The sequence below is a fragment of the Vagococcus allomyrinae genome (genome assembly GCF_017829975.1).
GTDB lineage: Bacteria > Bacillota > Bacilli > Lactobacillales > Vagococcaceae > Vagococcus_D > Vagococcus_D allomyrinae.
In genome coordinates this window covers 1-57,671 of record NZ_JAEEGA010000013.1, presented here as the reverse complement: position 1 = coordinate 57,671, position 57,671 = coordinate 1, and the positions used below count along the sequence as shown (strand labels likewise).

Genomic DNA, 57,671 nt, shown 5'->3' with positions numbered 1-57,671 from the left:
TCGAACAAAAATACGACGAAATAGACGAAATTTGCGAAAAGGGCAGTAAATTATTATCATAGAGCATTTCTGCTAAGCCATTCAAGAAGACTTTTTCTTGGGTGGCTTTTTTAACTAAATTAAGTCGAAACATTAACGAATTAACATAACCGAAACACTACTTAAGCAAAAGACAAACATCTAGCCTTTAAGATAAGGGTATAAGTTAGTTGGGCATCAACACAACCTAGTTGGTGTCATACAGGAACTATCTAAACTAAAGGAGTGTTAAAAATGAACGGATCAACCACAACAGAACAAGACAAAATCACCGCCATTCGTACCCAATATCTAGCGAAAGGTGAAAACAAATTATTACAACTCAAACAACTAGATCGTAAAGTCAAATTGCCCGCAAAATTAACCAGTGGCGTAGTAGCAACCGGAGGCGCTCTTCTATTAGGCGCAGGCATGTCACATATCATGGTGTGGGAGAATATGACGACCGGACTTACCATGGGAATACCAGGCTTACTCCTAGCCCTCCTATCCATCCCCCTCTATTCGGTGGTCTTGTCCAAACAGAAAAAGAAATACACAGAAGACATCATCGCCTTATCAGATGAACTATTAGCCCAAGATTAACAAAACACAAACCTAACACCATTCAAAAGGAGAGAGAAACCATGACTGAAAAAAACGAAAGCTTTGTTGGCTACGAATACAAAGAAATCACAATCAAAGGAAACTTGGAATCCATTTACACCGATAACTATCGTAACTTTGGCTGGGAATTGGAAAAAAGTTCGATTCCGCCTAAAGGCTCCTCTTACGTCACCTTAAAATTTAAGCGAAACCGCAAGTTGCGAAATAAAGCCGAAATAACCAAAATGCAACGCCAATTCGAACACACCATGGAAACCGTTGGCACATTGGAACAAGCCAAAGTCTTTAAAGCTGCATTAGCGGCTTATATCGTCGGTGTCATCGGCACGGCCTTTATGGCTGGCTCAGTCTTTGCCATTACAGCTGGTTCAACGATCTTATGCGTCATCCTAGCAATTCCAGGTTTCATTGGCTGGATTGCGCCTTACTGGATTTACCGAGCAATCAACCGTCGGAAAACCGCTGAAATCAATCCAGTCATTGACGAGAAATACGATGAAATTTATGATCTCTGCGATCAAGCCAACCAGTTATTACAGGCCTAGTCGCGTTAATTAACCATACAAGGAGGAGACAAACATGAGTAGTACGATCGTGGCAGTGATTGTAGTCATCGCTATTATAGCAATCGTCGCATTTGCTGTAAAAAAAGCGAAAAAATAAGCGATTATATAGTTCCCATTAAATAATCATCCAATGGAACTATATGTTTGATTATTTAACAGGATGTATATATTTGTTATTCAATATAAGAAAAAGTTAACTAACAAACGATTAGGGCCCCGATGCTTCTTGCTTTAGCGGGCCCCAGACTCATCGATTAGAGGAGGAATGACAGATGTTAAAATTTGGTATTGCAGTTGCTTGTGTTGCTGCTGTTAGCTTCATCGTTGCCAAGAAACGTGCTCAGAACTAACCATTAAAAGGAGGAACACTTTATGAATACTGCTGTCGTTATCGCGGTCATTGTTGTCGTTGTTGTTTTGGCAATTATTGGCTTTTCAATTAAAAAAAGAAAATAGAACACATGCTTTCAGCTGACACCTGGGGATATCCGATTGGATATTTCAGGTGTTTTTAATTTGTGGTTAACTTTATTAAGAACCTTGGTTTCCATTTAGCCAGTGATGCTCTTGACTTGAAGTTTACTCCAAGGTATATACTTATATTTCCGTTGAAGCTCACTCAAGAAAGGATGATATATCATGAACAGCTATACTGTTGTTACAGGCGCTAGCTCTGGCATTGGTCGAGCAGTTGCCATCGCATTTGCCAACCGTCAGAAAAATTTAATTTTAATCGCACGCCGAGAAGATCGGCTACTTTCCTTAAAAGAAGACATTCTCACGCAACATCCTCAATTGAACATTATCATCAAATGTTGCGATTTAACAGACCAAAAAAAATGTTTATCCCTCTATCAAGAACTTTCAGCCTACTCACTTGAAACATGGATAAACAACGCTGGGTTTGGCCAATACGCAAACATCGCCACACAGTCACTCGAGTCGATTATACAGATGCTACAGCTTAACGTAGAAGCCTTGACCTTATTTAGCAGCTTATTTGTTCGCGACTATCATGATGTTCCTGGAACCCAATTAATCAATGTCTCATCTTCTGGTGGTTACACAATTGTGCCCACTGCTGTGACTTACTGTGCCACTAAATTCTACGTTAGTGCCTTCACCGAAGGCCTTTCTCATCAACTGATAAAAGACGGCGCAGCTCTGCGAGCCAAAGTGTTGGCTCCCAATGCCACAGAAACTGAATTTGCTAATGTGGCCAATGATGTAACGGACTTTAATTACAAGACTGGGTTTAACCGTTATCACACAAGTGAAGATATGGCAACTTTCTTACTAGCCCTTGTATGATAGTCAAGCCGTTGTAGGACACGTCAATTATGACACATTTGAATTCGAATTAACAAAACCTAAGTTTAATTACCTCCAGATTCACGACGATCAACGCCGCTAAAAAAACGGAGTGACTGAAAAAAATAACACCATATCCGCTTTTAACTTCTTACCAAAACAAAGCGGATAGGGTGTTATTTGTGTGATTTAATGTAAGAGTTAACCTGCTAGTCGCGATATGACATGCTATCCCAATCATGACCACTGTCCAATAAGCAGTTTGCTCCAAAACTATCCGCAACTACTTTGCTAGCATTTATGTTCCACAACAAACTCAACCAATTGAGCCGCCGTTTCTGGCCTAAAAGGCATGACGTGACCATGAAAAGGAAAGTAGTTTAAATTGCTGTATAAGATTTCATAACCGCCTTTTAACCACTCTCTTTCCGTTGGCAGATATCCTGTGCAACCATTAGTATAACCATTTAAGAAAAAAAGACGATTAGTCGTTTTCTCCGCGGCCAGCAACGCCAGTTCACAAAACAGCTCATCGGCGACACCACAAAACTGCCCCTCATTAAGTGTCAGAAATTGTACTTCTCGATCAGTCACCTGTTGTTTAAGACCTGCCTCTCTTAAGCGCTGACACTCTGCCAACCACCCAGTACCATCAATGCCACATTCTTTCTGTGCATTATGAGCGATTAGCTGAGACTCAGCTACACTAGGAACTTCCGAAGTAAAAGATAATTCTCTAGAAATCAGCTGAAACTCACTGACTTCTACTAAATTAATCGTCATCTTGGCCAGCGCCTCGGCAATTTCCTTACCAGCTGCCTCTGCCTCCAAAAGCGTCCCACCAGTGATGGTGTCCGTCCCTCTTACTTTGACATTGCCCGCAGCCCCTTGAATGACCATCACTGGACAACCAAAGTGTGCCGTCAATTGTTGGCGCACAAAATGAAAATAGTCGCTGGTTATCACACCTGATAGAGGCATCAAGCTGTTAGGATGGGCTGTCAATCGCAGAACCATGACTAACGGTTTTCCAGTTAAAGTGGCTATTTTTAACACACCTAAACGGTCATCCACGACAGAACAGTCTACTCTACGGTTTACGCCTAGCTGACTCTTTGTCAGTCCCCAACCAATTTTACTTGGCTGAAGTTTGGCTAAAGCTTGAGTGACACCTAAACTTATTTGTTGTTCCATAAAACTAAAATATCGTTCACCATTCAGGGCACCTACAGTGGGCTGAGGGGCATTATGAGTGTGAGAAAAACACAGCATCACCTCAGCTTTCGTAATACCTAACTGGGTGGCAATGGTTTGTCTCAGCTTGTTAGCCAACTCAACCGTTAAGCCCAGATTATCAATCGTTATCAAGCAAGTTAAGTCGTTTCCCCACTTCATCAACAACACCTGAGACATCAGGGGATGAAGTACTTCCTTTGATCTAGTTGGCATGCCGCCAATTAAGGTAACAGGAAAATCAGGGGTTATCTCTACTTCTGCAACAGCTGCTTGAAATTTAACTTGTTTATTCATGTCTAGCTTCTCCTCTTTCTTGTTATTTCTGGAGGACAAAGCTTGAAGGACGTCTTCTTACGTCACACAAACGGACATTCCTCAAGCATTTGTGTGACGTACAACAATCACGAGTTTCATTTTATCACCTCTTTTAAGAAACCTTGAATTAAAGCTTTTCATACACAAAAAATTACTTTATACTGACCTTGAACGACTTACTTAAGGTCCGTATAAAACATCTATTCATCGTCTTAATTATTGGGTAGTGGTCATTCTTTGTCACTTGAATCAAGGCAAATAGAATTATTAATATAGTCATATTAGCTAAAAGATGACTAACTAATCCGTCATTTCTAAGGCTGAACTAAATAAAAAACAATGTCGTTGACAGCTTAAAAACTATTAGAAATCAGGTGAATCCAGCATGAACTTAATTAAACGATCCATCGTCAGCATCTCCAGAAGGAAAAAAATACCAGCCTAATATTTTTCATTTTCTTTATTATTACTGCCGTCTTTTTTAGTTCTTTTCTAGTGAAAAAAGCCTATCTAACTACCGAGCATGACATTAAAAGTAAGCTACCATTAACCGCAACCATTGTAGCAAATTTGCAAGAACAAGCTAAATTCTTAGAGAAAAATCCTGATAAACCCATTCCTCTCATCGACTTAGCTACATATAAGAAAATAAGTCAATTAGATTATGTAAAAGATTATGACTTTAGTGAATACGATGTGATCGACAGTAAAAAATTACAGAGCGCAAAATCCATTGCTGATGAAGAAATAGATGAATCTGATTGGATTAATGAATTTTTACTCAAAGGCACTAGCAGTTCAAAAGGCTTTGACTTGATTTCCGAAAAAATCGCCATTCAAGATGGACGCTTTTTCGAGTCATCTGAGGCAGAATCAAATAAAAAAGTAATTGTCATTTCTGACGTCATTGCCACTAAAAATAATTTAACCATCGATGACTCACTAACACTTGACCAAAACTTCGACGACTTTGAAAATAATGTGGTCATTAATGAAACCTATAAAATAATAGGCATATTTAACGTAACAAATAAAATAGACACACCTAAAACTGACGCACAATTTGAAGAACTTGTAAATATCTCTCGGACAGCTAATACGATGTATTTATCTAATGCGAATATTTTAGAGTTCAGAAAAAAAGTCTATACCCAATTAAACGAAGTGGCTAATTTGGATGAGCAGCTTAAGCTTCCAAAAGAATCCTATGATGCTTTTTACGTTTTAAAAGACGCAAACGATCTTGAAAGTTTTAGACAAGAGGCTGAAAGCATCTTGAATTCTAATCTCTATAGTATCCTGATTTCAACCGATCAATTTGATAAAATAAACAGCAATCTCATCAGCATGAGTCAGCTTGCAGATACTATTATCGGCATGACAGTCATTGCAACTATTGCCATTGTCGGGCTAGTTATTACGCTAAGTATCAGAGAACGAAAGCACGAATTCGGTATATATTTATCTTTCGGAGAGAGAAAGCGAAATATTGTATTTCAAGTTCTCATAGAAACATTTACGATCTTACTACTAGCTGTCACATTATCTGGAGGGGTTGGTAAAATATTAGCAAACGAACTTTCTAACAGCTTTGTACGAGAAAACACCTCGACAGAATGGGGACTAGAGCAAGAAATCGACGTTCAACAATTTAATAATATTGGGAACTCCGTCTCAGACATTGACCATGTTGAACAAAGCTTCGCCATCACTTTTTCGCTAAGCGACTCATTACAAATGATCTCATTCATTTTTATATTAGTTTTAATATCGATAATCTTCCCTATAACCTACTTGTTATCGTTTAATCCCAAAAAACTACTCATGTAACCTTTGTGAGACTGTGCTTTTTCCAATTTATTAATTCCTTTAGTTTATTGAACCTCTCATGACTAAAGTCACAAGATTCTTGGGAAAAAAGCATACTTGATAGCGTATTTCTTTACTATCAGCGGTGTCTTTTATTTACCAAGCTATCCCCGCAGTTCCTACGGTTATTGAGTTTATCTAGGCTAAAGCTTGTAATCTTAGACCTTCGGTCAAGATATTGACACTGGCATTAATATCTCGATCGTGATGAGTATGACAAATAGGACAAGTCCATTCTCTCATTTCAAGAGATTTCTTGCCGTCTTTATGGCCACATGCTGAACAAATTTGACTAGATGCAAACCATTTGTCTACTTTGATTATTTCACGCCCATACCAGTCAGCCTTGTACTGTAATTTAGTCACAAAACTGGACCAAGAGACATCGGATATACTTTTGGCTAGCTTATGATTACGCAACATCCCTTTTGTGCTTAAGTCTTCAATACAAATAATATCGTGATTTTTGATGATTTCTGTACTCAACTTATTTAGAAAGTCACTGCGTTGATTCCTTACTTTTTCAGACAGTCTAGCTACTTTTTGCTTTTGTTTTTGGTAATTTTTAGCTTCAAACAACTTAATCCCGTTCTGTTTAGCTAATGATGCCCGTTTTGATAACTTCCGTTGTTCACGCTTTAGTTTCTTTTCCATTTTAGCTGCGAATTTATTGTTAGTGATTTTTTGACCATTAGAAAGAATCGCAAAATCTGTAATACCTAGGTCAATCCCCACTGTTTTGTTTGCTGTTGGTAACTCAGTTATTTCCTCTTCACATTGTAACGAAACGAAAAATTTACCACTGGCATTTCTACGGACAGTGGCACTTAAAATACGACCATTAACGTCACGACTCTTAGAAAATTTAACCAATCCTAGCTTAGGTAATTTCACCTTATTGCCTATAATAGCCACATTATTGTTTGTGTTTTTTGTGGTATAACTTTGAACAGGATTTTTCTTGCTTTTAAACTTAGGGGATTGAGTTTGTTTGTTGAAAAACCGATCAAATGATTCAGCTAAATCCTTAATAGATGATTGTAACGCGATACTATCAACTTCTTTTAACCATGATGTCTCTTCTGATTTTTTCATAGAAGGCAACATGGCAGAACACTTGCCATAAGATAAACCTTTACCCGTTTCCTTAAAGGATGTCTTCCAAGCGTTTAACATATAATTATAGACAAATCTAGATGACCCGATTGTTTTATTGATTAAGATTTCCTGCTCGACGTTCGGGTACAATCTAAATTTATACGCTTTATGTCGTAACATTACCATTCACCTCTTTTGCTGCTATATAGTTCCCATTAAATAATCATCCTTTACCGTTAAACTTTCAGCCAGAAAAAGCTGAAAGTACCACTCTCGGCGGATGATTATGCGCATTATCCAATGGAACTATATGTTTGATTATTTAACAGGATATATATAGTTATTTCTTTTTTTGATGTTGTATGTAGTGTCTAATTTGCTCGTCTGTATTTTCACTAACTGTCGCGACAAAGTAGCTAGGATTCCAAAGATGACCACCCCACAGATGCTTTTTAAGTTCGGGATACTCTTTCAACAAGAGCCGTGCGGACACGCCTTTAAATGCTTTCATTATATTAGGAATATAATGTTGAGGTTTGCATTCAATAAGTAAGTGAATATGGTCTTTATCTGACTCCATTTCATTGATTTGAATATCATTATCCAATGCAATCTGGTTTAATAATTTTTTAACATATGTATCAATGTCTCCGTGCAAAATATGATGTCTATATTTCACACACCAAACTAAATGATACTGTATAGAATAGACATACCCGCGACCACGATGTACTTCTGACATGAAAAAAACCTCCTTGGAAATAGTTTAACATATGTCATCGTTAAATTCCAAAAAGATTTTAATAGATATGATATCGGCTGTTCAACATAGCTAAAGCTATGCCACAACCGAAGCCGATTCATCTACACGACTAAAGTCGCGAGTGTTCCGCGAGTGTTCTCGGCTATTGCATAAAAAAGCAGCGACACCTCGATAAATAAAGGCGTCGCTGCTATAATATCGGTTAGTGCGAGAGTGTTTTTACTGTTAAAATATGACTCTTTCTCTGCCTTATATCCCCTTTATCATAATTTGACACGGATTTTCGCTTCCCCATAGGGTTGGGAAAACTTCGAATTCGGTAAAGCCTTGAGAGTGATAGAAACTCACCGTTCGATCGTACTCAGCGTATTTCCCATAAGCCACTGTCTTCACCTGTAAAAAAGAACAGTGACAATCATTCGCTGCATAAGTTTCCAAAGCACGGACTAATTGTTGGCCAATCTTTTGACCGTGATAATCTTTCTTTACGCCAATGCAATAAATCTCTGCCACTTTTTTGGCTGTTTGATTCAAATAGACAAAGCCTACGATCCCATTGTCACAGGTTGCGTACCAAAAATGAGCGTCTTTTGCCCGTTCAACATACTCCTTAGTGGCATCAGGCAAACCAAACCATTCAGGTAAATCGGCTAACACAGCTGCTGAAATTTCGGCTTTTCTAGCGGGTACTTCTTCTTTGATAATCTCAATTGTTGTCATCAGGACTCCTCCTAAACTTATTCTAGTAAAATACGCTACTTAACCCTCGGTCTCAAAGGTCGAACTATTCCGTTGATCTTGGACGATATAGTCAACTAAAAAATCCAAATCCCCTACAACCACTCTAACATTAGCCAGCTGATAAAAAGAGCTTGTTTCCTCTAAAGAAAGAAGGGTGTCATCAAAAGAATGAACATAAACTCTCACGTTTGAGGCTAGGGCAATGCCCATCTCAATATAACTGCTTTTTCCCGCCGGAGTTAATAAAACAAGAAAATTGGCTTTTTGAATGCCTTGAAACTCTTCATTGCCAATTTTTTCCAGTTGCTTAATTGATGTGACAGACTCAATTTTGGTCCAATCATAAGTCTGAATACACCCTATTTTGATTAATTTGGTGGAAACCTTTCTAACTCGTTCCACATTTGCAAAGCGAGAAGAAACATAGAATTTTTTTAGCATAATAACTCCTTATCTTTTTAGGCTATATACATCTCGTAAAATAATCCGAACATATAGTTCCATTGGATTATCAACATAATGACGAGCAGAAAGTGGTGCTTTCAGCTTCTTTTTAGCTGGAAGTTTAACGATTGATCGTCATTATTTAATAGGAGCTATATAAGAGGATTAAGACCCTTTAACTAACTCTCAAATCATCACATTCACCTCTGAATAACCTCATTTGATTATTTCAGAGAATCCCACTTAATGTCTCACCATAAACTGGCTTTCTGATTAAACAACTGCCCTCGCCCACAGCAATGTGTCGGATAGGACTTCTGATGGCAACGATCGCTTCAGGTGCTCTGTCATTTTATCAACGTCCTTCCTCACAAGCTTTACAGACCATGTTTGTCCCAATCATTACGATTGCTAATAATTGGAAGCCATCCATCGACGGTGAACGTTTCCGTCTTATAAGGCGTAGCATAACCATCCGAGATACATTTTCCATTTATCTTGACCCTAATGTCCACTTCGCCAATTTCCACAATCGTACATTCATAATACTCAAAGGGTTCATGTTCGTAGATGTAAAAACTATCTTCTCTTTCGTCGGCTTCTTCAATCGATTCTATTTTGAACGTGAGGTTTTTTAAATCCGCTAGCTTTTGGGCCTTTGTCTGAAAATAGTTAATACACAGAGAAGGTGCTAATTGCTCACCTTCATATTGATTGTCACAAAAGGAAATATCCAATGCAATGTCTAAAAACTGACCCTTAGCATCATTTGGAGAAATAAAAAAGCCTGTATTTCGAGTGGTTCTATCAATTTCAAAGATGTTATTTCTTATTCTTAACATGCGCCCCTTCTTTCCTAGCGACTTTCTCAACTTGTGTTGCTATATAGAGCGGTAAATAATTAGGCGTGCAGTTTTTTGCTACTTTTTCATCTTTGTACAACCCAATTTCCTCGCCTAACTGGAGACACCTTGAACGATAAGCCTCCTGAAAAATGCCGATTTGGGCCGCAGTAAAGTTCATCGCCCACTGCACTTCAGGGACTTCTGTTGCGAGCTGATCTTCAATCATTAAAAGCAGCTCTTCAGTATTTGGAGGTGGAGTTTGTCCCATCCAGCGCAATCGCCCCTGATAATACCAAAAAACACGTCTCTGGAGAGAGGATGGACTATTTGCCCACGATTCCATCAGTGAGATGGTCTGTTTACTTTTAGACAGTTGGTTTGCCATCAACCAATCAATCAGTTGCGTTTTTTCCTCAAAACTATGTTGTTGAATATCTTTAACCAATGTGTCAATCAGTTCCGGAGTCAGGCACTGCTTATCCATGATCAGGATGGCTAATTGTCGTGGCAAATATAGCCCCGTCTCCCAAAGCGCCATTGCTAATGCGTGATCTTTTTTTATTTCTTTGGCCAATTTTCGCACGTCTCCCAATTTAGTGGACGGATCACTTAGGTGCGTTAGTATTTCTTCTTTAGTCATATGCCTAGTCCTTTCATTAAAGTAACACTCATTAACTTTTTTCGATACGACTCCTGTTAAAAAGTCACGCTATATAGTTCCCATTAAATAATCATCCTTTACCGTTAAACTTTCAGCCAGAAAAAGCTGAAAGTACCACTCTTGGCAAATGATTATGTGAATTATCCAATGGAACTATCTGTTTGATTATTTAACATTCAGAGCTCAATTCTATGAGCATTTTAAAACTGTCACGGCCCAGATTATGATCGTGTGAACTTAAATTTTTTACGTGTTGGCTTAGCGTCATTTTAAGCCTCCCTCTCTCGTCATTCGGTTGCCATTGTTTCAGCATTTTTTAGCTGAAGCAAACCATTCCCCATTGAATAGCTTGCTTTTAAAGATAGATACATCCCGTAAAACAATCCTAACATATAGTTCCACTAGATTATCAACATCATGACGAGCAAAGAGTGGTACTTTCAGCTTCTTTTTAGCTGGAAGTTTAACGACTGGTCGTCATGATTTAATAGGAGCTAGATAGATGTCTGGATATGGTAACGAATTTTCTACTATAACTACTATTATATCGTAAAGATCCGCTCGTAACGTCCTATTATTGTAAAAATGAAAGAAGACAGGTCATTAATTTCTGGTCCCCTTCAAAAATAGTTGATCGCTTTATCTAAATTTTTTTAATATTTAACAAACCTCTTAAGAAGTAATGGCTGCTTTCCGACCGTGGCTAACACATCCAAAATAGACATTCCCTCCTCTGAAAAAATGAAGTCTTGTTCTAACAAACAGTTTTGCTTATAATATTTCTCCAATTTATTTGCAACAATTTTCGCCTTCGTCTTTGCCTCAACCGCCATTACACTGACTTCTTCCTCAAATTGATTCTCACATGCTGCTCTAACTTTTTTAGGAACCTCTTCACGAGAGACATACTTGACCTCTGTTGCCACAATTTGCATCACAATCTTATGAATCAATGCATTAAACGCCAAGTCACTTGTTGGCTCTATGCTAGTCTGCTTAACTACCAATAAAGCCCCCTTCTTTCCTTTGGTTAGGTAATCATCGTGAACATAGCCATAAACGGAATGAAATGGCTGTTTCTCCACTCTGTCAAATCTGCTAATTTCAATCTTTTCCCCCAGCTTATGCTGCAAACGATTAAGCTCATCTTTTATCTTATCGCTCCCATTCCAAGGCTCTAGAAGCAATTCCGAAACAGAGGTAACAGTTGTTTGATAAATTAGTTCCATCAATGTGTCAAAAAAAGCAACAAAATGACGATTATTCGCGACAAAATCCGTTTCACATGCAGCTTCAACCATCACACCAGATGAACTAAATCGATCAACACTCATAAAAATACGGGTTTCTGAAGCAACGCGCGCCTCTTTTTCATTCCCCTCTGTACTCCGTACGTTTAATAATTTTCTTGCTACTTCAATATCATTATTAGCTTCCTTTAACGCATTTTTACACTCCAACATTCCTTGATGAGTTAATTCTCTTAAATATTTGACATCTTTCCAATTAATAATCATTTTTTTCTCATTTTTAAACATACATGTATGTTTAAGTTTAGTGTAAAATTTTTTTTATTTTTTTAAGCCTTTAATTATGACTTCTGAAAACATCGTTGCTTTTTCTCGTAATGGAACGATATCTGGATAGGCAAGCCATAAATTGCTCAGACCATTTACTTGGCTCAAAATAGACATTGCGGTAATTTCCACTGACAATTGAGAGGCAAATTCCCCATTATCGACTCCTTTTTGCACTAAAGATGACAAGTAAATCAAATACTGTTGAGTATCATGTTCCAACACCTCACAAACATCTTTCAACTCCGCTGTTGCTTTCAGATTAAAAGACGTAAGTATCGCAATCTTACGATAGTTTTCGTTACTGACTAGAAAATCTAAACTACTACTTACAAAACGCTCTATATTTTGGGTAGCCGTCTCCTCAGACCGATAGATATCGCTGATAACCTGATCGGCAGTGATGCCATATTGTGCTATTAGCTCTTTAAATATTTCGGATTTTCCACCAAAATTATGATAAATAGCCCCTCGGCTTAGCTCGGCTGCGAGGGCAATATCTTCTAATCTGGCATTTTCATACCCCACTTCGCTAAAAACATTTAACGCCGCATGCAGTAAAGCGTGTTTTGTCTCCTCATTGTTTCGTTTAGCTCGTTTCATTCATATCACCTCTGCATTAATTTAAACATACATGTATGTTTAAGTCAATTGAAAGTTAGATTCCTAAAAAAATGACTGGAGTTGCTTCTCTGTTAAGACCTATGTCAGCTATTACTACTATTAGCCCCTCATCTCCATGTACCTGCTACCTCTCTTATAGTATAATTTGTATGTAAAAGGATTATTATTTAGCCCTCTAACCATTCGACCGGCATCATCCATAAAAATAAAGGAGTTCTTATGAAAAAAATAATTACTTGTTTTTTATTTTTACTAGTACTTACTGGATGTTCATATACTATCGAAAAAACAATTTCAACTACAGATAATCCCTTCTCTGATAAACAGATAGAAGATGCCATGGCGGTCATAGAAACAGAATTTAAAACACATGCTTCTAAAGGGGATCGGTAAAGAAGGATTATTTAAAGGAACTGTATAGCAACATCTTCTAAAATTTCAAAGAACATAGGACTTAATATTCTTTCATATGTATAATGGGTCTAAAGTTTCTTTCAGTGAGTAATGTTTATTTGAGTAAAATCACTCACTTTTGAGTGGTTCATTTCTTCTCTTGCCATAAATATCGCTGTTCATATCTATATTTACGGCAATTTATACTATTTTTTTGGTATACCGGAATAGAAAAGAGGCGTTGCTTAAGCAAACTCCTTCGGAAAAACTAGCACCATTTAAGCTGATAGCTTTGTTAAATATGAAAAAATAGCCAGTTAACTCTGCCAAAAGTTATGGACTGGTTATTTTTTTGTCTTTTTTAGCAATCCTACAACCGATTTAATCGACACAAGGATAAACCCTACTAAAAACTAAATCAATTGTGTCAAATGCTGACAAATAGTCCTCTCATCTTTAGTTAACCACTACAAGAAGCAGTCAACGAGCTGACAGATCACTCCATTTAAGTGGTTGATATAATTCAACGTGTCTGATTTCATCATACCCAACTTTCTCGCGATTAATGTAAATCCCTAATTCGTCATAGCCAGCAACTTGCCCCACCACATCATCATCATAGCGGCCCTCCCCATCAACCGATTCCAGTTGAATACTCACTTGAATGACTTTCAATTGCGCATGGTGTAATAGGGTACTAATCTCTTCTACTGACATTTGTGGTTTTTGAGGATTTTCTTTTCTGCGAGTTGTTTTGGCACTTTCAATGATGGCCGTATGCTCGCTCAAATAAAAGCCAGCCCATTTTTTCATGCCTCGATCGTGATAATGTCGATTTAATTCAATCATAAGCCATCATTACCGCCTGCATGCCCTCCTACAAGTTGGGAGCGACTGATAGCGGTACCTCCTTCCATAATGCTACTAGCATGGACAATTGCCCCATATCCAAATCTATGGCGAATACCGTCTACCAGATAATCTAATTTATTGTCTGCAATCTGCTCTTCAGGGTCTTCAAACAGGCTCAACTGCATGTATTCATCCGTTGTTAATTTGGAAAAGTTGACCCCCATATGGCGAACGGCACAGCCATTATAGTGTTTCGTAAAGAGCAGCAAGGCGTACTCATATAATACTCGTGAATTATTTGTTGGGGGAATCGCCAGCTGACGGGAAAAGCCTCGCTCCCCTTCGCCACGTGAATAGCCTAGTGAAAGGCTAATACAGGAGGTCTGATAATGTTTCCGCCTAGCCCGAGTGGCCACTTGCTCCACCATTTCCCTTAAGACAATTTTTATTTCATGCTCATGGATGTAATCCTTCATCAGTACTTGGCTATTGCCAATGCTCTTAGATTTTGGAACATAGCTCTCTTTTAATTCTGTTCGATCGATGCCCCAGGCGTGAGCAATCAATTGCTGGCCAATCATTCCCATACGAGCTTTCATGGCAAAATAATCATAATGGGCCAAGTCGTCAATCGTGCGGATGCCCATTTTCCAAAGAGTCGCTTCTGTTCTCGTATTAATCCCCCAGAAATCAGTCAAATTGGGAATTTTCCAAAGGGTGTTTGGCACATCCTGATATTGCCAATTGGCAATCATATCAGGATTTTTTTTGGCTTCATTGTCCAGCGCTAATTTGCCTAACAGCATATTAGAGCCAATGCCGATGGTGCAATACAACCCTGTTTTTTCAAAAATTTGTTCTTTAAATAAGCAGGCGAATTCATAGGCGGTTTTGCCGAATAAGCGTTTTGAGGCTTGAATGCGAACAAAACTTTCGTCGATCGAATAGATAAATAAATCCTCATCGGACACATATTCCCGAAAAATGTTATTGATTTCCATATTGCGTTTTATGTACAAATTCATTCGCGGCGGGACAATGATTAAGTCCGGATGATCAGGAATATCGTATTTCCGTGAGACATTGCTAATGCCTAAGACTTTTTTGGCTTTTGGTGACGCGGCTAATACTAAGCCCCCACTACTTTCAGCGTGACTCATAACGACGAGCATCGTATCTAACGGGTCAAGTCCGCGTTCAACGCATTCAACGCTGGCATAAAAACTTTTCATGTCGACACATAAGGTCTCATTAATTGGTTCCAACTCATAATTAAAATACTGTTCCACTACTATCACCCCATACATTCTTAGCTAAAGTATAAGAACATACGTTCTATTCGTCAATCTCAAAACTCAAATATCACTATGTTCATATTTAAGCGCGGGCACTTAGCTATTTATCCAACCGAATAATGAGGTTTCACCTTATTTACCTAACGATAGATGTAATAGTGTATATAACTGTTTGTCAGATTCAACCGTCGCTGGTGGTTCTTCAAAGAACGTCAGCACTACGTATTTCCATTTCTCAGGATTATAAATGATCACCTTCCCGACTTCATTTTTTCCAAGGCTCTGATTAAAATCCAGTCTTGTCAGGGAGACTTGGGGTAAAATATCGTGATACGTTTCTAACATGTAGCGACTTTTTGGGAAAGAGTCACTTAGATTCACCAACGCTGTTACTCCTATTTCGATCTGTTGCCAGCCAAACGATTGAATGATGTTGTCATAGAAGCCGCCAAAAATAAACTTATTCATGCCTTCTGTCTGCTTCCAAATGTACAACGGACAGTAACTATTTGCTAAACTACCAGATGCTTTTTCTGTTACCAGATAGGCTTTAAATAATAGATCCTCAAACTGATCCGTTTTATGGCCATTTTGACCCACGCGATTTTTTATGATAGTCATGTCATAATCTTCAGGTAACCCAATTTTGTACTGCATTGCTTGCATATCTGCCACCTCCCTCTTAGTAGCCTTATTATACCTTGCCAAAACTTTGTTGGATAATCCCCATTTGTGGTATAGTTATCACAAATAACGATAACCGGAGGTGAATGTATGAACCTTTCTGATTTAGACATCTATAAAACCATTTATGACACCCAATCATTAAATAAAACTTCCACCCTTTTAGGCTATAGCCAGTCTAATATTACTGCTCGACTTAAGGCAATTGAAAATGAATTTAATACTCAACTTTTTATTAGAAGTCACCACGGAGTACAAGCGACTGAACATGGTGAAAAGCTATATGCTTTTGTTACCCAAACATTGAGCCACCTAAATCAACTAAAAGCAGATTTCAACCGCCAACTCCCCAGCTTATTAATTTCAGAACTATTATTTGACTTCCTAATCCTTGAAAAGAAAATAGTCTCAATTACTGACACACTCATTACCATCAAAAAAACCAGTGACATTGACGAAGAACTTACTCAGCGATCGTACGATGACGTTTTTACCTTTAACCCATTGACCAACAACACATATCAGTTAAAAGCCACTGAGCTACTTGAAGTTTGTTTTTTTAAAGGGTCGGTCATACCAGCCGCTAATCCTTTGCCCATCTTGATAAATAGCGATGCCAACTGCCCCCTGAGACAATTAACATTGAGCTTATGTTCAGAGGCTGATCATATAATTGAAGTTGATTCCTTGGAGAATATCCTAAAATTAGTCGCCAACGGCCAAGCTATTTCGTTATTGCCGTGCTATCTGTTAAAAAACGACGCCTATCAGCGAAATGATGACAAGGCTTATAACATAACGTATTTCAAGTATCAGCACTAAAAACAAGGAGACTCACCATCCTTAGAAGCATTATAGAGTTCCATTGTTTTGGTCTCAACGATTCGCGCCACTTTTTTCTTTTTATAGAAGGTCATTTGCTTTTCCTAGTTGTCAAATAGTTCTACCTTCAGGACTATTATCTATTATTAAAAATTCAGCCCCTCTCGCTCAAAAAAGGGCTGAATCTATAGTAACAACAGATGAGCCATTTAAGAGGACAGTTTACGGCATCACACTAACTCTTTCGACTTTGCCCCTTACTCTCAAACGTGTCAAACCCTCTTCTGCTATTAACTAACTAATTGATTATCACCATCTACTCCTTCAGAATAGCGTTACTGCGGCCTTCAAGTTCCTCAATCACTTCAAGCATGCGGCTAAGTCCTTCACTTAACACCGAACGGGGACAGGCAATGTTCAAGCGAATGAAAAGTCCTGGTGTGCCAAACTCACTGCCTGTTTGCACCCCGATGCCACTGGCATCTAGTAATGACGCCAACTCTGTTTCTGATACCCACTGACCATAAGCTTCCAAATTGAACCAAACTAAGTAAGTGCCTTCCAACGTCGCAATCAAGACCTTATCATAATTCGCTAACCGCTCCTTAAGATAACAATAATTCTCGTAACAGTAGACAATCACCTGATTGAGCCACTCCTTGCCTTCTTCATAGGCCGTTTTTAACACCTCGCCGGAAAAACTGTTGGCACTGTATTCTTCACCATTACGGCGACGTAACTCCTCGAACCCCGCCCGCCAATGCCGATTAGCTGTGATAAAATACCCGATTCGAATCCCTGAAATATTAAAGGCTTTACTGGGAGATTTAAAGGTCACAATTTGCTCCTTCATCTCCTTTGCTATTTTGGCAATCGGTGTATAACTAACACCCGGCATGATCAGCTCACTGTGGATATCATCTGACAAGATGGTCACATTTAAAGACTGACACACTGCCAAAAGTTCCAACAACTCTCGTTCCTCCCAAACTCTTCCTGTGGGATTGTGAGGGTTACAGAGAATCAATAGACGACATTGATGAGCCACTAATTGCTGGCGAGTATCCGCCATATCCATTTCATAACGACCATTCCTTACCTTTAAAGGGGATAAAACCGCCTTTCTCCCCGTCTTTTCAATGATCTCAATAAACGGGCCGTAGCAAGGCACATTAACTAAAATGCTATCTCCTGGTCGCGTTAAGGCTCTGATCACAAAGGATAAACCTTTAAAAATTGTCTGAGTGAAAAAAATCTCAGAGAGAGAGACTTGCCAATCATACTCCTGTTCCAGCCATTCTATAACAGCCGGTTTATAGTGATTGATCGACGCCGGGTAGCCCATAATCCCCTGTTCCACAATTGACGCCATCTTGCGACTAATACAGGGAGCAACTTTAAAATCCATATCGGCTAACCACATAGGAATCACCTCTGGATTCAGGTATTTCTGATCGGCATCGTCCCATTTTTTGCTGTTGGTCCCTTTGCGATTGTAAACTTGATCAAACTCCCCTGTCATCCTGACACCTCTCTTTTCTGATAAAGGATTGGTACCAATCAAAACTCGCTTTTGGAATTCTTGGTTGATCCCCTTGCCCTTCTTCCACATAAATCAAACCGTATCCTTTGGCTCTACTTCTATCAGAACTCAGCACATCAAAAGCACTCCAAGTGGCATAGCCAATTAGATTAACTCCGTTGTCCAAAGCAGATGCCAAATAGCCAATCTGCTTTTTAAGAAAGTTAATTCGCTGATAATCAAGCACTTGACCCTTTTCATCTATGCTTTCAGCCAAGCCTAAACTCCTCACCATGATAAAGATCGGCAAAGGGTATCGTTGATAAACAGCACTTAAACTCAATTCAATGCCAAAAACATCGGCAGGGTCAATTGGCGTGAGCGTCACATGTGGCCCACTTTCTGCCTGAGCTACGACGAGCGACGTTCCATAGCTAAAGGAAATGAAATTGCCGACTGACGTCAAAATACTTTCATCCTCAGCTTGAAACGCCGGCACAGCGTCTAGCTTTTCGAGAATAGCTAACGATTCCTTTGAATATGCTCCACCTAAGGAAACGTCTAAGTACAACCAATTCCTCATAATCTCCAATTGCTGAGTCACTTCTTGATCGTTTACAAAGGAATGAGAATAGATCGGCACAATATTCGGCGCTGGGCCGATCTTCCCCTTTAATCCTCGCTGCTGATATTCTTTAACAACTAAAGCTTGAGCTAAAAACAGATGGTGGTTGGCTTGATAAATCGCTTTTAAACTCTCTTCTCCACGACTGATTTTTTTCTGAGTCAGCAAATTTTGTTCACTGATCGTCTGCCAGTAACGAACCTCTTCACCAAAACAATCAAACAGGACACTGGCATAGCGGACAAACTTTGCTAAAATACGCCGATTGCCCCAACCGCCTTGCTCTTCAAGATAAGCAGGTAAATCATCATGATAGAGGCAGACAATCGGTTCGATCTGATACTGACGACACAACTCAATCAATCTGCGATAAAAAGCGACACCTTTGATATTAACCTCCCCATTTTCACGGATAATTCGAGCCCACGAGATTGAAAAACGATAAGCATTAAGCCCCAATTCCCCTAGCAATTTGAGATCCTCTGCCAATTGATAGTAGTGATTCATCGCAATCAAGGGTTCTGATTGTTTGACATCTTGAATCGTTGGCAACTTGCCATCACTGCTAGGGGCTCCTTCAAACTGATAAGCACTGGTGGCCCCTCCCCAAAGAAAATCCTTAGGAAAGAGGCTCTTGCCTACGATACCTCCACCACGGGATCAGTCAGTTGTTTCTCGTGAAGTTTAACAAAGGGATACCATAAGAGCATATCCAAAGCCACTAAGACGAAAAATAACAGGACCGCCCGATAATCCAAGGTCGCCACAAACTGAGACAAGATATTAGGCGTCACCCCACCGGCATAAGCAATGGTTTTATTGACCAAACCTGTACTCATACAGATATAAGTAATGATTGAATTAACCGTCGGCACAAACACAAACGGAATAAAATAAATCGGGTTAAAAGCGATTGGGGCGCCGAAGATCACTGGCTCATTAATTCCAAAAAAGCCTGGCACTATGGATAATTTACCCACGGCCTTTAACTGTTCCGACTTGCTTCTCATCAAAAGCAATACCAACGCCAACGTGGCTCCGCCTCCGCCAATCGTTGAAAAAGTCCAGAGAAAAGGCATGGTTAAAATATTCGGCAACTCGCTCATGGCAGTGCCGGCTTCATAAGCCGCTTGATTGGCCGCTAAATTACCATAAAGAACAGGATAAACCACCCCTAAAACCGAGTTATTGTGAATCCCAAACCAAAACATTAGTTGGCCCAAGGCTGCGATAAATAAAATCCCCGGCAAGGTATTCACCACTGTTAACAAGGGGTGCAGAGCTGTCATGATAATCTCCGGCACTGAACTGTCCAGTCCTAATTTCAAGACAGTCACCAAGGTGGCAAAGCCTATCATTAAAGCCGCAATGGGAGTCAATGCCGAAAGGGAAGCCACTAATATTTTAGGCACCGACTCTGGCAATTTGACCTCACCGATTTTCCGTTTAACAAAAAATCGATAGCTCATCATGGTGATCGTGGTTACCACAATCCCCACAAACAGCCCTTCGCCACCAAAATATTCATTGGAAATCCCGCCTTCAACGCCATTGCTTGAAACAAGTAAAAAAGCAGATAAGGACACAAACAACGAAATCACCGTGTTCAACTCATAACTCCGTGACAAGTAATAAGCCATCCCCAGACACAGATAAATACTGATAATTCCTAACGTAATCGTCGTCAAAAATTTAAAGGCTTGACCATAATTGACCGTCACCTCGGTCCAAGTGGTCATGACTTTAAACCAATAACTGCCCTCAGCAAAGGCATCGGCAGGCATTGGCGGACGAGATAAAATCAGTGAAAAGGACCCGACTAAAATAACTGGTAACATCACCATGAAGGAGCGTTGTAAAGCTTGAATAATCGTATTTGTTCCAAGTTTGGTAGCCACTGGTACCAAGTACTTTTCCAACAAAGCTGATATTTTTTTCATAAATCTGTCTTCTCCTTTGATAACTGACGAAAGTGACCAACAATTGCTTTGACACTCAAAGCGACCAGGACAACATAGACGTAGGATAAACTCAGCTGATTAGCAAAAGGCAGGCACACCCGCTGGGAAATGCACTGCCTGCCTCAACACAACAACGAATTTAAAGCTAATCCTTTAAGCCAAAGAGCTTACCGACATCATCAACAAGGAAAAGGCCTTATCCACCAGATAGTGGGAAGTTAAAAGGCCATTGCCTACTCTCGCGAAAAGTAACTAATGCCGCCATTACCTTCCAATCCCCCTATCCGAAAGCCCAACGACGACGCTCTAACCAACCATTGGCAAATCAAAAAACGGCATCAGACTCACTGTCTAATGCCGTTTTACAATAGCGGTTAGAGTTATCACTCTCTAGCAAGATCACTTCTTTTACTGATACGCAAATAAGCCTTCACTCCTTCTAAAAAATCCAAAAAGCTCTAGAAAAAAGCGCTTAAATTAGGTACAATAAACAAAGCTAGTGATTTACTGCTAGCTATTGGCAACTTGATTTGACAGTTCTGGCTGTTTCATCGAGGCTCCGTTTTGTGATTGGTAGTCGCAAAGCGGAGTGCCATAAAAATTTAGTTAATTGTCGTCGTTGTGACTTCACCGCCATTGTATAGGGATTGGTAAGCGGTGTCAATAGTTTTTTTATAAAATAACAGAGAAATATGAGTGACTTCCAAGTGCGTTATAGTATTTGGAAGTCGCTTTTTTAGTTTTAGAGAGTACTCAGAGTAGTGGGTTAATTTGCTGATGTGTTTTCTATTAAACCGTTCAGCTTGGCTTTATCACAACCAGTAGTTTATGGCAATTTGAGTTTGGTATAAGTTTTGACGATATCTGGCAAAAGTTTGCTATAATAAATTTTATAGTCTATCAGAAACCAATGTTATTTAGGTAAAAGTATTTATGTAATGCCTAGTTCTTGCCACTAATTTTAAACAAACTCATTATCTTGGAAACATTCGCTTTTAGGACTCGAGTAAAAGAAAACTCAATTCAGAGATAGTTTTTTTCATTATTTTGTATCCTAAAAAGTAACAAATGACATTTATTGACATTACTCTTAAATTTTGACGAATGTCATCCGTAGAGCATAAAAGTGAAAAATCAAGTTTCTCATTGATACTGTTTACAATATAAAAAGCATACTAATTCTTTGGATATATCTAGTTAATTTTTCCTTCCTCTCAAATAATTTTAATTAGTTACTAACAATTTCTCTTTTTTATCTTACAGAGCTCTCTATTCCAGTGTACACTTTACTTGCCTAACTTAATTTCGACAATTGGTGAAGAGTTCATCGTAAGAACCCATCATATCAACATAAATGTTGATTATCTTAAAATATCAATTAAATCTTTCTTAGCCGCGGCTGTAGCAGGCATGACACTAAAAATCAAGCCAATCACCGTTGACACACCCAAAGCTAAAGTAATAGTAAACAAATCTATGGAGATCTGAATATCTATAAACTTTCCAATAATAGTCGCCAAAATAAAGCCAAAAGCATATCCGACAATCCCCCCAATTACTGTCAAAGTCACACCCTCTAATAAGAATTGAAGTTGGATTGACCGTTCCGTAGCACCCATAGCTCGACGAGTCCCGATTTCATGTGTTCGCTCAGAAACTGAAATATACATCATGTTCATCACGCCCACACCGGCAATAAAAAGTGAAATTCCAGCTATCGCCGAAATAAAATAAGTTAAGGAACTCAAGACCGTACCGATACCATCCGTTAAAAAACCCATATCATACACCTCATACGTTCCTGAATCACGCATGGTGCCATTTTCTTCAAGCTGTCCGATTACCTTAGAGGTTACCTTATTAGGTGTTTCCCATTCTTCCAAAATCACTTCAATACTGCTAGTGATTTCATCTTTGTCAAAATAATCACGATAGCTGGCTCTAGGTACGTAGATATTAGACTCTGGCATGGAAAACATGCTTTCCAATTCAATAGCTGGAAAGACACCTACAATGGTAAATAGCTCACCATCTAACTCAATTCCTCTCCCCAGAGCATTTTCTTCCGTTATATATAAACCTTTAGCTGTGGTGCTGTCCACTACTACAACTTTGTTATGAGTCATATTATCTCCTTCGACTAAGTCCCGACCAATGGTTGGATATTTTTTGGATAATTTGACTAAACGCAACTGTTTATTTTCTTTTTTTCCACGAATCGCTATTTCCTTATAAGTAGAATCCTCATTGCCTTCTGGGTAACGAACATCTTTAACTCCCGAAATAGTCCTGATCTGTTGCAAATCAGCTTCCTGAAAAAGTAAAGCATTACTTTCATACAAATTACTATCCTCAGGAACAAAATCCACTTTAACAGTAATCTCATTTCTATCATTTTCCGTTAAATTCTTAACTGTTTCTTTTTGGAAACCACGTCCTAATGACATAATCGTAATAACCGATGCAATGCCAATAACGATGCCAATCATGGTCAATATACTTCTCTTACGATTCTTGAAAATAGAGCTAAGTGATGTTCTCCATGTGACATACATCTTCATTTGACCAACTCCCTATCCTGAATAATTTTACCATCTTTAATTTCTATTAACCGACTGCAATAATCAACCATTTCTGGATTATGGGTCACAAGAATAATCGTCACACTTTCTTGTTGATTTAACTCTCGAAATAAATTCATAATTTCATTACTGGTGACTGAATCCAAAGCGCCCGTCGGCTCATCCGCAATAATAAACTTAGGTTCATTCACCATTGCTCGGGCAATAGCCACTCGTTGCTGTTGCCCACCAGACAGTTGCTTAGGGTGTTTGTCCAGTTTATCCGACAAACCAACCTTTCCTAATATATTATTCACTTGTTCATGGGTTCTACCAAAGTCGTATCCATCATATAACAATGGCAATTCTACATTTTCGTAAACTGTGTTATTCTCAATTAAACTAAAGTTTTGAAAAACAAAGCCGACACTTTGATTACGAATTGCCGAAAGTTTATTGTCATCGCTCCCCAATAAGGAACCGCCTTCAAAAAGATAGGATCCCTCAAACTTCTGGTCAATAAACCCGATCAAATTAATCAAGGTTGATTTCCCCGATCCTGAAGGACCCATAATCGCTACAAATTCGCCTTTTTTTATGTGAAGATTGACATCTTTTAAAACATGCAAGTTTTCTTCGTCAACCTTATAATATTTATTGATATGCTTTAGCCGAATCATTCTTTCACCGCCACTTCTTCCCCATCTTTTAATTTATCATCTGGATTGCTGATAATCGTGTCTCCTAGTACCAGTCCCTCCTGAACAATTAACAATCCATCCTGTTTAGTAGTTTTGACTACTTTTCTAGTCACTCTACCTTTTTGATAGATAAATACCTCTTCTCCTTCACTACCTTTGATCACCGCATTTTCAGGTACTCTTAATTCCTTTTGTTTTAAAGAAATTTGAACACTGTATCCATACTGTAACTCCTTTTGAGGTGCTACTTTAAACTCAAAATTGATCATGACTGAAGTATCCCCCCCAGCCTTAGCCATGGGTAACTTATTCACATATGTAACATTCCCCTTAACAGTGTCATTTGAACTCAAGGGACGAATACTCACCTCCTGATTGACTGATAATTTCCGGTAATCATATTCCGACACAATACCATTAACTACAACTTTTGGACTAACAATTTTAACTACGGGTATTGACATATCGGATCTACCATTAATATCCACATAGGCAACACCATCCACTGGCGATTTTACAGTTGTAGATATTTTCATCTTGGCATCATCTAAAATTGATATGCTATCACTTAATTCTAAATTAGCAACTTCCAAAGCTTGTTCTTCCTGCCGAATCACGTCTGCCTGAGACTCCAAGGCTTGCTTATATTGATCGTACCTTGCTTTAGCCTCTTGGGCATCCACGACACCTTCTTCAGTTGATTCATCACGATTGTTATAATCACTAATTGCCTGATTCAGATTATTCGTCAAATCTGTTTTTTTAACTATAGCGCTATTGATATTCTCCTGAGCCGTTATCACACTCAAAGAATTTTTATTTAGTACCCTCTCTTGCTGGGCAACCTCTGTCTGGGCCATCTCGCTTTGATACGTCATTAAAACATCATCTTTTTTCACTTGCATTCCATTTTCTACTAGTATGGCTGAAATCTTACCAAGACTTTGATCGTAGTATATGCTCTCAACTATCTCAGCATCCACTGTCCCCTTAAATAATAATGGATCCAATTCCTCAACCTTATACGTGGTATAAAGAGGTCTCTTTTCTTTATCACCTTGACTACCATTAACGGTTACTATAGTAATTGCAACGACCACTATGATACCCACTATGATACTTAAGCGAATATTTCGCTTGAGTTTTCGCTTTTTTTTAATTTTAGCCATTCTACACAGTCCTTTTCAAATTAATTAACTTTATGACTATTGACCAATTTAAATAAATTTACATGAGCCAAAATCGCAAGGTTTAACAATACCTAAATTCTCATTTTTTATAAAACATACATATATACATTGCTATATCAACAATTCGTTAATAATATATAATTATCGTATACGATAATTTTGCTGAGAAACCAGGTACATAAATCTGTTAATTATGTATAAAAATCATTAAGCCACTACTACCTAGAGGAATTTAGATTTAAAAATAAACAAGAATGTAATGATGAGTGATTGCATATCAGCTTTTTAGAAAATAATGATTGTGTATCTCTGGATTAATTGATATATAATAATTCACTATCTATCTTAGTATTCACTTATCCGTTTGGTATACACTCAGCCTGAAAATTTTCCACCATTGAATAATATCGCCACTGACACAGAAAACAATGGTAAATGATAGAAATGCACCAGTTATTGTCAAGCTGGTTACGAGAATAGATTTTAGATCTATAGACGCTTCGCTTTATTACCTCTGCTGAGACTACGTTGCAACAGAAATCATACTTCTGCGACTCGTTATCAAGTGAAAGTAGCGCTATCAATGTACCCCTTCGACAAAAAAATAACCACTCACTATTTTTCAATAAATAGCAGCAATAGTATTCCTTTGACAGCGGGATCGTATTAGCCCGCAGCTACTGATCTTAAAAGACAGATACCTGCTACAGCTATCTTATTAACTTTCGCAATCAAAGGAAGTCTTAAATGACGCATTTAGTTGCAATAACTGATAAGATTTTACGCATATAATGGCTTATTTCTTCGCTCAATAAAAAAACCGTTTCCTATTTGAATAAGTTCAACATTGTAATTTAATCCATACTTTAGTGGTGGTCATTGTTGATTATTTTTTTGACAACAGAGAACATTCTGTATACGATAATCTCCGATCAAAAAAACAACTAATTTCAACAGTTAAAGAAAAATTATCATTTCAGAATAGCTATGTACTTAGGTAAATTAAGAGTCTACATTTAAGTGTTAAAATTAAATATGATAAATTCCTCATTTACTTGAAATAAAATTACTACAACATTAAAAAACGTCTGCGGAGCTTTTAAATTGGCACTTACTATTGCAAGCATATATGAATCAATTTCAGAATTATTCCCGTTGACATAATAACGTTTCTAACAATCAAAAAATATTACCTCCCCATTGACACTATCAACTTCCAGTCACTTTTTCGTGAAATTTGACATGAGAAAGTGCTAGATTGAGACGTTCTTAGAATTATGAAATTGATTCATATAGAAGAAATTAACTTTTATATTTTTAATATATGACTATATTACAATAAAATTACTACACTAGAATTTATGAGCGAAATGATAATAATCAATACTTGTTCCGTAAGTTTTCTATTTAATAGATAAAACAACACATTAACAATAATAGCAGTAGTTAAATTTGTAATTATACTAAGAACTGAAATATCAATACTACTATTTATTGATAAAATGATTAGGGAAAGTACGACACCAACTATGACTGAAACTAAATAACAAAAATTTATTATTTCCCATGACTGGCTCTCTATAAAAATGAACTTTAGTAAATTTCTATAAATAAAGGTCATAAAAATAACCGTTAATAGTGACATTAAAGTTATCATAATTGCAAAAATCAAATATGATTCATTCCCAAGTAATTGACTAATATCTGGACCAGATAATAACTTTCTTGCAATCTCACTCTTTTCAAATACCTTCGCTAATAGTAAGTTTAAAAAAACATATATAATTCCTAATGTTAAAATTAATTTTCTATTGTTTAAACTGTAATTTTTTATCAAAGATGTACACCTCTTCATACTCAATTTTTTCTTTAATATGTTCGTGAGATACCAAAAAGATAACACTCTCACTTTTTCTAAAAATAATTTCGTTTATAATTTTCAGCTTGTTGGTCTCATCAACTCCTGCAAGAGTTTCGTCTAAAACAATTAATTGCCATTCAATTTCAGAAAAAATCAGGGATAAACCAACCATTAATTGCATACCAAAGCTTGATTGACTATAAATTTTATTAAGTTGTTCATCGGAATATAAGCTTTTTATATTAGCCATCACGACATCAGTAAGTTTAGCTCCGAAAATCCAATATGTCAGTTTGATATTTTCTATAATGGTTAAGTCTTCAATACCAATCCCTGACTCACCAAGATATAAAATCTTTTTTGGGTCAATATTGGTCACAATATTTCCTGTTTTTCTAAACCCCGATAGATATTCCAAAAAAAGTGTTTTACCACTTCCATTGGCACCACTCAATTTATACAATCCATTACTTATCGAATGATCATTTTCTATTACTAAAAAAACATTTCCAGATATCTTGAATTCGCCACTTTTAATTTGTATTTTCACCATGTTATCCCCTCAATTATCCCAGAACCTATAATCAACAGCCCAGATAATAAATATATTTTTTTATTTTCTTTTATATATTCTTTTATAGTTGCAAATGATTTATTTTTCCACCAATAGTATAGCAGTCTAAAAGATAATAGTTGATACAAAAACATATTTGGAATCTCAATTATTCCATGACGCCACAATTTGTCAATCGCTTGATCTAAACCAAAAGTAACAATTCCTGTTTTAATAGACCAAGATAAAACGAGAGTCTCAAAAACAAAAAAAATAGGGCTTAATAAAAAGAAAACTTGCCATTTTATGTATAGCATCAAATTATGAAAAATAATTTCAATACCAGATACCGTTACTTCATCAAAATCGGCTTCTTTAAGTCCTATAAGTCCTTTAAAATTAATAATCAATAAGTAAAAGATTACACTCATAAGAAAAAAATACTTTAGATAAACTTTCCAACTTAACTTATACATAATACTAATTTCCTTTCATTTTTTCAATAAGCTGCATTAATTGAGGGGCAAATGAGATTAGGAATAATAAAGTTGTTGGTGCCCAACATCTAATATAACTTAATTGCCATGTTGGTTTGCGCTTCTCCATTAGTGCTTTTTCTTCAAAGAATTTATACCACAAAACCAATATTATAATAGCTGTAATTTGAATAATCAAAAGCTTAACATTAAATAAATTAACTAGACTCGTAACCAAAATTGAAAAAAAACCTAAACTCGCATAACGTGAAAAAAGTATCCTCTTAAAATAACCCGTTCCCGAGAGCCTATAAAAACGAAATCGATTATATTCGAAGCTATGTTTCTCTAAATTAACATCTTGTAACAATTCGAAAATAATTAGAAGTATGAAAATGCCATTATAATTAATAGTTGTTACCCATGTGTATAAAACTTTAATTCGAAAAAAAATAATAAGTTTGGGCAGAATAAAAAAAACAGCTAAGCATAAACTAGATTGCCATTGACCAAAAAGAAAGTGTCTGAATACTAAAAGAGTCTTCGCAGAAATAAACTTATTTTTAATTGGTTCATTTTTTACTATTCTTTTATTATTAGATAACAGTAGAATGCACAATGCTGAACAAAACAAACCATTCATTGCAACAGGAAAAAGATATCCCCAATTAAAAATCATTAAAATAATTAAAACCACAAGATGAATTTCTCCAATAATTTCACTCCATTTATTGCGAGAAAGATTACTAAATAAAATACATGATGCTAAGATAATCAAAGATATATTCTCAGTTAACAAAGTAACATTCGCTAAGCATAAAACAGAATATAAAATAGCAATCCAGATAAATTTATTTCTTTTTATGTAAAGACTCCAACCTAATTTCAAAATGTGATCATCAGCCAAACGAAAAGTATTAAATTTATTCAAGTTCATATATGCTTCTGTTTCCTTATTTGAATTTAACAGACAGCTAAGTAATACAATAATCGTTATAAACGGACTGTTTGTTATTCTTTGAAGGAGTACAGAAAAAAATGCTAGTATAAACGATAAACCAAAAACAACATAGAAGTTATAATACCCATATTTTCTCTTCCAAAACGAATTAAAAAAACTAAACATAATTCTCCTTCCAAGATATCTAGAATTTGACAACATATAGTGAAGATCACCAAATTAGTAAATTTGCAGTAATCTTCACTATAATAATGACGCATTTTACAAATACTCGTATTAACTAAGTATTTTATTTTTTACCACGTAACAGCATATTTTTGACCTTTTTTCTTAATGAATTGATATACCGTAGCTACAAGAGCAGAGACACTAGCACCTGCACCAGTAATTGCAAGAACTAAGGAAATGGCAAAAGTTGCTGTACCATAAGCATTTATTACTGCAACAATCTGATTAGCCGTTTTAGCCGCAAAACCAAAAGTTGCTACAAGATAAGGTGAACTATAATCGAGTAAAAACGCACCTGCTAAAACTACTGAAAGCATATATATAATTTTTCTCACCATGCCACCGCCTTAACAAAAGATTTTTTAGCTAAATATTTCACAGTTTGCACTGCTGCCAATGTAAAACCTCCAACACCAAAAACTATACCAATCAAACTTACTACTGTAACTATATTTGAAGCAGACAAGATAAAATTAGTTACAGCTTTAGCTGTAGTGTCTGCTAAACCAAATGTGATAGCAACATGTGGAATTAACTTCGAAAAAGATGCACTTACAATAAAAATACTAGTCAAAGAAAAAGCAACTTTCTTAATCATAATTTCTCCTTTCAATTAAACCATTTTTTTAAACGAGACCATCAAAAACACACCATAAGAACCTAATCTTCAATATAAACTGGTGTAATCAATATGGAAAATTAAATTTTTAGTTTTTGATTTACAACTTGAAGTTCTTTTACATGCTAGGTGAACCTCGAACCTTAAAGATAATACACATTATTCTTCATCACTCCTCCTTAAAAATCGTTTAATTTTTCAATTACATCATTGTTGTGAAGATTTAGTTATAGCCAGTTTGTTGCCATAAAGAGAAAAAAGAAGGGCTAGTACAGCAATCCACAATATTTGATATACATTTTTTTCATTCAGATCAAATAAACAATTACCTTGGCCACCTACTTGCTAATATTTGGAAATATGAATTAACTGATACTAACTCATTAGATGAATCATTCACAAGTTCCGAATTCAGAATCTCTGATTTACGGAAATTAAGATTTTCATTTTTATTGATTGTCTCCTTTTCAAACAAGTTCTTTTCTTGGAAAACTTCCCATAACAATTGTTTATTCATCCTATATTCTCCTTTAGTATTATGTGTCTAATTATAGACGATATTTAATTTTTAGTAATGAGTATATTGTGCAATTAAGCAAGCTATAGTATGCTTAAATTATAGTTATAGCTTAATGAGGAGGAGTGAATATATGACTTTAACAAAAAGCATTATTTCAAAAATGGCATCCAACAAAACAATAGGTAGGTATAACAGCTACTATACTACCGACCTCCTAGAAATTTTAAATTTTAAAAAATGTTTCAAATGGAGCATATACTACTGGCATATTTCAAAAATGACTAACTCTCTAAATACAGATGGTCTCGATATAATGTACAATATAGAATTAATTGGTTTATCAGCTCGATTAATGGACGATTTTTTAGATAAAGATACTCTGCTATCAAGCATAATTAATCCGGAACACTTGGCTCTTCTATCTACAGAACTACTAGTCGAAAGTCTTGAGTCACTTGGAAAACATGTAAATTTCGATTATGACCTTTTAAAAGATGCTTTACATGCAGAATTTATTGACTATTCTACAACGATAAATTCGCAAAACTCTATAGATTTTTATTTCAAAAATATCATTTCAAAATCAACCGCAATATTTCAATTAGTAACCAAATTAGCAAGTAATAACGATTCCAGTCTCGATCAGTTTGCAATTCACTATGGTACGATATGCCAAATTGAAAATGATGTTATTGGGGTTTTAAACAATAGTTCAATGGATATCTCTCAACTAAAAAATACTCTCCCTTTAATTGCAAGTATAAATACACTTAATAAAAACAATAACGATACTCTGTTATATCTTCTTAATAACCCAGCTTCTTCGGTACAGACAATTCGGACTAAAATAATAAAAACTGGTGCTATAGATTTTTGTAAAGAACTGATCTCTTCTGAAAAAATAAATGCACTAACTATATTAGATAGATTTGATAATACAAAAGATTTGTTAGCGCTCAAAAAATACTTAGGATTGGATGTTTGATTTATGAGAGGAAAACTTATTTATATCTTATTTTCTTTTATATTTTTACTTCTCTCTCTATTTTCTATTGAGAATTATAGTTTCTTACACTATAAATATTTGCCAATTATTACTCCGATTATTATCTTTCTAGTTCTCTTTAGTACGTTCATCATACTCGTATCTAGTGATGAAAAAAAAACTAAATACTTTTGCTGGATAATTTTTCTTATCTCCATTTACTTGATTCTAGACGTATTGCCATTTTCTTTTTTTTATCCTATTTCTTTCATAATAATCTCTTTTTTACCTTATTATGTGTATAATTTTTTTATTATTTTTAATTCTATTCCGACTTCTTCTATGTTAAAAAGAATAAGAAAATGTTTGATTAGTTATTCAATTATAACGTCCGTTCTCTTATTAATTAATTTTGAACATTTTTACTGGTTGATACTCCTAGAGATTATTTTAAGTATTATCGGCTGTATTGTACTATATTCGAAAGAAAAAGATCACTTAAGCACTAAAACCCGAAAAGAACAAACCTTATTAACAAAGACCTTAGTTGTATCTCTTAGCCCTTTTATTTTTTCTTACTCACTCTTAAATAGTGTCTTATCAAGCGAACTTAAATTTTACTCTCTTTTTTTTGTTCTGTTAATCCCCATTACTGTAGGTCTTATTTTAGTCAAACGTAATGATATTCGTTTAAATAAAATTGTTATAACGATTAATTTCATCACTCACATAATCTGTTTTTCTTTGTTACTTACTGTTAGTAATTATTTTCTTAATCTCTCATTGTTTGGAATTTACTTCCTAATAGTTTTTTATTGTTTGTTTCTATATATTTTCCATCTAAAAAGTTGGTATTTAAATAACATTACTTTGAGAAAACTCCAGCAAAAAAAAAATGAGTTCCAAAAAGAAAAAAATGAGTTTATTCAAACAATTACAAAGGAAAAAACACTCTCTTCTATAAGTTCATTAATTAGTAAGCTCCTAATGCAGAATTATGGAATTATGAATTACTTAATTGTTTGGAAAGATGAACATACCCCGTACATTCTATCATGTACAGAAAATTTTTTAGACATTACATTAACAGCTACAATCATTGATGAATTCGAAAAAATATCTACAACATTTAATTATAAAAGTAATGAGTTCACAAAATTCACATTTCATAAAAACAATAAAACTTTTGGTTGGCTGATAGTTAGTAAAGATCAGAATTCCAAATTGTCATTAATTGAATATAAGTCAATTAATGATTTGATAGGTGTCATAGGTGAGATACTAATTGAAAATGAAAGGCTGTATGACATTAAACAAGAGGCATTAAAAATAGAAAGTTTATCATACGACGAATATATAAGCTATGAATATTTAAATATGGTACAAAATTTTCACAAAGATTTCTCCTTTTTTTTACATGATAACGTTTTACAAAATATTTTAGCATTAAAAAAATTGACTGAATCTATTGAAACTGATCACATCGAAACAAAAAAACTAATATTAGAATCGTTCGATACATTAAATGAAGTTTTCAGAAATAAAATATCTGAACTCTATCCGTCAACAATAGAAAACGCCCCCTTATCACGTAGTATTCAATTTCTTTGTGATAAATTAAATGATAAACAAGATGCTGTTTTTATCAATTTTAATTGTTCTCACGATTTACAATTAGAGAAAGAGATCAAATTCCATATCTATCGAATTATACAAGAATTAATAGTCAATGCACTTAAGCACTCTCATGCAACAGAAATTATCATTACTCTGATCCAAACTGAGTTTTCCATTGAAAGTGTCATTCAAGACAATGGCATAGGGTTTGACCATAATGAAATCCGACTTAGAGGATTTGAAAATCACCATTTCGGTTTATTATCAATAAATCAAGAAGTTAATTCTTTAAATGGAAAAATGACAGTTTTACCCGTAATTCCACATGGTACAAAATTTACAATAGTTTTGCCTATTACAATGGAGGAAAGAAGATTATGAAAGTATATTTATTAGATGATCATGTACTATTTTCTAAAAGTCTTGAAATTGCATTCCAGACAATGGATATTTCAATTACTAGTTTTACAGGGCCAACATCTTTTTTCGATAAAATAAAACATGAACAACCAGATATAGTCTTACTGGATATCCATATGGGAGAAATCAGCGGGTTTGATATTTCCAAAGATATCCTAAAAATGTACCCCAATATAAAAGTTGTTTTTTTATCAGGATTTAATCTAATTGAATATCAAAATGAGGCAATAAAATCTGGTGCTTGGGGATTACTAAATAAGAATTTAACAATCGAAAGCTTATACAGTGATTTAATAAACATATATCATGGAATCAATTTACTACCCAGCAACTCAAACTCACTAGATTCACTTAGTGAACGAGAAAAAGAAATATTAAAATGTGCAGCAGAAGGACTTAAACAACAAGAGATAGCAGAACGACTTCATATTAGTAGAAGAACTGTAAATAACCATCTTTTATCTATTAACGAAAAACTCCAAGTGAACTCAACTGTCTCTGCAATTATTCAAGCAATCGAATTAGGTATCATTAGAGTTAGAGGATACTGATAATTTTTCAACTATAAGAACTGAAAAGATTTTTTGTAAAATCATATCTACATAAGGTAAATTTAGAAGAAACTAATCTGATAGGAACACAAATCATAGGAGTAAATCTGTACTGAATATTGCGCTAAGATTGAGCCGGTTAAGCAGAGTTATGGTTCTTCCGCAAATGTAAGGGGAAAACCTTTTAGAAATAACAATAAAATCGTATAATAAATGGAGATAAAAAAATGAACGTGAAGGTGTGAGAGTGAACGAATAAGCAAACAAGACTACAATTAACCCGTTTTTCCCGGAAACACTGTACATTACGAATATTGAAGAAACTGACAATCAGCTGACCATTCAAATGAAGTCGTTGACAAAAACTAGCCAATGTCCGAAGTGCCATGAGGTTTGCCACACTCACCACAATGCTTATGTCAGAAAAGCACAAGATTTGCCCATTTTAGGTAAAACAGTTTTTCTGGAAATCACTACCTACTCTTATGACTGTCCTAATCCAGTTTGTCATGTTAAAACCGTCACAGAAGACTACACTCATTTTTTGAGTGATTATTTCGGGTTGATTTGAGCCATCAATTCGGATAGCTTGAGCCACCAAAACGGATGTGTTGAGCCGTTTAAAGAGAGGAAGAAATTTCGGAGAGATGAGCCACCATTTCGGGAATAGTGAGCCACGAAAAAGAGTTGATCTATTGCTAAATCAACTCTTCCTTTTTATCTAGACCTCATCGAGCGCTCTCCTTCAATGAAAAGTAAGCGAGTAATCACAGCACGGGTGCACAAATAACGTCATATATCGTAAGTCACTAGTGTTGCGCAGATGAAGTCAGAATATTCTGATTTATTCAAGTTCTAGAAAATTGACAAAACGGTCAATGCTTACGCAACGGATGACCATTTCCAGAAAATTTTCAGTAATTGATTTTAAATCCACAAGCGACAGCGACAAGTTAAGCGATTATATCGGAATAAAGGGTCTCAACCAGCGTTCTGCCGGATCAAACCGTTGATAATGAAAGGCTCGTTTGAGTTGAAACAGAGTCGCGCTTGACCCTAAATCCAGTTTAATCAGATAAGTTAAAAGCGTCGCAATGAGTGTGAGAATGACTTGATTCATCGCCCCTTGCTCATCTTGCGAGTAAATTTTTTTGATCGTCAGATTTTGCTTTGAATGTTAAAAAAACAACTCTATTTGCCACCTTGCTTGATACATATCCGCAATTGCTTGCACACTAACGTCCATGCGATTTGTCACGAGCCGCAGAAGCTTCTGCCCTTTTGTTAAAATGGTCACCAATCGAAAACGTGACGTGAGGGAGCTCTTTCCACCTCCCAAAGCAACGTGCTGGTCACTAATAACTTGCCCGTCAGTCGTCTGATAGTCATCAATTTCTATCTGATCAAGGACGCTAACAAGCGTATTTTTCTTGATACGAGTCACGAAAAAGAACCCATCACGATGCATCTTGTCCAATAAGATATAGTCGAAATAACCACGGTCTACCACGTAAGTAGCTTCTGCTTTATTAACGAGCACCTCAATCTGAGTGCGATCATGGACCTTTGCGTGGGTGATTGTAAATGCTTCTGGATACTGATTATTTTCGTCCATATAGCACAAGCTCAGATGAAGTTTAATCCCTGACTTGGTGGAACGAAACTTGGCCCACGGAAACAAGTGCTGATTCAATGGAATGGTCGTAGAGTCAATCAATTGAAGACTATTTCGTTTGGTCGTTGGTTGTTTTTGTTGAATTTCCCCAACGAGGTTTCGGAAAATTTCCATGAGAACAGTGGGCTCCATCTCAATCAGCCGACGAGACAAATTGCTGTGGTTAATTGATTCGATACCGATTTCGCGACAAAGCCGTTGATCAAGAAAGGCGCGACTCATCTCGCGGTAGCTCGGGTATTCTTCATAAACCGCATGCAACAAAATGTTTAAAGTCGTTTGAAAATCAAGTTTTTTACTGTAATAATCGTAGTTTGTGATAAACGTTTGAGCATCCGTCGATAAGTTTTTTAACTTTATTGACGAAACCCATTCCTGAAATGATGTTTTTGAGGTATACTTATCCATGCGATAGTCCTTTTTATTGGTCTTGGGTAAGTCATCCAAGGCTAGTATAAAGGATTTTTTTGTTCTTGAAAACCTTGAGTTCAAGGTTTATATCCATTTTAAATCTTTGCAACACTAGTGATAATAAGTATAATAGCCATTGTTTTTGTGCTCAACATAAATTTTCAATTTGGCGTAGGTGTAGCACCTATACTAATTTTGGTTGAATTGAATACAATATCATCTGGCCATTAATACAATATTTGCAGCATGATACCGTAGTTTTCTTGCAATGCTTTTTATGGTGTCCGTCATAGACAAGTACCTGATATTGAGTTCACTGACTTTTATACGCATAATTAGGATGTATGATAAAGAATTTTTTTAATCGAGATTCTATCTTGAATGTTGCCTACGTACGTGTATCATCTGAAGTATAAAATTTGAACAGGCAATTAACTAATTAAAAATTTGATGCTGAGAAATTCTTCATTGAAAAAGTCTGGGACGTCAGGAGCAAGGTATAAAATTGGTAAAGAAACGATAAGACTATAAAGGTCGTCTTTCCCTTTTATTCAATCCACATCGGCAGACCCACGGTAGCCTGTTGTTACTGATAGAATGATTAGAGTGAATACTGCGGCAGGAAAAGACCTTAAGTGCGCCATATTAGACCACGTTAGGCGGACTAATAGACCGGGCAATGCATACAACTAGACCAACATGACAGAAATCCCTGATTCCAACCTGGGATATCAGGGATTAGTCTATTTAACTCATAGAGGCAATTGCCTAATCTAGCTCGTTGTGTGTCTGTATAGTCTCACGCTGCCTTCTAATCCCGTGTCTTTCTCGCATTGATACGTCACCATCTATCAGTAAATGATACGAATCATGAACGATACGATCGAGAATCGCATCGGCAATTTGAATTTGACTGAGTTTCGCATGCCACCCTTCAGGAGCGAATTGAGAACAGAAAATGGTGGAAGCTTTCTTAATACGGGCATCAATGATTTCCAAAATATAAGTAGACCCTTCCAAGGACAAGTCTGTTAATAACCATTCATCGATAATAAGTAAGTCGATTTTTTTGTATTTAGTAATTAGCTTTCGAAAACTACCGTCGGCGGCGTGTTTGGCGACGGCTAGTTCATCAAGTAACTCAGGCAACCTCATGTATTTCACTTTTCTAAATTGGCGACAGGCTTGAATACCTAAGGCATTCGCAATCCAACTTTTGCCGTTACCACTGGCGCCCATAATAATGAGATTATGGGACTGTTCAATATAGTTGCCGGCCGCTAATTCTGCGATTAGCTGAGCGTCTAGATGTCTATCTTCATGATACTCGATATCCTCAATACAAGCAGTGGGGTCGCTTAAACGGGCCTGCTTGATTAGTCGATCAAGTAGTGCCGTTTTTCGTCGTGAATATTCCCTATCTACCAGTAAATTGAAGAAATCCTCACTTGTTAACTCTTGATAAGTTGAATTTGTTTGAAGTTCTTCATAAAGTTCTGACATTCCAGTTAATCTCATGTCTCTTAGTTTCCTTAATGTGTCATTATTCATTAATTTTTCTCTCCTTTAAAGTAATTGGCGCCCCGTGTGAATCCATAATCATTCCCTGGCGGTGTTTCTTTGTGAGGAGGGGAGTCTGTTAATTTTGACTTTTTCTTGTTTCGTTCTAATACTGACTTCACTAATCCTAGAGTCGGGTTAGTTGACACCTTGAGTACTGTTTGACTGGCAACTTCAATTTCAGTCAAGGTGTATTTTTTTTCTAAGTTTTTCAGTGCCATCAAACTGATAAGTGCCTTCTTTTCGACGGTTGTATCTAATAGATATTGGACAAGTCTCAGTGTTTGATTGCCTACGTCACTTGCCCAGTTTAAACAACTATCTGGTGTATGATTCAGATACTTGCGATGGTGATTCGGCATATGATCAGGATTGGTGGCATATTGGCCAATTTCACCTTTTAATCGATTATGTGATGCAATTCGGATGTCTTTGAAGTAAACTTCAATTAGGTCCTTAGTGAGTCGACTAGACACGTCATTTTGGACATACTCATATGGGACGGAGTAATACATACGTTCAACCTGGATGTGATAGTTCAATTGAACTTTACTTGTTTTCCATTTCGCCATTTTATAAGGCGTTCGAGGAAGAGGGTGAAGGTGAGATTTCTCTTCTTCCTCGAATATCTGTTGTCTGGAGCCATTTCGTTTTTGAAAGTCAGTTCGATTAATGTCATCTAGCTTGGCTAATAGTTCTTGATTGAGCTGATCAAGACTGAAACATTGATAATAACGTAAAGCTGCGATGATTTGTCTCGAAATATGTCCAACGGCCCCTTCAACTGATGCCTTATCTTTAGGCGTTCTCACTCTTGCTGGAACGACAACTGTTTGGTAATAATCAGCTAATTCTCGATAAGCTTCGTTTATGATTGGATCATATTTATCAGATTTAATAACACCGGTACGTAAATTATCGGGAACCAGTACTTCCGATACGCCACCGAAATAATTGAAGGCGTTAATATGTGCAGTTAGCCAGCTGTCTGTCTTCATATCTAAGAACCCTTCGACATAGCTATATTGACTATAGGGCAGTGTCGCAATAAAAATATAAACCTTAATCGTCTCGCCTGTCTCTCGATCTCTAAGGCCCAGAGTTGAACCAGCCCAGTCAGTCTCAATAAGCTCTCCTGGTTTCCGTCTGATTGGCATCGTTAGTTTGTATTTCTTGGCATGTTTCCCGTAGTTCTCACAAAAGGTTCGATAAGCATAAGGGATTTTATGGTGGTGCCTTGCCTTGTCCTCATATTCATGATGAAGAAGCTTCAATGTGACATTTTTTTCATCAACTCTTGGTGAATCTCATCCCAATTAATTGGGAAGTAACCTTTCTCTAATGCTTGTTTTTCAGGAAAAAGAAAGTCTTCAAACCACTGGTCTGTCATGGCGTCTGTCAATTCCTCAAGCCCTTTCATTTTTGCTTGTTTAATGACATCAGACACTGTTTGCCGCGCATTTCCGGTACTAGAACTGATTGTTCGTTGCGCAATGTTGGACAAGTACAGTTCTAATATCTTTCGATACTGAATCATAAAAAAACCTCCTGTATAATCATAGTGTCACGCTTAACACGTGCCCCTTAATTATACAAGATGCTTTCATTTAACTGGGTTGGTCTACTTCTCCGCATCAGCCGGTCTTTTCTTCCGCTTCGTACGGTCTGTTTCTCCGCACTTAAGGTCTATTTCGTCCGCAGTATTCAATTAGAGTGTTGAAGTCTTAGAGATTGCTAAAACGAACGATATAACAAGGTAAACTGCATATAGAATCGAGAGTGGCATTGCATTAGCAGGCAATTCCAAAGAGGAAGCATGATTTTTTTAATCATGCTTCCTCTTCTTTTATACTGAATCTACTGTATACTCGGTTACGATTCAAGCAGCCATTTTTTTCCATCGAATTGATGAAAAAACAACTCAATATCTTTTCACAAATGATGAGGCCATTTTTGTTGTACAGGTTTCCATTTGAATCATTGAATAAAACTTTCCTGATTCTTCTCTTCCAGTTCCGGCATGTACCCCATTACGTGCATCTTCTTGCGTTTCCCACATAACAAAATCAGTCCAGGTATCTTTATCAAGGTATTGTTCCCAAAATAAGAAACCGTCTGCTTTGGATACACAGTTATCGTGTAATTTTTGAGTTGCTTTGATAAAATCTTCGTTCGAAACCCCATCTTTCAATTTATAAGAAATTAGCCAAGCCGTATTTACCATGGTCTCCTCCTTTTCATAATTAATTCCTTTAATTAACTCATCTAGAGAAATATCAAAAAGCTTACTTAAGGCAATTAACGCTTGAATATCGGGATAAGTTTTCCCTTTTTCCCATTTCGAAATAGTCTGACGTGTCACATATATTTTTTCTGCCAAATCAGTTTGAGAAAGCCCACTGACTTCTCGATATTTTTTTAATTGCTTAGCAAAGTTCATTTTCTCCCCCCCTAGTAACTTTATATTACATTGAATGTCAATTTTTATCTATCTATTGTAGATTACATCATTTGGTATTTAATGTACACATCTGTTTACATGGTGAAGAAAAATACAAGGTTCCTCTTGCGTTGTTCTATCACCAGTCATTCCCATGCAGTGTTTGAAAAGAGGAGACAGATTCCGATTGGGCATCCCCCAAAAAAGGGACAGTGCTTAGTATTAACCGCATCAGAATAGTCAGCAATGCAAAAAATCATCGACTTGTTTATCAGTTATCTGTTCTAAAAGTGCTGAAAAGCGTGGTTAATTGCTTGTGATACTCGCTGACAAGATAAGTCAACCTAGGCAGATTAGTCAGAAACAAATTATATTCTGTTCCTTTCATTTTAACATCTACTTTTCTATTCATCGGGCTTGATTTTAAACCCAGTTTTCATCGCTGAATAGGATTCAAATCGTTTATGATACTCTTCTTAAGGATCAATCAATGTGAAGTGAGACTTGAAAATTTCATTATAGGACATAAAACACACCTCTATCGCTAAAATAATAAGCTAATTTTAACGATAGGAGTGTGTTCGGTTAAATGATTGTGGTAATTAAGGAGTTGCTACAAAAAATACAAACTTCCCAACAAGATATATTTAGACGTTACTAACGTAGTTGCGTTATCAAGTACCGTTAGAGGCTCTCTTTCTAAGAAAGAATCGACAGTTCCCATTATCTTTACAACTACATTAAACTCGCCATCATTATTTCTTAGGAAAAGAATTTATCAGCGCTACCAGAATAAGAGAGATCAACCAAATACTGGCGATACATAATAAGAGTAGGCTTAACATCCAAAAGATAAAATAGGGGGCAATTAGAAAATTTAATTTTTCAATACCCATGACACCTTTTATGGTCAATAAATACAAAACACTTCCTAGAATAAACAGAATGAGTGGACTAACATATTTTTTCATTTTCATTCTCCTTATTCATAAATTAGCTCACTAATGACAGCACAACGGCTTGCTTATTGTTCAACATTCAATTTGTAATAATCGAATGTTGCTTCTTTTTCAAATCCGCATTCTTCGTACAACTTTAAGGCTGACGGGTTAATTAAGGCCACTTCTAAATAAATATTTTTCAGGCCTGTGGCAAGTTTGTCATTAATAATTTGAGCTAGCATATTTCTGCCATATCCTTTTCCTCGTTCAGCCGCAGACACAACAAAACCAAATAACCCTAGACTATCGGCACTTTCTCCTAGCCAAATTTTGCCGACAATTTCCCCATTGACCTCAGCCAATAAAATATTTTGTAAATCAATTTCTCTTATCTGGGTAACCTCACCAAAGCCATCAAAATCTAAGGCATTTATTTGTTTTTCATCAGTTATATTTGCTTGACGAAGTGTCACGCTTGATGAGATGACTGACGGCTTTTTCTCAGGGTTAAGTACTAATCTGTATTCTGAAAAATCATACTCTAACAAATTATTTTTAAAGTTTGTCACAGTTAATGTATCATTGGAATCCGTAATAAACATTACTTTATTTAAGCTTCTTTCTCTTGCTTCTGAGATAGCTAATTGGAAAAAATCAGATATGTTTGATTCGGTTCCTCCCAGTAGAGTTATCTCCAATTCATTGCCACTATAGGAAGATGCCAACATGTATGATTGTAAACGATCATTTTTCATCAATAGGAAGTGGCTAACCAACTTATTTTGCTCATCTTCTAAAATATTGGCATCTAATTTAAAATAAATGTGTTCTTTTTTAGCAAACTGCTTAGCCAACGCATAAATCTTTTTTCTTTGCTCATCGTTTAAAGCTGTTAATTTTTCAATCTTTCTCACTATTGTCTCCTTTACGACTTATCATTTTTGAACATTCAAGTTTTACTGCCAGTTTCGTCACACTTACTTCAAATTTGATGTATATAGTATAAGTATACCAACAAACAACCCTAACAAAACTTTTTCATTATTTACTCTTCCAACTTTCAATTTTTGATGTTTTAGCATTTAGAAATTGATGAGATCGATGGGTAAATAAAAATCTCCTTTAGTCCTTAGCTTTCTGCTAAGGGCTATTTTTAATAGAACCAATAACCGCTTTTAACTGTTGCGAGCTTGTTTTATTTGTATGGTGTATAAAAGAGCGGATAGTATTGCTAATAGTGGGAAAAGCGGTGCCAAAATCAGACACAGAAAGAGAATGGCTTTTTTAGACTTTGTATCCATACTTTATTACCTCCTTTTCGGAATATTAGTTAGGCATCAGGAATCTTTTGAAGGATGTCGTATTTCTGACTTCCCCCTTGCTTTCCATCGCCTATTTTATCCTTGGCGTATCCGTAACATAACCGGTAACGATCACCAACAAGCAATTAAGAATTGGTCTCAAGTAGCTTCTGTTGGCTCTTTGGCAATTTTGACACTACTAGCTCATAGGATCTTTTTAACAATGCGACTAATTCTTCATCAGATAAACTGCTCTTATTTAGAATAATTGAATTCCAATGAGTTTTATTCATATGATAACCCGGAACGATAAAGTCATAAATTTCACGCAACTCTTCATTATATTCAGGTAAACCTTTGACAATGAGTTGGGGGCCCCATTCATGATGAACACCGAGTAAAGCAAAACATTTGTCAGCAACACTAAAGTAGTCAACCTCCCAATCATCACGATAGCGTACGGTTGCACCAGGCCAGCTGTTACTGGCTTTTTTCAAATATACGGCTATTTCTTCCATAGTCTCTCCTCATGTTTAGTTAGTTTTGACATTATAATTAGTTAAAGATAGTCCCAAGATGATCCTTACTATAGACATCGTATTAAATAATCAGACAGATCGTTCCGTTGGATGATGATTTAATGGAAACTATCTGGCGATTTAAATCCTTTTCTTAAAAAGAAACTATTCTTTAATCTTATAAACTATTATACCAATATAATCTCCTAATAGTTAAGATACCCTCGATAAAATCAAGGAATATATCTAGCAAAAGAAACATGCCTCCTCAGTAAGGAGTGCTTTCAACCATTAACAGCATTGTTGGGCGTGATGATAATCTTTTTCGTATAGAGGCAAACAAAACAATGCAAAAAGAGGATATGCGCTAACATGCCCCCTAAGTAATACTGTTAAAGACGTTAACGAGAGATTATTTATCTAAAAAGTAATCGGTTATTCTCGCAAAAGTTGCTGTTTTTTTGCCTCTACTATAGCAGTCACTGCTAGAATAGTCTTAAGCAAAAGGTTGCCCCTTTTCTCCAGATTTTTAGCGTACACTCAGGGGCACCACCTGACTTACGTTTGATTCCCGCCTTATCAACCGCCCTGATACTCATGCTTCGACGTTGAAACCATCCCGTTTCCTATTTTTCTTTTGTTAGCAAACTATTGACACGTACAATGAACCGTTCACTGCCTAAATTTTTCGTATAACTGACAGGAATGTCGAATTCCTTACAGATATCCTTGGTTAAATTCATGGCATCGTGGCTAATGCTTTCCGTAAAAACAACCACCGCATTGCTTCGCTTAAGACGACTTTTAATCGTTGTCTTAGGCTCATCACCAGAACAAAAGATAAAGGTACCATCTCGACGTTCGACTTCTTTCTTGATTGTCGTCTGTAAATTTCGATTTCCTCCTCCGACCATCGTGACCGTTAAGTTTTGAAAAATTGGCCGAACTGCTCTTGTCGCTTCTTTAGGTTTCGTAGCGCTAGCTGATTTTCTTGTCTGTTTAGCAGGAGATTTTGATTCTACGGTCAGGGAGTCATCATAGTCAGAATATTTCCAGGCCACTCTCCCAAAGGTCTCGTTGTTTAGGTTATAGGCGTAATCGATGATGCTGTTTTCCGTAATTTTAAATAGCACGACATCCTTTTCTGACAGCAGGACTTGGGTGGCACTCTCTTCACTATCCTTCGTTTGATCTTTTATCTTAATATAAAACCGATTTAAATCCTTATGTTTAAACACAGGGGTACAAGTGACTTCTAACCGATTAAAGTCACTGGGTAAGGGGTCCGAATTTCGTTCTAGCAGCATAAACTCGTATCGAGGTTTTTTTCCAGGGATATCAAGAAGGTTAGCCTGAACCCAATCAAAGGGTTTTAATTCCATCTCTCTAATTACTCGTTCCGGCACGTAAGCTTCTTGAAAGGAACCGACATTTCCTCCTTTTAACTGACGCATTAATTGACCTCTAAACCACGTATTATCATTGCCAGACTCTTCTTTGTAAACTGTCTTCTTAGTTCTAATTACACTCTCTTTATGAACGTTTTTATCTTCATTTACATCTACTTGATTTGGCTCAAGTGAGACTTTTTCTGTTACGTCTGATTGATAGTCCATCTCATTAATCTGTTTCAACAATCGGATGTGCTGTTCCAAACTTTCAAGACTTGTTAGCAAGTTATCAGGTTTCATTTTTTCCAGTAATAACTTCATTTCTAGTTTTTCTAAGCCGATGATCGTGTCTTTTATTGACATCTGGTTATCCTCCTTTTAAGGTTTCCGATCCTACATGCTAGTTCAATCTGTCAGCTTCACCTACTCCACTTATTATAAAGCAATAAAATTGGAGACGCAACACGAGTAAACACCCCTTTCAAAGATTTTATCACTCTGAATAACTGGGTTTCTATCGGTTAAACATTGGGGTTTTATTGCTCTTTATTAAAAATCGTGGGTCAGCCCCCTACACTACATAGATACGTCCTTTTTTGCTCCCTCATTTTTTTTGATGGGTGATGTTGACAGAGTGCTTTTGTATTAAATTAAGCATAACAAAGTTTCCAAACATCTGATAGACTCCTTCACGAATAAATAAGAAATAAGTTACGATAATTTACAAGGCACTCGGGTGAAAATAGACGTGATATCAAATTCGTTCTTCTCACTTTTCGTGGTAGCTTCCTAAAAAGACGTGCTAAATATATACGTTAAGGTAAACTCACAAAAAATAAGGAAGCGTTGACATTCGTTTCTATTTGGTATATTATTACTGTGTTAGAAGGATAGTTATTATTAAGTTAAGCTAGACCTAAACAAATCCGTCAAGGGTTGTTTAGGTCTATTTTTGTCTAATAAAAGGAGCGGTTATTTTGAAAATTATTAAAGTGCTAAATAATAACGTGATCATTGCTCTTAATGAAGAGGCTGAAGAAGTTATCTTAATGGGCAATGGTTTAGGTTTTCAAATGAAAATTGACGCTCCCATTCGGACTGAAAAAATTGAAAAAGTCTTCAAATTAGAAAACAAAGTGGAACACGAACAAATCGAAAAGTTGTTTTCAGAAATACCAGAGGATATCATCCGGATTTCTTATGAAGTCATCAGCTTTGCCAAAAAAAAGCTGAACAAAGATTTAAAAGACTCCGCTTTTATTGCCATAGCGGATCATCTTCATTCTGCTATCCAGCGTGACAAAAAAGATTTACAAGTCAAAAACTTTTTACTGTGGGATATTAAGCGATTTTTCCCTGATGAGCTACGGATTGGTCAAAAAGCGATTGATATTGTCAATGACAAATTTAATGCGACGCTACCAGAAGATGAAGCCGGGTTTATTGCCTTGCATATCACCAATGCCAGCTTAGATAGCCGTTACGATGACGCAGTTAGCTTAACTCAGTTAATCGAAGAGATTCTGACGGTGATTAAATACACTTTACGCGTTAATTTTTCGGAAAATGATATATATTATCAACGGTTTATCACACACTTAAAATTTTTCTCGCAACGAGTGTTAACCAATCAGACTCATTCTGAGGAAGACACACAGGTTGAAAATGAATTATTTGAACTGGTCACAAAACAGTATCCTGAAGCCTTTGAAGTGACGAAAAAAGTGTCGGAGTTTTTAAAAATTCGGCGGAACTATCTTATTTCAAAAGATGAGCAAGTCTATATTACGATTCATTTGGCGAGGATTATTGATAAAACCAAAAATTAAGAGTTCTCTCTTAAAATATTAGTTTAGGAGAAAGGAGCAAGCAAACCTTCCTGTGGAAAGGACCGGATCGTGACATTAAGTTGGCGAAACCTTTAAATACACAAAACTATTTGGAGGTATTAACATGGGTAAATATGAAGAACTAGCAAAAAACATTGTCAAAGAAGTCGGCGGAAAAGAGAATGTCAATTCATTGACGAACTGCATCACACGCCTTCGGTTTAAACTGAAAGATGAAAGCAAAGCCAATACAGATGTGCTAAAAAACATGGATGGTGTGGTCACGGTCATGCAAGCTGGCGGCCAATACCAAGTCGTGATTGGCAATCATGTGCCTGACGTCAAAAAAGATGTGGACGCTGTTTTAGGTGTCTTAGAAGCACCGACTGAGTCTGGGCCAAAAGGCAATTTATTTGATCAATTTGTCGACATGATCTCCGCTATTTTCCAACCGATTTTAGCCCCACTATCAGCTGCTGGTATGTTAAAAGGGGTTAACGCTATTTTAATTTTTGCTTTAGGGTCGAGCTTTGCCGATTCATCCACTTCGGCGATCTTTAATGCCATGGGGGATGGCTTATTCAAGTTCTTACCGATCTTTATCGGTTACACAGCGATGAAAAAATTTGGTGGGTCACCTTTCCTGGGGATGTTAATCGCCTCAAGTTTAGTTTATCCAGGCTTTTTAGAAGGGGCGGCGACTGCTCAGTTTGCTGAAGCAGGCGGTCTGAACTTCTTTGGTATTCCATTCTCGATTCCGCCTGCTGGTTACGGTTCAACCGTTATGCCGATTATTGCAGCAGCTGCTTTTGCGGCCTTTTTAGAAAAGCAATTAAGAAAAGTTATTCCTGACGTGATTAAACTATTTATCGTGCCATTTATAACAGCACTTGTTACGATCCCTTTAACCTTCTTAGTGATTGGACCGATCATGAATACTGTTTCTGACGCTTTAGGAAATGGCTTGCTTTCGATTCAAAGTTTCAGTCCGATTTTATTTGGGGCTATTCTTGGGTTCTCTTGGCAAGTTCTGGTGATGTTCGGCCTTCACTGGGCGATTATTCCCTTCGCCATTATCGCTTTGTCTCAAGGTGATCCAACCTCATTATTAACCCCATCAGGTAGTGTCAGCTTTGCCCAAACTGGTGCGGTACTAGCAGTCATGTTAAAAACTAAAAATGCTAAATTAAAAGAATTATCGATCCCCGCCTTTATTTCTGGGATCTTCGGGGTCACTGAACCGGCTATTTACGGGATTACCTTACCTCGAAAAAAACCATTTTGGGCCTCTTGTATTGTCGGTGGTGTGACTGGGGCAATCGCCATGGGATTAGGGATGCAAGGGTATCAAATGGGTGGTTTAGGGATCTTCCGTTACCCGAGTTCGATCTCACCAGATGGTGATGTTAAGTTTGCGATTTACGCCATGATTTTAGATGCTTGTGCCCTTGTTGCCGGCTTTGCTGTTGCCTATGCCCTTGGGTTTAAAGACGACGAACCAACCATTACCATGTCTAAAGAAGACGCTAAATTGGCGGCAACGGGGCACAGTAAAAAATTATCAAAAGAAGAAATCTTTTCACCAATTGAAGGTAAGGTATTACCCTTAAGTGAAGCGAAAGATGGGGCCTTTGCTGACGGCATTATGGGGAAAGGCGTAGTGATTGAACCTGCTAACGGTGAGGTTGTAGCGCCCTTCGACGGAACGGTCATGACCCTCTTCCCAACCTACCATGCCATTGGCTTGATTTCAGAGAACGGTGCAGAAGTCCTCATCCATATTGGGATTGATACGGTTCAACTTGAAGGAAAAGGCTTTGAAGCCTTCGTTAAACAGGGGGACACCGTGAAAAAAGGACAAAAGTTAGTTCAATTTGATATTGAGACCATCACAAGCGAAGGGTACAGCACACAAGTGCCAATTATTATTACCAATACGCCTGACTTTGCTGATGTGATTCCCACTTCCAAACCAACCATTAAACGGAATGAGTTATTTATTACCACGATTATTGCAGATTAAGTACCTATAAGAAAAGGAGTAGATAAACATGAGTTTTCCAAAAGGATTTTTATGGGGCGGCGCAACAGCTGCCAACCAATGCGAAGGGGCTTGGGATGTCGATGGCAAAGGGGATTCAATCAGCGATCACAATCGAGCTGGTAGCCGTACCTCAGGCACTCATCGCGCCTTTGATTTAGAAATTGATACGGATAACTATTATTACCCAAGTCACACGGCCATTGATTTTTATCATCACTACAAAGAAGATATTGCCCTGTTTGCTGAGATGGGCTATAAAACCTATCGGATGTCGATTAACTGGACTCGAATTTTTCCAAAGGGGGACGAAACGACCCCTAACGAAGCTGGCTTAAAATTTTACGATGATGTGTTTGACGAATGTGCCAAATATGGAATCGAACCGTTGGTCACCATTTCTCATTTTGAGTTGCCCTTTCATTTAGGCAAAGAATATGATGGCTTCTTAGATAAACGAGTGATTGGGTTTTACGAGAATTATGCTGTGACCTTATTCGAGCGCTACAAAGATAAGGTAAAGTATTGGTTAACCTTTAACGAGATTAACTTTGGGACACTGCCACATGGGTTACGTATTAACGGCTTATTTAATCGCGAATACACGGAGTCAGAGCAATATCAAGCACTCCATAATGTCTTTTTGGCCTCTGCTCGTGCGGTTATTGCTGGCCACAAAATTAATCCAGAGTTTAAGATTGGCTGTATGTTAGCCTACATTACGATGTATCCGAAAACCTGTAAACCTGAGGATGTGCTAAAAACACAACAAATGAACGACAGGCTGAACTTTTTCTGTGGGGACGTTCAAGCAAAAGGCAAATACCCTTACTATATGAAACGTTACTTTGAACAAAATGATGTTCATGTTGAGATTACACCAGAAGACAAAGCCTTGTTACAAGAAGGAACAGTGGATTATTATACTTTTAGCTACTACATGACCACTTGTATTGCGGCTGATTTAGATCAGCGTGATGATAAATCAGGAGGTAATCTCTTTGGCGGCGTCTCTAATGAATATTTAGAAACAAGTGATTGGGGTTGGCAAATTGATCCCGTGGGCTTACGCTTCACATTAAATCAACTCTACTCTCGTTATGAATTGCCATTAATGGTTGTTGAAAACGGCTTGGGAGCTTTCGATGAGTTCACAGCAGATGGTACCATTGACGATGATTACCGGATTGATTACTTCAAGCAACATATTGTTGAAATGGGGAAGGCCATCGATGATGGGGTTGATTTAATTGGCTACACACCTTGGGGCTGTATTGATTTAATCAGTGCAGGAACGGGAGAAATGAGCAAACGTTACGGATTTATTTATGTCGACCGTGACGATGAAGGGAATGGCTCACTAAAACGTTACCCGAAAAAATCCTTTTATTGGTATAAAAAGGTCATTGAAAGTAATGGGGAAGAGTTATAGGGCGATATACGATTCATCGAGATAAAGATAGGGCTGTCACAACCTTTAATTAATGAAGGTTGTGACAGCCTTTTTTTCTCATTTTTTGTTCTTTTTTTTTAAAGCCCTAACTGACCCTTTTTTCGGCTATTTTTAAGAAACTGAATTTCGCCTCTTTTTCAAATCCCCGTCATTTCAACGATTCTAGCTCCTTGCGTAATTTTCATGAAAAGTCACACAACGAAAACGGGTGACTTAGGCCCTTTGACAACATCAGACCATTATGTTAAGAATAGAGTATCACTCAAAGGGAACATCTTTCGAATCATTTTTTAAAGTTGGGGACGCCTCATTAACAAGAGGTCCGAGGTTACTTTGAAACCAGTCCTAATACGCCTTCCAATTGAGTTAAATAACTATTTTGTTCATTGGCACCCAAAAATTGTATCGCTACTGTTGACGTTGCTCTCGCTTCTAAAAGACCCTATAAAAAAGCTTAGAAATGCGGTTATATCAATCCTTTTAGCCATTTACCGATGGCTGATCAAACGTCAACTGATTCCAGACATGACCATCAAATAAAGCTAGGGTTAGCATAACGTTTTGCTTAATAAGAATAGCAACAGAGTATCTTAGCCATTTCACACGAGATACACTCAATTGTTTCAAATAACAATTATAAGCATTTAGCTAATAAAAATGTATCGCTACTGTTGACGTTGCTTCCGCTTCTAAAAGGCCCTAGAAAAAAGGGTTAAAACACAGTTATATCAACCCATTCAGCCATTTATTGATGACCGATTGAACGTCAACTGATTCCAGACATGACCATCAAATAAAGCTAGGGTTAGCATAACATTTTGCTTAATAAGAATAGCAGCAGAGTATCTTAGCCACTTCACACGAGACACAATCAGTTGTTTCAAATAACAATTTTTAGCCTTTATCTAATAAAAATGTATCGCTACTGTTGACGTTCCACCTGCTCCTAAACGACTCTAGAAAAAAGGGTTAAAATACGGTTATACCAACCCATTTAGCCATTTGTCGATGGCTGATCGAACGTCAACTGATTCCGGACATGACCACCAAATAAAGCAAGGGATAGCATAACAACCACGACTGATTACTAGGGCTACTTCAAAGGAAGCAATCCTGAATCCCCCAATTGCTCTAAATAACAAATTTATTGACGAATAAAATAAATTTGTATCGCTACTGTTGACGTTGCTTCCGCTTCTAAAAGCACTTACGAAAAAGCTCGAAAACGTATTTGCAACAGTATTTCCCATCATTTAGCGATGGCCGACTGAACGTCAACTGATTCCGGACATGACCAACAAATAAAGCAAGAGATAAAATAACACTATCATTCAACTGTCTAATCGACTTCACAAGACTCAAACCTGATTATACCACCTGCGCTAAATAGGAGCTTCATTCATTAAGCAAAAAGAATTACATCCTTACTGTTAGCCCTCCTTCGCCTTTAAAATCCCCTTATATCCAACTTATTCACCATTACTCAACAAAAAGACCGACGCCTATCGCAACAACAATCCCGACTCACCTTTCCTCTTAATAAACTATTGAATCCTCATAATAGGAAAAGCTGAACAAGACGTTGCCGTTGTTCTTATTGCTTTAGCAAGGGACTTCGAAGTCAACCCTGAAAGAAAAATCGCAAAAGAGTTAAGGTCGAAACTTAGCCTAGGCCTGCCTCGTGATGCTGGATCCAAACTACGATATAGAAAAGGGGTTATCCTTCCCTAGAAAGCAAAAAAGGCTTCCACCACAGCTTTATCTCACGCCGCAGTAGAAGCCTTTATCCGTTTTTATTTTATGTCATAATGAGCATGGCAACCGCTAAAATGACTAAGTTCACAAGCCCTAAAACAGCGATTGGCTTGACGATAAATTTAGTCCAGGTCCCATAAGATACTTTCCCAATTTCTAAACCACCCATCACCACTCCGGAAGTTGGGGTAATTAAATTAACTAAACCGCAGGCCGCACAAAAGATGATGATCATCACATCTGCACTCAGCCCAATACTATGAGCAAGGCCTCCCATAACGGGGATTGACACATAAGCCAAACCTGATGTCGATGGGATGAGAAAGGATAAAAAGAGATACAGCGCAAAAGACCCAATTACAAATAAGAAGGGGGATAACCCTTGCAAGGCATTAGCCGATTTATCCAAGATAAAAATGTCCAAGTTGGTTACAGACATTAACACTGAGACTCCCCTAGCAACCACAATGATCAGCACAACTGACAAAATATCCTTTGCCCCATCAATGAATTGAGTGACAATTTCCCCTTCAGAGAAGCCATGAACTAAGGCGATAATGACTGATAAAATGAAGAACCACATAGCCAGGTCCCCAAAATACCAATCACCAAAGTTTTCACCCGTTAAAATCCCCGTCCACCCATCAAAAAGATGAATGTTAAAAGAATTCCATGGAATTAATGACACGATCATGATGACGAAGCAAAAAGCGAACATACTCAAAATGACTTTATGTTTTTTAGTAAATTCAATGGTATGGTCTTGATCTTGAGCAAAGGATTTTTCCATCTCTGCTTGTTCTTGAAGGGATAAAATTGTCGAGCCTTTATCTCTCTTGACTTTTTTAGCATACCTCATGACAACATAAATCGCCACAGCCAAGTTGGCTAACCAAACAACAAAACCTAAGCCTAAAATAACCCCTGTATTGGGCTCTACATCGATTCCCTTTAACGCATCCATAGCAACTCCCGTGGCAAAAGGATTAACGGTTGAACCGATCACCCCTACACCAGCCCCTAACATAATTGTCGCAACCGATACTAGGCTATCAAAACCAGCCGCCACCATGGCAACCCCTAACAAGGCATAAAAAGGAATGGTTTCTTCCGCCATACCATAAGTCGAACCACCAATTGAAAACAAGATCATCAAAATTGGAATGATCGTTAACTCATTCCCTTTTAATTTTTTGACAATCGTCTGAATCCCTGCTTCTAAAGCCCCCGTTTTAGTGACAATGTTTAAAAAACCTCCAAGTACTAAGATAAACACACAAATATCAATCGCATCTCGGAAGCCATTAAACGGCGACATCACTAAGTCAGAAAGTCTCGCCCCAACCACACGGTCGACAAGCTCTGTCCCGCCTGGCGGAATGGTGGGGGTAAAGGTTTGTCCTGCAAGTAACCATGAGACGATCGTTAACGCAATTAAAATAATAAAAAGAATACTAAAAGACGTGATGCTTTTTTTCTTGTTTTTTTCTTTCTTCATATTCGATTCTCCTATGATTTTACTCATACTCTGCTTTTCTTTGTCCAACAACCTCTTAATCTAACGTGATAAAGGTTCCACTTAGCCCGTTATCAAGGTTCCCAATGTTTTCTAAGGAGGTAATAATTCCTTGCCCTCCATCACACGCCTTAACAAATTCAATCATCGCCTCGACCTTAGGCAACATGCTCCCTGGCGAAAATTGCTTGTCTTTGATATATTCATCAAGATTGGCCACCGTCACTCGGCCTAAATCAATTTGATTTGATTGCCCATAATTAATGGCTACATGGGTCACACTAGTTAAAATAATAAACATGTCCGCTGCAACCAATTCCGCAATCTTTTCTGAGGCAAGGTCTTTGTCAATTACCGCTTCTACTCCCCGATAACTCTCAGCCAAGATTGGAACGCCTCCACCGCCACCAGCAATGGTAATAATATTGTTTTCAATCAGGGTGTTAATCACCTGATGTTCTTGAATCGTCAGCGGTTTCGGACTAGGGACAACCTTGCGCCAGCCACGGCCAGCGTCTTCTCGATAAACACTATCGGTTTCAACCATCATTAGCTTCGCTTCGCTTTCAGAAAAGAAGGGACCAATTGGTTTGGCTGGATGGTCAAATGCTGGGTCGTCTTCACTCACAATGACTTGGGTCAACACCGTGGCAACCGGTTGATCGATGCCTTCATTTTCCAATTCTTTAAGTAAGGCATTTTGCAACCAGTAGCCCAAGCTCCCTTGGGTCATGGCTACGCAGGTATCCAATGGCATGGCCGGATTGCTCTCCGTCGCCCCTTCTTGTTGCTGAATTAACAGGTTGCCGACTTGAGGGCCATTGCCATGAGTGATGATTAACTGATTTCCTTGTTTGATTAATGTCACTAAGTGCTTGGCTGTTTTAGCAAGCGCCGCTTGTTGCGCTTCGGCACTGGCATCTTTCGATAAAATGGCATTGCCACCTAAGGCAACGACAATTCGTTTATTTTTCATATGACACTCCTTTCAAGTAATGCAAAAGTAGCCACCTAAGCGATCAGGCAGACTACTTTTGCCACCATGTTCGTTCCTAGCTAAACTCGGGGAATAAATAAGTTCCCTAGAGTTGCGGCCATAATCGCTTTAATTGAGTGCATGCGGTTTTCCGCTTCCTCAAAGTGTCGGCCATACTGGCTGCGGAACACTTCATCAGTGATTTCCATTTCTGTTAATCCGTATACTTTTTCAACCATTTCGCCATATTCTGTTTTGGTATCATGAAAAGCTGGTAAGCAGTGTAGCACGATCAACTCTCCTTCTTGATTGCCAGTGAGCTTAATCATCTCCATATTTATTTGATAAGGGGTCAACAAGTTGATTCTTTCTTTAAACTTGTCTTCTTCGCCCATGGACACCCAAACATCTGTGTAAAGCACATTGGCCTCCTTGACACCCGCCGCCACATCATCTGTAATTAGGATTTTGCTCCCAGAATTTTCGGCATATTCTTTGGCTAAGTCAACGATGTTCTTTCTCGGAAATAGCCCCTTAGGTGTACAAATCGTAACGTTAACGCCTAGGATTGCCCCCGTCACTAATAAACTGTTGGCCACGTTATTCCGGCCATCCCCTACATAAACCAGGGTAATCCCCTTTAAGCGGTTAAAATTCTCTTTGATTGTCATAAAATCTGCAATCATTTGAGTGGGGTGCCACTGATCAGTTAAGCCATTCCAAACGGGCACACCGGCATATTGAGCTAATTCTTCCACCACTTGTTGACTAAAACCACGAAATTCAATGCCGTCAAACATACTACCTAGGACAATGGCCGTATCTTCCACCGATTCTTTTTTCCCTAATTGGATATCTTGTTGACCTAAAAACTCTGGATGGGCACCTAATTCAATAGCCGCCACCGTAAAAGCTGAGCGGGTTCTAGTAGAATTTTTTTCAAACAGCAAGGCGATATTTTGACCTTCTAAATAACGGTGAGGGATGCCGGCTTTTTTCAATTTTTTTAAATGAAGGGAAAAATCGATTAAGTAATTAAGTTCCTCTTGACTGAACTCTTTTTCCGCCAAAAAACTTCTACCTTGAAATACTCCTTTTGTCATTGTCTCGACCTCTTTCTATTTTTTTAAATTTCTTCTCGATAAATCGGCATACTCATACAGCGAGGGCCGCCACGACCACGCACGAGTTCACTTCCTGGTATTTCGTGAACCTTGATGCCAGCTTCTCTTAGTTTTTTATTGGTCACCGTGTTGCGATTGTATACAACCACTTCACCTGGGGCGATGGTCAATGTGTTAGTGCCGTCATTCCATTGTTCTCTGGCAGCATCTGTGATGTTACCCCCAGCGCAAGGAATTAACTGAACATTGTCCAATTTCAAATAGCTGGCAAGAAGATTTTCAAGACTCTCACGTTCTTCTGTCACGCTAATATCATCGCCAGCTTGCGTGATAGTGTAGACTTTAAGGTTGGTTTCAATCTCTGGGTGAATTGTAAATTTATCATGATCGATCATCGTGAAGACCGTGTCTAAATGCATAAATTTTCGTTCTTTACCAATGTCAATCCCTAACACACGGTTGAATCCTTGATCACTTGCAAAAATAGTTCGGGACAATCTTTTAATTGATTCCAAGTCGGTCCGTTGGGAGATGCCAATGGCTAGGACTTCTTTTGATAAGACCAAAATATCGCCACCTTCAATACTCGTTGCTTGATCACGCCCGTATAGCATCGGGACATCTTCTTTAAAGCGAGGGTGGTACGTAAAAATATAGTTGCCATAAATGGTTTCTCGTCGCCTGGTTGTCGCGTACATGCGATTGATTGACACGCCACTGCCAATCGTCGCAAATGGGTCTCGAGTAAAATATAAATTGGGCATCGGGTCAATGGCAAAGGGATAGTCATTCTCAAACTTAACCCCTGCCAGTGATGTCAGTTCTTCTCGGCGAACGCCTTCGATCGTTTTGTCGATTAACTCCCGATTAGTTGGTAATTTTTCTAGCAATTGACGAATTTCATTTGTTTCTTCAATGGTTTCAATATTAGCTTCACTTAAGTACTCGTCGATAAACGCTTCTTTGATAAGGTTATCTGTCAGTGCTTCCGTCGCTAAATCCTCCAAATAAAGAACCTCAATCCCCTTTTCTTCTAAGACCTCTTTAAACTGGTCATGTTCTTTCTGTGCGTCGGCTAAAAAAGGAATATCATCAAACAGTAATCTGTCCAAATGGTCTGGCATCAAATTTTCCAGCTCTTTACCTGGACGATGTACGACAACTGTTTTCAAGGGGCCGATCTCTGAATAAACATTAATTGGCTTACTCATTAAGTTTACCTCCTGTATTTTCTTTCAGTGGGAACTTTCAACAATCATTTTTAACCGCTTCTCTCGCAAATTAATGAAAGAATCAGGCAGCTTTGTCTGCTGGGAAATTTCCTGCCTGTTCTGATTAAGAAAGTTTGATAACGAATTTGGAGCTTCTCATTCTGCCGTCTAAAAAATAACGTAACAAACATATCCAATAAGGCCTTATTCAACTAGGCAAAACTGAAAAATCATCGCTTACTTTCGCGAAAAGTAGTCACCACGACGCTCTCAGCATGCTCACAACACGAAGTTCAGCTACGACATAACTAGTGGCAACACAAAAAAAACGGCATCAGACTCACTGTCTAATGCCGTTTTACAATAGTAAATAGAGCGTTCTCACTCTCTAGCAGCTTACACCTCTTTTATCGATACAAAAATAAGCCTCTGCTTCTTTCTATAAAACACAAAAAAAGTCCTAGAAAAAAACGCTTAAGTTAGGTACAATAAACAAAGCTAGTGGTTTACTGCTAGCTATTGGCAACTTGATTTTACAGTGACTGCTGTTTAACCGAGACTCCGTTTTGTGATGTCCAGTCCCAAAACGGAGTGCCATAAAGTTTATTTAATTGTCGTAGTTATGACTTCATCGTCATTGTATAAGTTACGGAAAGCGGTGTCAATATCTTTTTTTTTAAATAACAAAAGTTATAGGAGCTCATCCAGTGTTTTTTAATACTGGGGAGCTCTTCTCTTGTATTGCACGACTGACGCCAAAACAATGCACCTTTACGAATTAAAATTCTAAATTTTTAGTTATTATTGCATATATATTCTTAAGCTTTTTACGGCTTTTCTATCTTCAGCAGCGTCTCTCTCAAAATTCTTTTGAAAGCCATCATAACATAGAAAAACAACACAATTCCCCAAACAAGAATTGTGCTGTTTTTTTTAGACTATAGGAAAGTATATAACTTTCTCTATAGTCTAATTTTTCAGTTATCAGATTTCTAAAACTGAAGACGTGTTGCTTAAAATACTATCTGGCTCTTAACGTTACTCCGTTAGTTCCTTTTGAAGCACCGCTAGTTCTTCTAAAGTAAGCTTGGTTAGCTCCTGAATCTCTTTCAATTCATACCCTTTAATCAATAATCCCTTCGCAATAGCTGTGCGTTCTTGCTTTTGGCCTTGTGCAATCCCTTCTTTTATCCCATCATGCCGACTACTGGAAAGTTGCGCCTTTAGAATGTCTTGTTGTTTTTGCATTTGTTCAACCATTTCTCTTTCACTCCTTCTTAAATTGTGATAGTCAGCTTTTCTCTGCATTTCCAATTTGAACCTCTCATGACTAAAGTCACAAGATTCTTGGGAAAAAAGCATACTTGATAGCGTATTTCTTTACTATCAGCGGTGTCTTTTATTTACCAAGCTATCCCCGCAGTTCCTACGGTTATT

General features: G+C 37.3%; 53 protein-coding genes and 1 pseudogene (1 of these 54 running past the window's edge). 14 read left to right on the top strand and 40 right to left on the bottom strand.

The window, feature by feature from the left end:
* The 4 genes and pseudogenes from I6N95_RS18125 to I6N95_RS18110 form a co-directional block, all read left to right on the top strand.
* Positions 1-62, top strand: the end of a protein-coding gene (locus tag I6N95_RS18125; protein ID WP_209530663.1) for a DUF2207 domain-containing protein. It extends 475 nt beyond the left edge of the window; the window shows 62 of its 537 coding nt (coding positions 476-537); its start codon lies off the left edge, out of view; it ends in the stop codon at positions 60-62.
* Between the two features lie 211 nt (positions 63-273).
* On the top strand, positions 274-624 hold the full coding sequence (locus I6N95_RS18120) for a hypothetical protein (protein WP_209530661.1): 351 nt from the start codon (positions 274-276) through the stop codon (positions 622-624).
* 41 nt (positions 625-665) lie between these two features.
* A complete protein-coding gene (locus I6N95_RS18115; protein WP_209530660.1) occupies positions 666-1,190 on the top strand; it encodes a hypothetical protein in 525 nt (174 codons plus the stop codon).
* Positions 1,191-1,850: 660 nt separating this feature from the next.
* Positions 1,851-2,625: pseudogene (locus tag I6N95_RS18110) on the top strand (SDR family NAD(P)-dependent oxidoreductase).
* 188 nt (positions 2,626-2,813) lie between these two features.
* Here I6N95_RS18110 and I6N95_RS18105 read toward each other — a convergent pair.
* Positions 2,814-4,052, bottom strand: a complete 1,239-nt coding sequence (locus tag I6N95_RS18105) for a hypothetical protein (protein WP_209530658.1) — start codon at positions 4,050-4,052, stop codon at positions 2,814-2,816.
* A gap of 516 nt (positions 4,053-4,568) precedes the next feature.
* On the opposite strand from I6N95_RS18105, the gene I6N95_RS27755 reads away from it, so the two are divergent.
* Positions 4,569-5,903 carry an ABC transporter permease gene (locus tag I6N95_RS27755; protein ID WP_209530656.1) on the top strand — a complete coding sequence of 445 codons (1,335 nt, stop codon included), beginning with the start codon at positions 4,569-4,571 and terminating at the stop codon, positions 5,901-5,903.
* A 177-nt stretch (positions 5,904-6,080) separates the two neighbouring features.
* Here the strand turns inward: I6N95_RS27755 and tnpB are convergent, their stop codons facing one another.
* The 8 genes from tnpB to I6N95_RS18060 form a co-directional block, all read right to left on the bottom strand.
* Positions 6,081-7,220, bottom strand: coding sequence for an IS200/IS605 family element RNA-guided endonuclease TnpB (gene tnpB, locus I6N95_RS18095; RefSeq protein WP_209530654.1), 1,140 nt, complete (start codon positions 7,218-7,220; stop codon positions 6,081-6,083).
* Positions 7,221-7,380: 160 nt separating this feature from the next.
* Positions 7,381-7,782 carry an IS200/IS605 family transposase gene (tnpA, locus tag I6N95_RS18090; protein ID WP_209530652.1) on the bottom strand — a complete coding sequence of 134 codons (402 nt, stop codon included), beginning with the start codon at positions 7,780-7,782 and terminating at the stop codon, positions 7,381-7,383.
* 270 nt (positions 7,783-8,052) lie between these two features.
* A complete protein-coding gene (locus I6N95_RS18085; RefSeq protein ID WP_209530650.1) occupies positions 8,053-8,523 on the bottom strand; it encodes a GNAT family N-acetyltransferase in 471 nt (156 codons plus the stop codon).
* 39 nt (positions 8,524-8,562) lie between these two features.
* A complete protein-coding gene (locus I6N95_RS18080) occupies positions 8,563-8,985 on the bottom strand; it encodes a hypothetical protein (protein WP_209530648.1) in 423 nt (140 codons plus the stop codon).
* A 380-nt stretch (positions 8,986-9,365) separates the two neighbouring features.
* Complete coding sequence (locus I6N95_RS18075) at positions 9,366-9,830, bottom strand: hypothetical protein (RefSeq protein ID WP_209530646.1); 465 nt, start codon at positions 9,828-9,830, stop codon at positions 9,366-9,368.
* Positions 9,811-10,473 carry a DNA alkylation repair protein gene (locus tag I6N95_RS18070; RefSeq protein WP_209530644.1) on the bottom strand — a complete coding sequence of 221 codons (663 nt, stop codon included), beginning with the start codon at positions 10,471-10,473 and terminating at the stop codon, positions 9,811-9,813. Before I6N95_RS18070 ends, I6N95_RS18075 begins: the two co-directional genes overlap by 20 nt.
* Before the next feature lie 674 nt (positions 10,474-11,147).
* A complete protein-coding gene (gene tsf / locus I6N95_RS18065; protein WP_209530642.1) occupies positions 11,148-12,011 on the bottom strand; it encodes a translation elongation factor Ts in 864 nt (287 codons plus the stop codon).
* A 54-nt stretch (positions 12,012-12,065) separates the two neighbouring features.
* Positions 12,066-12,674: a TetR/AcrR family transcriptional regulator gene (locus tag I6N95_RS18060; RefSeq protein ID WP_209530641.1), complete on the bottom strand. Its 609-nt coding sequence runs from the start codon at positions 12,672-12,674 to the stop codon at positions 12,066-12,068.
* Between the two features lie 240 nt (positions 12,675-12,914).
* On the opposite strand from I6N95_RS18060, the gene I6N95_RS18055 reads away from it, so the two are divergent.
* Positions 12,915-13,088 (top strand): lipoprotein, encoded by a 174-nt coding sequence (locus tag I6N95_RS18055; protein ID WP_209530639.1) that lies wholly within the window; start codon positions 12,915-12,917, stop codon positions 13,086-13,088.
* Between the two features lie 480 nt (positions 13,089-13,568).
* Here I6N95_RS18055 and I6N95_RS18050 read toward each other — a convergent pair whose 3' ends face one another.
* The 3 genes from I6N95_RS18050 to I6N95_RS18040 form a co-directional block, all read right to left on the bottom strand.
* Complete coding sequence (locus I6N95_RS18050) at positions 13,569-13,937, bottom strand: hypothetical protein (RefSeq protein WP_209530637.1); 369 nt, start codon at positions 13,935-13,937, stop codon at positions 13,569-13,571.
* The gene (locus tag I6N95_RS18045; RefSeq protein WP_245249679.1) at positions 13,934-15,172 is read right to left on the bottom strand and encodes a Y-family DNA polymerase; all 1,239 of its coding nucleotides are present in this window, start codon (positions 15,170-15,172) and stop codon (positions 13,934-13,936) included. Before I6N95_RS18045 ends, I6N95_RS18050 begins: the two co-directional genes overlap by 4 nt.
* 195 nt (positions 15,173-15,367) lie before the next feature.
* Positions 15,368-15,901, bottom strand: coding sequence for a DUF4865 family protein (locus I6N95_RS18040; RefSeq protein WP_209530633.1), 534 nt, complete (start codon positions 15,899-15,901; stop codon positions 15,368-15,370).
* A 108-nt stretch (positions 15,902-16,009) separates the two neighbouring features.
* On the opposite strand from I6N95_RS18040, the gene I6N95_RS18035 reads away from it, so the two are divergent.
* On the top strand, positions 16,010-16,741 hold the full coding sequence (locus tag I6N95_RS18035) for a LysR family transcriptional regulator (protein ID WP_209530624.1): 732 nt from the start codon (positions 16,010-16,012) through the stop codon (positions 16,739-16,741).
* Positions 16,742-17,057: 316 nt separating this feature from the next.
* On the opposite strand, the gene I6N95_RS18030 is transcribed toward I6N95_RS18035, so the two are convergent.
* The 12 genes from I6N95_RS18030 to I6N95_RS17975 form a co-directional block, all read right to left on the bottom strand.
* Positions 17,058-18,263 carry a MalY/PatB family protein gene (locus tag I6N95_RS18030; protein ID WP_209530622.1) on the bottom strand — a complete coding sequence of 402 codons (1,206 nt, stop codon included), beginning with the start codon at positions 18,261-18,263 and terminating at the stop codon, positions 17,058-17,060.
* Positions 18,247-19,533, bottom strand: a complete 1,287-nt coding sequence (locus tag I6N95_RS18025; RefSeq protein ID WP_209530862.1) for a glycoside hydrolase family 1 protein — start codon at positions 19,531-19,533, stop codon at positions 18,247-18,249. Before I6N95_RS18025 ends, I6N95_RS18030 begins: the two co-directional genes overlap by 17 nt.
* Positions 19,527-20,828 (bottom strand): PTS sugar transporter subunit IIC, encoded by a 1,302-nt coding sequence (locus I6N95_RS18020; RefSeq protein WP_209530620.1) that lies wholly within the window; start codon positions 20,826-20,828, stop codon positions 19,527-19,529. The genes I6N95_RS18025 and I6N95_RS18020 overlap by 7 nt, the downstream gene beginning before the upstream one ends.
* A gap of 1,382 nt (positions 20,829-22,210) precedes the next feature.
* Positions 22,211-23,410: an ABC transporter permease gene (locus tag I6N95_RS18015; protein WP_209530618.1), complete on the bottom strand. Its 1,200-nt coding sequence runs from the start codon at positions 23,408-23,410 to the stop codon at positions 22,211-22,213.
* Entirely contained in the window at positions 23,407-24,090 is a 684-nt protein-coding gene (locus I6N95_RS18010; protein WP_209530616.1) for an ABC transporter ATP-binding protein, read from the bottom strand. Before I6N95_RS18010 ends, I6N95_RS18015 begins: the two co-directional genes overlap by 4 nt.
* The gene (locus I6N95_RS18005) at positions 24,087-25,280 is read right to left on the bottom strand and encodes an efflux RND transporter periplasmic adaptor subunit (protein WP_209530614.1); all 1,194 of its coding nucleotides are present in this window, start codon (positions 25,278-25,280) and stop codon (positions 24,087-24,089) included. Before I6N95_RS18005 ends, I6N95_RS18010 begins: the two co-directional genes overlap by 4 nt.
* A 1,829-nt stretch (positions 25,281-27,109) precedes the next feature.
* Positions 27,110-27,712: an ATP-binding cassette domain-containing protein gene (locus I6N95_RS18000; RefSeq protein ID WP_209530613.1), complete on the bottom strand. Its 603-nt coding sequence runs from the start codon at positions 27,710-27,712 to the stop codon at positions 27,110-27,112.
* Positions 27,709-28,191, bottom strand: coding sequence for a stage II sporulation protein M (locus I6N95_RS17995; RefSeq protein ID WP_209530611.1), 483 nt, complete (start codon positions 28,189-28,191; stop codon positions 27,709-27,711). The genes I6N95_RS18000 and I6N95_RS17995 overlap by 4 nt, the downstream gene beginning before the upstream one ends.
* Positions 28,192-28,195: 4 nt before the next feature.
* On the bottom strand, positions 28,196-29,122 hold the full coding sequence (locus I6N95_RS17990) for a hypothetical protein (RefSeq protein ID WP_209530609.1): 927 nt from the start codon (positions 29,120-29,122) through the stop codon (positions 28,196-28,198).
* 326 nt (positions 29,123-29,448) lie between these two features.
* Positions 29,449-29,715, bottom strand: coding sequence for an uberolysin/carnocyclin family circular bacteriocin (locus I6N95_RS17985; protein ID WP_209530607.1), 267 nt, complete (start codon positions 29,713-29,715; stop codon positions 29,449-29,451).
* Positions 29,712-29,978 carry an uberolysin/carnocyclin family circular bacteriocin gene (locus I6N95_RS17980; RefSeq protein WP_209530592.1) on the bottom strand — a complete coding sequence of 89 codons (267 nt, stop codon included), beginning with the start codon at positions 29,976-29,978 and terminating at the stop codon, positions 29,712-29,714. Before I6N95_RS17980 ends, I6N95_RS17985 begins: the two co-directional genes overlap by 4 nt.
* A gap of 346 nt (positions 29,979-30,324) precedes the next feature.
* A complete protein-coding gene (locus I6N95_RS17975; protein WP_209530590.1) occupies positions 30,325-30,516 on the bottom strand; it encodes a hypothetical protein in 192 nt (63 codons plus the stop codon).
* A gap of 133 nt (positions 30,517-30,649) precedes the next feature.
* Between I6N95_RS17975 and I6N95_RS17970 the strand changes: the two genes are divergently transcribed.
* The 4 genes from I6N95_RS17970 to I6N95_RS27860 all read left to right on the top strand — a co-directional run bounded on the left by I6N95_RS17970 (position 30,650) and on the right by I6N95_RS27860 (position 34,663).
* Positions 30,650-31,504 (top strand): hypothetical protein, encoded by an 855-nt coding sequence (locus I6N95_RS17970; protein WP_209530589.1) that lies wholly within the window; start codon positions 30,650-30,652, stop codon positions 31,502-31,504.
* 987 nt (positions 31,505-32,491) lie between these two features.
* On the top strand, positions 32,492-33,502 hold the full coding sequence (locus tag I6N95_RS27175; RefSeq protein WP_245249665.1) for a sensor histidine kinase: 1,011 nt from the start codon (positions 32,492-32,494) through the stop codon (positions 33,500-33,502).
* Positions 33,499-34,092 carry a response regulator transcription factor gene (locus tag I6N95_RS17960; protein WP_209530585.1) on the top strand — a complete coding sequence of 198 codons (594 nt, stop codon included), beginning with the start codon at positions 33,499-33,501 and terminating at the stop codon, positions 34,090-34,092. The genes I6N95_RS27175 and I6N95_RS17960 overlap by 4 nt, the downstream gene beginning before the upstream one ends.
* Before the next feature lie 346 nt (positions 34,093-34,438).
* Entirely contained in the window at positions 34,439-34,663 is a 225-nt protein-coding gene (locus tag I6N95_RS27860) for a transposase family protein (RefSeq protein ID WP_209530583.1), read from the top strand.
* Positions 34,664-35,053: 390 nt separating this feature from the next.
* Here the strand turns inward: I6N95_RS27860 and I6N95_RS27170 are convergent, their stop codons facing one another.
* The 11 genes from I6N95_RS27170 to I6N95_RS17915 all read right to left on the bottom strand — a co-directional run bounded on the left by I6N95_RS27170 (position 35,054) and on the right by I6N95_RS17915 (position 44,692).
* Positions 35,054-35,212 carry a hypothetical protein gene (locus tag I6N95_RS27170; RefSeq protein WP_245249664.1) on the bottom strand — a complete coding sequence of 53 codons (159 nt, stop codon included), beginning with the start codon at positions 35,210-35,212 and terminating at the stop codon, positions 35,054-35,056.
* Positions 35,213-35,269: 57 nt separating this feature from the next.
* Positions 35,270-36,175 (bottom strand): IS4 family transposase, encoded by a 906-nt coding sequence (locus tag I6N95_RS17950; protein ID WP_245249662.1) that lies wholly within the window; start codon positions 36,173-36,175, stop codon positions 35,270-35,272.
* Between the two features lie 771 nt (positions 36,176-36,946).
* On the bottom strand, positions 36,947-37,729 hold the full coding sequence (gene istB, locus I6N95_RS17945; protein WP_209530581.1) for an IS21-like element helper ATPase IstB: 783 nt from the start codon (positions 37,727-37,729) through the stop codon (positions 36,947-36,949).
* Positions 37,729-39,012: an IS21 family transposase gene (gene istA / locus I6N95_RS17940; protein ID WP_245249660.1), complete on the bottom strand. Its 1,284-nt coding sequence runs from the start codon at positions 39,010-39,012 to the stop codon at positions 37,729-37,731. The genes istB and istA overlap by 1 nt, the downstream gene beginning before the upstream one ends.
* Positions 39,009-39,275 (bottom strand): hypothetical protein, encoded by a 267-nt coding sequence (locus I6N95_RS27165; RefSeq protein WP_245249658.1) that lies wholly within the window; start codon positions 39,273-39,275, stop codon positions 39,009-39,011. The genes istA and I6N95_RS27165 overlap by 4 nt, the downstream gene beginning before the upstream one ends.
* Before the next feature lie 384 nt (positions 39,276-39,659).
* Entirely contained in the window at positions 39,660-40,178 is a 519-nt protein-coding gene (locus I6N95_RS17935) for a helix-turn-helix domain-containing protein (protein WP_209530579.1), read from the bottom strand.
* A 755-nt stretch (positions 40,179-40,933) separates the two neighbouring features.
* Positions 40,934-41,149, bottom strand: coding sequence for a hypothetical protein (locus I6N95_RS17930; RefSeq protein WP_209530578.1), 216 nt, complete (start codon positions 41,147-41,149; stop codon positions 40,934-40,936).
* 53 nt (positions 41,150-41,202) lie between these two features.
* Positions 41,203-42,033, bottom strand: coding sequence for a GNAT family N-acetyltransferase (locus tag I6N95_RS27750; RefSeq protein ID WP_209530576.1), 831 nt, complete (start codon positions 42,031-42,033; stop codon positions 41,203-41,205).
* 261 nt (positions 42,034-42,294) lie between these two features.
* The gene (locus tag I6N95_RS27505) at positions 42,295-42,420 is read right to left on the bottom strand and encodes a hypothetical protein (RefSeq protein WP_283808994.1); all 126 of its coding nucleotides are present in this window, start codon (positions 42,418-42,420) and stop codon (positions 42,295-42,297) included.
* A gap of 146 nt (positions 42,421-42,566) precedes the next feature.
* On the bottom strand, positions 42,567-42,938 hold the full coding sequence (locus I6N95_RS17920) for an MmcQ/YjbR family DNA-binding protein (protein ID WP_209530574.1): 372 nt from the start codon (positions 42,936-42,938) through the stop codon (positions 42,567-42,569).
* 626 nt (positions 42,939-43,564) lie between these two features.
* Positions 43,565-44,692 carry a DUF2325 domain-containing protein gene (locus I6N95_RS17915; RefSeq protein ID WP_209530572.1) on the bottom strand — a complete coding sequence of 376 codons (1,128 nt, stop codon included), beginning with the start codon at positions 44,690-44,692 and terminating at the stop codon, positions 43,565-43,567.
* A gap of 614 nt (positions 44,693-45,306) precedes the next feature.
* Between I6N95_RS17915 and licT the strand changes: the two genes are divergently transcribed.
* From licT to I6N95_RS17900, 3 genes are all read left to right on the top strand, one after another.
* Positions 45,307-46,158, top strand: coding sequence for a BglG family transcription antiterminator LicT (licT, locus tag I6N95_RS17910; protein WP_209530571.1), 852 nt, complete (start codon positions 45,307-45,309; stop codon positions 46,156-46,158).
* Between the two features lie 124 nt (positions 46,159-46,282).
* Positions 46,283-48,181: a beta-glucoside-specific PTS transporter subunit IIABC gene (locus I6N95_RS17905; RefSeq protein WP_209530569.1), complete on the top strand. Its 1,899-nt coding sequence runs from the start codon at positions 46,283-46,285 to the stop codon at positions 48,179-48,181.
* Positions 48,182-48,209: 28 nt separating this feature from the next.
* Complete coding sequence (locus tag I6N95_RS17900; protein ID WP_209530568.1) at positions 48,210-49,631, top strand: glycoside hydrolase family 1 protein; 1,422 nt, start codon at positions 48,210-48,212, stop codon at positions 49,629-49,631.
* Between the two features lie 1,819 nt (positions 49,632-51,450).
* Here I6N95_RS17900 and I6N95_RS17895 read toward each other — a convergent pair.
* The 5 genes from I6N95_RS17895 to I6N95_RS17875 form a co-directional block, all read right to left on the bottom strand.
* On the bottom strand, positions 51,451-52,905 hold the full coding sequence (locus I6N95_RS17895) for a YfcC family protein (protein WP_209530566.1): 1,455 nt from the start codon (positions 52,903-52,905) through the stop codon (positions 51,451-51,453).
* 55 nt (positions 52,906-52,960) lie between these two features.
* Positions 52,961-53,899 carry a carbamate kinase gene (arcC, locus tag I6N95_RS17890; protein ID WP_209530564.1) on the bottom strand — a complete coding sequence of 313 codons (939 nt, stop codon included), beginning with the start codon at positions 53,897-53,899 and terminating at the stop codon, positions 52,961-52,963.
* Positions 53,900-53,979: 80 nt separating this feature from the next.
* The gene (argF, locus tag I6N95_RS17885; RefSeq protein ID WP_209530562.1) at positions 53,980-55,002 is read right to left on the bottom strand and encodes an ornithine carbamoyltransferase; all 1,023 of its coding nucleotides are present in this window, start codon (positions 55,000-55,002) and stop codon (positions 53,980-53,982) included.
* A 23-nt stretch (positions 55,003-55,025) separates the two neighbouring features.
* Entirely contained in the window at positions 55,026-56,234 is a 1,209-nt protein-coding gene (arcA, locus tag I6N95_RS17880; protein WP_209530560.1) for an arginine deiminase, read from the bottom strand.
* Between the two features lie 1,038 nt (positions 56,235-57,272).
* Positions 57,273-57,494 carry a hypothetical protein gene (locus tag I6N95_RS17875; RefSeq protein ID WP_209530558.1) on the bottom strand — a complete coding sequence of 74 codons (222 nt, stop codon included), beginning with the start codon at positions 57,492-57,494 and terminating at the stop codon, positions 57,273-57,275.
* Positions 57,495-57,671: the final 177 nt, after the last annotated feature.

Coding starts and splice junctions, on each gene's coding strand:
- I6N95_RS17930 (WP_209530578.1), bottom strand. CDS start 41,149: ATGAAAAAATATGTTAGTCCACTCATTCTGTTTATTCTAGGAAGTGTT.
- arcC (WP_209530564.1), bottom strand. CDS start 53,899: ATGAAAAATAAACGAATTGTCGTTGCCTTAGGTGGCAATGCCATTTTA.
- I6N95_RS18010 (WP_209530616.1), bottom strand. CDS start 24,090: ATGATTCGGCTAAAGCATATCAATAAATATTATAAGGTTGACGAAGAA.
- I6N95_RS27165 (WP_245249658.1), bottom strand. CDS start 39,275: ATGATTCAGTATCGAAAGATATTAGAACTGTACTTGTCCAACATTGCG.
- I6N95_RS17875 (WP_209530558.1), bottom strand. CDS start 57,494: ATGGTTGAACAAATGCAAAAACAACAAGACATTCTAAAGGCGCAACTT.
- I6N95_RS18050 (WP_209530637.1), bottom strand. CDS start 13,937: ATGATTGAATTAAATCGACATTATCACGATCGAGGCATGAAAAAATGG.
- I6N95_RS18075 (WP_209530646.1), bottom strand. CDS start 9,830: ATGTTAAGAATAAGAAATAACATCTTTGAAATTGATAGAACCACTCGA.
- I6N95_RS17995 (WP_209530611.1), bottom strand. CDS start 28,191: ATGTATAAGTTAAGTTGGAAAGTTTATCTAAAGTATTTTTTTCTTATG.
- I6N95_RS18105 (WP_209530658.1), bottom strand. CDS start 4,052: ATGAATAAACAAGTTAAATTTCAAGCAGCTGTTGCAGAAGTAGAGATA.
- tnpA (WP_209530652.1), bottom strand. CDS start 7,782: ATGTCAGAAGTACATCGTGGTCGCGGGTATGTCTATTCTATACAGTAT.
- I6N95_RS18070 (WP_209530644.1), bottom strand. CDS start 10,473: ATGACTAAAGAAGAAATACTAACGCACCTAAGTGATCCGTCCACTAAA.
- I6N95_RS17960 (WP_209530585.1), top strand. CDS start 33,499: ATGAAAGTATATTTATTAGATGATCATGTACTATTTTCTAAAAGTCTT.
- I6N95_RS18035 (WP_209530624.1), top strand. CDS start 16,010: ATGAACCTTTCTGATTTAGACATCTATAAAACCATTTATGACACCCAA.
- I6N95_RS18040 (WP_209530633.1), bottom strand. CDS start 15,901: ATGCAAGCAATGCAGTACAAAATTGGGTTACCTGAAGATTATGACATG.
- istB (WP_209530581.1), bottom strand. CDS start 37,729: ATGAATAATGACACATTAAGGAAACTAAGAGACATGAGATTAACTGGA.
- I6N95_RS27170 (WP_245249664.1), bottom strand. CDS start 35,212: ATGAATCAAGTCATTCTCACACTCATTGCGACGCTTTTAACTTATCTG.
- argF (WP_209530562.1), bottom strand. CDS start 55,002: ATGACAAAAGGAGTATTTCAAGGTAGAAGTTTTTTGGCGGAAAAAGAG.
- I6N95_RS18045 (WP_245249679.1), bottom strand. CDS start 15,172: ATGAAAAGTTTTTATGCCAGCGTTGAATGCGTTGAACGCGGACTTGAC.
- I6N95_RS18030 (WP_209530622.1), bottom strand. CDS start 18,263: ATGACAGGGGAGTTTGATCAAGTTTACAATCGCAAAGGGACCAACAGC.
- I6N95_RS18005 (WP_209530614.1), bottom strand. CDS start 25,280: ATGGCTAAAATTAAAAAAAAGCGAAAACTCAAGCGAAATATTCGCTTA.
- tsf (WP_209530642.1), bottom strand. CDS start 12,011: ATGATTATTAATTGGAAAGATGTCAAATATTTAAGAGAATTAACTCAT.
- tnpB (WP_209530654.1), bottom strand. CDS start 7,220: ATGTTACGACATAAAGCGTATAAATTTAGATTGTACCCGAACGTCGAG.
- I6N95_RS27175 (WP_245249665.1), top strand. CDS start 32,492: ATGCAGAATTATGGAATTATGAATTACTTAATTGTTTGGAAAGATGAA.
- I6N95_RS17970 (WP_209530589.1), top strand. CDS start 30,650: ATGACTTTAACAAAAAGCATTATTTCAAAAATGGCATCCAACAAAACA.
- I6N95_RS27505 (WP_283808994.1), bottom strand. CDS start 42,420: ATGGATACAAAGTCTAAAAAAGCCATTCTCTTTCTGTGTCTGATTTTG.
- I6N95_RS18085 (WP_209530650.1), bottom strand. CDS start 8,523: ATGACAACAATTGAGATTATCAAAGAAGAAGTACCCGCTAGAAAAGCC.
- I6N95_RS17975 (WP_209530590.1), bottom strand. CDS start 30,516: ATGAATAAACAATTGTTATGGGAAGTTTTCCAAGAAAAGAACTTGTTT.
- I6N95_RS27860 (WP_209530583.1), top strand. CDS start 34,439: ATGAAGTCGTTGACAAAAACTAGCCAATGTCCGAAGTGCCATGAGGTT.
- I6N95_RS17935 (WP_209530579.1), bottom strand. CDS start 40,178: ATGAACTTTGCTAAGCAATTAAAAAAATATCGAGAAGTCAGTGGGCTT.
- arcA (WP_209530560.1), bottom strand. CDS start 56,234: ATGAGTAAGCCAATTAATGTTTATTCAGAGATCGGCCCCTTGAAAACA.
- I6N95_RS18020 (WP_209530620.1), bottom strand. CDS start 20,828: ATGAAAAAAATATCAGCTTTGTTGGAAAAGTACTTGGTACCAGTGGCT.
- I6N95_RS17895 (WP_209530566.1), bottom strand. CDS start 52,905: ATGAAGAAAGAAAAAAACAAGAAAAAAAGCATCACGTCTTTTAGTATT.
- I6N95_RS17905 (WP_209530569.1), top strand. CDS start 46,283: ATGGGTAAATATGAAGAACTAGCAAAAAACATTGTCAAAGAAGTCGGC.
- I6N95_RS18055 (WP_209530639.1), top strand. CDS start 12,915: ATGAAAAAAATAATTACTTGTTTTTTATTTTTACTAGTACTTACTGGA.
- I6N95_RS17920 (WP_209530574.1), bottom strand. CDS start 42,938: ATGGAAGAAATAGCCGTATATTTGAAAAAAGCCAGTAACAGCTGGCCT.
- I6N95_RS18080 (WP_209530648.1), bottom strand. CDS start 8,985: ATGCTAAAAAAATTCTATGTTTCTTCTCGCTTTGCAAATGTGGAACGA.
- I6N95_RS17950 (WP_245249662.1), bottom strand. CDS start 36,175: ATGGATAAGTATACCTCAAAAACATCATTTCAGGAATGGGTTTCGTCA.
- I6N95_RS18115 (WP_209530660.1), top strand. CDS start 666: ATGACTGAAAAAAACGAAAGCTTTGTTGGCTACGAATACAAAGAAATC.
- I6N95_RS18060 (WP_209530641.1), bottom strand. CDS start 12,674: ATGAAACGAGCTAAACGAAACAATGAGGAGACAAAACACGCTTTACTG.
- I6N95_RS18015 (WP_209530618.1), bottom strand. CDS start 23,410: ATGAAGATGTATGTCACATGGAGAACATCACTTAGCTCTATTTTCAAG.
- I6N95_RS17900 (WP_209530568.1), top strand. CDS start 48,210: ATGAGTTTTCCAAAAGGATTTTTATGGGGCGGCGCAACAGCTGCCAAC.
- I6N95_RS17980 (WP_209530592.1), bottom strand. CDS start 29,978: ATGATTAAGAAAGTTGCTTTTTCTTTGACTAGTATTTTTATTGTAAGT.
- I6N95_RS18120 (WP_209530661.1), top strand. CDS start 274: ATGAACGGATCAACCACAACAGAACAAGACAAAATCACCGCCATTCGT.
- I6N95_RS17915 (WP_209530572.1), bottom strand. CDS start 44,692: ATGTCAATAAAAGACACGATCATCGGCTTAGAAAAACTAGAAATGAAG.